The sequence below is a fragment of the Streptomyces sp. GbtcB6 genome, from assembly GCF_019091475.1.
In the GTDB taxonomy this organism is placed as follows: Bacteria; Actinomycetota; Actinomycetes; order Streptomycetales; family Streptomycetaceae; genus Streptomyces; species Streptomyces hyaluromycini.
The window spans coordinates 225,507-283,177 of sequence record NZ_JAGXJL010000009.1 but is presented as its reverse complement, the minus strand read 5'-3'; the positions used below and the strand labels follow the sequence as shown (position 1 = coordinate 283,177).

General features: G+C 72.1%; 40 protein-coding genes (1 of these 40 only partly in view). 9 read left to right on the top strand and 31 right to left on the bottom strand.

Going from position 1 to position 57,671, the window contains the following annotated elements; translation table 11 throughout:
- The 3 genes from KVT45_RS57715 to KVT45_RS18120 all read right to left on the bottom strand — a co-directional run.
- Positions 1 to 59 carry the beginning of a hypothetical protein gene (locus KVT45_RS57715; RefSeq protein WP_302832521.1) on the bottom strand. It extends 67 nt beyond the left edge of the window, so 59 of the gene's 126 nt are visible here — the first part of the coding sequence; the start codon lies at positions 57 to 59; the stop codon falls past the left edge of the window.
- Between the two features lie 85 nt (positions 60 to 144).
- Positions 145 to 597: a nuclear transport factor 2 family protein gene (locus tag KVT45_RS18125; RefSeq protein ID WP_254646938.1), complete on the bottom strand. Its 453-nt coding sequence runs from the start codon at positions 595 to 597 to the stop codon at positions 145 to 147.
- 2 nt (positions 598 to 599) lie between these two features.
- On the bottom strand, positions 600 to 1,454 hold the full coding sequence (locus KVT45_RS18120) for an NmrA family NAD(P)-binding protein (RefSeq protein WP_217548635.1): 855 nt from the start codon (positions 1,452 to 1,454) through the stop codon (positions 600 to 602).
- Positions 1,455 to 1,566: 112 nt separating this feature from the next.
- Here KVT45_RS18120 and KVT45_RS18115 point away from each other — a divergent pair, with 112 nt between their 5' ends.
- Positions 1,567 to 2,511: an AraC family transcriptional regulator gene (locus KVT45_RS18115; RefSeq protein WP_217548633.1), complete on the top strand. Its 945-nt coding sequence runs from the start codon at positions 1,567 to 1,569 to the stop codon at positions 2,509 to 2,511.
- A 342-nt stretch (positions 2,512 to 2,853) separates the two neighbouring features.
- Here the strand turns inward: KVT45_RS18115 and KVT45_RS57710 are convergent, their stop codons facing one another.
- The gene (locus tag KVT45_RS57710; protein ID WP_302832520.1) at positions 2,854 to 2,988 is read right to left on the bottom strand and encodes a hypothetical protein; all 135 of its coding nucleotides are present in this window, start codon (positions 2,986 to 2,988) and stop codon (positions 2,854 to 2,856) included.
- A gap of 241 nt (positions 2,989 to 3,229) precedes the next feature.
- On the opposite strand from KVT45_RS57710, the gene mgrA reads away from it, so the two are divergent.
- Positions 3,230 to 4,273, top strand: coding sequence for an L-glyceraldehyde 3-phosphate reductase (gene mgrA / locus KVT45_RS18110; RefSeq protein ID WP_217548631.1), 1,044 nt, complete (start codon positions 3,230 to 3,232; stop codon positions 4,271 to 4,273).
- Positions 4,274 to 4,399: 126 nt separating this feature from the next.
- On the opposite strand, the gene KVT45_RS18105 is transcribed toward mgrA, so the two are convergent.
- The gene (locus tag KVT45_RS18105; protein WP_217548629.1) at positions 4,400 to 5,452 is read right to left on the bottom strand and encodes a serine hydrolase; all 1,053 of its coding nucleotides are present in this window, start codon (positions 5,450 to 5,452) and stop codon (positions 4,400 to 4,402) included.
- Between the two features lie 260 nt (positions 5,453 to 5,712).
- On the opposite strand from KVT45_RS18105, the gene KVT45_RS18100 reads away from it, so the two are divergent.
- The 3 genes from KVT45_RS18100 to KVT45_RS18090 all read left to right on the top strand — a co-directional run bounded on the left by KVT45_RS18100 (position 5,713) and on the right by KVT45_RS18090 (position 8,372).
- A complete protein-coding gene (locus KVT45_RS18100; protein ID WP_217548627.1) occupies positions 5,713 to 6,381 on the top strand; it encodes a response regulator transcription factor in 669 nt (222 codons plus the stop codon).
- On the top strand, positions 6,378 to 7,490 hold the full coding sequence (locus tag KVT45_RS18095) for a sensor histidine kinase (RefSeq protein ID WP_217548625.1): 1,113 nt from the start codon (positions 6,378 to 6,380) through the stop codon (positions 7,488 to 7,490). The genes KVT45_RS18100 and KVT45_RS18095 overlap by 4 nt, the downstream gene beginning before the upstream one ends.
- Positions 7,491 to 7,751: 261 nt before the next feature.
- Entirely contained in the window at positions 7,752 to 8,372 is a 621-nt protein-coding gene (locus KVT45_RS18090) for a histidine phosphatase family protein (protein ID WP_217548623.1), read from the top strand.
- A 547-nt stretch (positions 8,373 to 8,919) separates the two neighbouring features.
- On the opposite strand, the gene KVT45_RS18085 is transcribed toward KVT45_RS18090, so the two are convergent.
- The 4 genes from KVT45_RS18085 to KVT45_RS18070 all read right to left on the bottom strand — a co-directional run bounded on the left by KVT45_RS18085 (position 8,920) and on the right by KVT45_RS18070 (position 12,994).
- On the bottom strand, positions 8,920 to 10,203 hold the full coding sequence (locus KVT45_RS18085; RefSeq protein ID WP_217548621.1) for a HEAT repeat domain-containing protein: 1,284 nt from the start codon (positions 10,201 to 10,203) through the stop codon (positions 8,920 to 8,922).
- The gene (locus KVT45_RS18080; protein WP_217548619.1) at positions 10,110 to 11,042 is read right to left on the bottom strand and encodes a hypothetical protein; all 933 of its coding nucleotides are present in this window, start codon (positions 11,040 to 11,042) and stop codon (positions 10,110 to 10,112) included. Before KVT45_RS18080 ends, KVT45_RS18085 begins: the two co-directional genes overlap by 94 nt.
- Positions 11,043 to 11,917: 875 nt before the next feature.
- A complete protein-coding gene (locus KVT45_RS18075; protein ID WP_217548617.1) occupies positions 11,918 to 12,502 on the bottom strand; it encodes a dihydrofolate reductase family protein in 585 nt (194 codons plus the stop codon).
- Between the two features lie 219 nt (positions 12,503 to 12,721).
- Entirely contained in the window at positions 12,722 to 12,994 is a 273-nt protein-coding gene (locus KVT45_RS18070) for a hypothetical protein (RefSeq protein ID WP_217548615.1), read from the bottom strand.
- Positions 12,995 to 13,114: 120 nt separating this feature from the next.
- Here KVT45_RS18070 and KVT45_RS57705 point away from each other — a divergent pair, with 120 nt between their 5' ends.
- On the top strand, positions 13,115 to 13,933 hold the full coding sequence (locus tag KVT45_RS57705; RefSeq protein ID WP_217548613.1) for a lectin: 819 nt from the start codon (positions 13,115 to 13,117) through the stop codon (positions 13,931 to 13,933).
- A 95-nt stretch (positions 13,934 to 14,028) separates the two neighbouring features.
- A complete protein-coding gene (locus KVT45_RS18060) occupies positions 14,029 to 15,156 on the top strand; it encodes a chitinase (RefSeq protein WP_217548733.1) in 1,128 nt (375 codons plus the stop codon).
- Positions 15,157 to 15,247: 91 nt separating this feature from the next.
- Here KVT45_RS18060 and KVT45_RS18055 read toward each other — a convergent pair whose 3' ends face one another.
- Positions 15,248 to 18,034 carry a lectin gene (locus KVT45_RS18055; RefSeq protein ID WP_308310788.1) on the bottom strand — a complete coding sequence of 929 codons (2,787 nt, stop codon included), beginning with the start codon at positions 18,032 to 18,034 and terminating at the stop codon, positions 15,248 to 15,250.
- Between the two features lie 341 nt (positions 18,035 to 18,375).
- On the opposite strand from KVT45_RS18055, the gene KVT45_RS18050 reads away from it, so the two are divergent.
- On the top strand, positions 18,376 to 19,863 hold the full coding sequence (locus tag KVT45_RS18050; protein WP_217548611.1) for an FGGY-family carbohydrate kinase: 1,488 nt from the start codon (positions 18,376 to 18,378) through the stop codon (positions 19,861 to 19,863).
- Positions 19,864 to 19,898: 35 nt separating this feature from the next.
- On the opposite strand, the gene KVT45_RS18045 is transcribed toward KVT45_RS18050, so the two are convergent.
- From KVT45_RS18045 to KVT45_RS17960, 18 genes are all read right to left on the bottom strand, one after another.
- Positions 19,899 to 21,053 (bottom strand): DUF3103 family protein, encoded by a 1,155-nt coding sequence (locus KVT45_RS18045; RefSeq protein WP_217548609.1) that lies wholly within the window; start codon positions 21,051 to 21,053, stop codon positions 19,899 to 19,901.
- A 152-nt stretch (positions 21,054 to 21,205) separates the two neighbouring features.
- Entirely contained in the window at positions 21,206 to 21,934 is a 729-nt protein-coding gene (locus tag KVT45_RS18040) for a FadR/GntR family transcriptional regulator (protein ID WP_217548607.1), read from the bottom strand.
- Positions 21,935 to 22,175: 241 nt separating this feature from the next.
- Positions 22,176 to 23,102, bottom strand: coding sequence for a hypothetical protein (locus KVT45_RS18035; protein WP_217548605.1), 927 nt, complete (start codon positions 23,100 to 23,102; stop codon positions 22,176 to 22,178).
- A gap of 126 nt (positions 23,103 to 23,228) precedes the next feature.
- Positions 23,229 to 24,071, bottom strand: coding sequence for a dimethylargininase (gene ddaH / locus KVT45_RS18030; RefSeq protein ID WP_254646937.1), 843 nt, complete (start codon positions 24,069 to 24,071; stop codon positions 23,229 to 23,231).
- A 6-nt stretch (positions 24,072 to 24,077) separates the two neighbouring features.
- Positions 24,078 to 25,367 carry an MFS transporter gene (locus KVT45_RS18025; RefSeq protein WP_217548603.1) on the bottom strand — a complete coding sequence of 430 codons (1,290 nt, stop codon included), beginning with the start codon at positions 25,365 to 25,367 and terminating at the stop codon, positions 24,078 to 24,080.
- Positions 25,364 to 32,431, bottom strand: coding sequence for a non-ribosomal peptide synthetase (locus KVT45_RS58105; protein WP_217548601.1), 7,068 nt, complete (start codon positions 32,429 to 32,431; stop codon positions 25,364 to 25,366). The genes KVT45_RS18025 and KVT45_RS58105 overlap by 4 nt, the downstream gene beginning before the upstream one ends.
- A gap of 36 nt (positions 32,432 to 32,467) precedes the next feature.
- Positions 32,468 to 33,499 carry a TauD/TfdA family dioxygenase gene (locus tag KVT45_RS18015; RefSeq protein ID WP_308310786.1) on the bottom strand — a complete coding sequence of 344 codons (1,032 nt, stop codon included), beginning with the start codon at positions 33,497 to 33,499 and terminating at the stop codon, positions 32,468 to 32,470.
- A gap of 11 nt (positions 33,500 to 33,510) precedes the next feature.
- Positions 33,511 to 33,720 carry an MbtH family protein gene (locus tag KVT45_RS18010; protein WP_254646936.1) on the bottom strand — a complete coding sequence of 70 codons (210 nt, stop codon included), beginning with the start codon at positions 33,718 to 33,720 and terminating at the stop codon, positions 33,511 to 33,513.
- A 125-nt stretch (positions 33,721 to 33,845) separates the two neighbouring features.
- A complete protein-coding gene (locus KVT45_RS18005) occupies positions 33,846 to 35,069 on the bottom strand; it encodes a cytochrome P450 (RefSeq protein WP_217548599.1) in 1,224 nt (407 codons plus the stop codon).
- Positions 35,039 to 35,833, bottom strand: a complete 795-nt coding sequence (locus tag KVT45_RS18000) for a thioesterase domain-containing protein (protein ID WP_308310785.1) — start codon at positions 35,831 to 35,833, stop codon at positions 35,039 to 35,041. Before KVT45_RS18000 ends, KVT45_RS18005 begins: the two co-directional genes overlap by 31 nt.
- Positions 35,830 to 37,629: a non-ribosomal peptide synthetase gene (locus tag KVT45_RS17995; protein WP_254646935.1), complete on the bottom strand. Its 1,800-nt coding sequence runs from the start codon at positions 37,627 to 37,629 to the stop codon at positions 35,830 to 35,832. The genes KVT45_RS18000 and KVT45_RS17995 overlap by 4 nt, the downstream gene beginning before the upstream one ends.
- Before the next feature lie 38 nt (positions 37,630 to 37,667).
- Complete coding sequence (locus KVT45_RS17990) at positions 37,668 to 42,197, bottom strand: non-ribosomal peptide synthetase (RefSeq protein ID WP_308310783.1); 4,530 nt, start codon at positions 42,195 to 42,197, stop codon at positions 37,668 to 37,670.
- 92 nt (positions 42,198 to 42,289) lie between these two features.
- A complete protein-coding gene (locus KVT45_RS17985) occupies positions 42,290 to 47,044 on the bottom strand; it encodes a non-ribosomal peptide synthetase (protein ID WP_217548595.1) in 4,755 nt (1,584 codons plus the stop codon).
- A gap of 118 nt (positions 47,045 to 47,162) precedes the next feature.
- Positions 47,163 to 48,410, bottom strand: a complete 1,248-nt coding sequence (locus KVT45_RS17980) for a glutamate synthase-related protein (protein WP_217548593.1) — start codon at positions 48,408 to 48,410, stop codon at positions 47,163 to 47,165.
- A complete protein-coding gene (locus KVT45_RS17975) occupies positions 48,407 to 49,408 on the bottom strand; it encodes an asparagine synthetase A (protein ID WP_254646934.1) in 1,002 nt (333 codons plus the stop codon). The genes KVT45_RS17980 and KVT45_RS17975 overlap by 4 nt, the downstream gene beginning before the upstream one ends.
- Entirely contained in the window at positions 49,405 to 50,745 is a 1,341-nt protein-coding gene (locus tag KVT45_RS17970) for a methylaspartate mutase (protein WP_217548589.1), read from the bottom strand. The genes KVT45_RS17975 and KVT45_RS17970 overlap by 4 nt, the downstream gene beginning before the upstream one ends.
- Positions 50,742 to 51,185 carry a cobalamin-dependent protein gene (locus KVT45_RS17965; RefSeq protein ID WP_308310781.1) on the bottom strand — a complete coding sequence of 148 codons (444 nt, stop codon included), beginning with the start codon at positions 51,183 to 51,185 and terminating at the stop codon, positions 50,742 to 50,744. The genes KVT45_RS17970 and KVT45_RS17965 overlap by 4 nt, the downstream gene beginning before the upstream one ends.
- An 86-nt stretch (positions 51,186 to 51,271) precedes the next feature.
- On the bottom strand, positions 51,272 to 52,552 hold the full coding sequence (locus KVT45_RS17960; RefSeq protein ID WP_217548587.1) for a helix-turn-helix domain-containing protein: 1,281 nt from the start codon (positions 52,550 to 52,552) through the stop codon (positions 51,272 to 51,274).
- 264 nt (positions 52,553 to 52,816) lie between these two features.
- Here KVT45_RS17960 and KVT45_RS17955 point away from each other — a divergent pair, with 264 nt between their 5' ends.
- Positions 52,817 to 53,002 carry a hypothetical protein gene (locus tag KVT45_RS17955; protein ID WP_217548585.1) on the top strand — a complete coding sequence of 62 codons (186 nt, stop codon included), beginning with the start codon at positions 52,817 to 52,819 and terminating at the stop codon, positions 53,000 to 53,002.
- Positions 53,003 to 53,100: 98 nt separating this feature from the next.
- Here the strand turns inward: KVT45_RS17955 and KVT45_RS17950 are convergent, their stop codons facing one another.
- From KVT45_RS17950 to KVT45_RS17945, 3 genes are all read right to left on the bottom strand, one after another.
- A complete protein-coding gene (locus KVT45_RS17950; RefSeq protein ID WP_217548583.1) occupies positions 53,101 to 56,145 on the bottom strand; it encodes an AfsR/SARP family transcriptional regulator in 3,045 nt (1,014 codons plus the stop codon).
- 196 nt (positions 56,146 to 56,341) lie between these two features.
- Entirely contained in the window at positions 56,342 to 56,473 is a 132-nt protein-coding gene (locus KVT45_RS57690) for a hypothetical protein (RefSeq protein WP_302832519.1), read from the bottom strand.
- Positions 56,474 to 56,501: 28 nt separating this feature from the next.
- Positions 56,502 to 57,185, bottom strand: coding sequence for a restriction endonuclease (locus KVT45_RS17945; protein WP_217548581.1), 684 nt, complete (start codon positions 57,183 to 57,185; stop codon positions 56,502 to 56,504).
- Positions 57,186 to 57,671: the final 486 nt, after the last annotated feature.

Genomic DNA, 57,671 nt, shown 5'->3' with positions numbered 1-57,671 from the left:
ATTCGCCCGGCGCGGTTCTTGGTCTGCCGCAGCCGTACCCCGCCGTCGGTGAATTCCACGGCCAGCAGCTCCTGCGGTGCTCGGCTCCCCGAGGGCAGGGCGGCGGAACGCTCGGGTACTTTGGAGAGGCCGTGGTTCGGCCCGTCAGCGTGGCTCTGTCGGCCAGCCGAGGGCTTGGAAGACGGCGACGGGGTCGAGGTAGTCGCGCCAGTGCGTCACCTGGCGGTCCTTGATGGTGATCACGGAAACGAAGTGATTGTCGTAGGCGCGTCCGGTGTGGATCGCCCGCCCGTGGACGGCGTACTCCAGGACGACCACGCACTTGTCGGCGTCGTGGTGGACTGCCAGCTCGTCCGCACCGGCCAGGACCATCGCGTCGCCGTAGTTGCGGTACAGGTCGGCGACCGCGCGCCGTCCCTCGACTCGGCGCGGGTAGCCGGGTACGGAGACCACGTACTCGACCACGACGTCCTCGGCCAGGAGGTCGAAGAAGTGCTCCCCGTCGACGAGGCCCGCCAGGCCCTCCTGGATGATCCGGAAGAACGGGGCCAGGGCCGCGAAATCCTCAAGGTTCTCGACAGCGTTCTCGATGGACATGGTCAGACGGCCGCCGTTGTCGTCCAGGCGTGGGCGTTGCGCTGCGCGAACTCGCGGAAGGTGGTCGCCTTCTGTCCGGTGACCTTCTCGATGTCGTCGTTGGGCGTGGAGCCGTGGCCGGTGATGATGGTGCCGGTCAGCCACCGGAGCATCACCGCGTAGTCGGCGGGCACGATTCCGGCGGCGACGGCGCCACCGATCCATGTCTCGGGGTCGAGGTCCTGGTGGGTGACGGGCTGTCCGGTCACGGCGGTGATGATGTCGGCGACTTCAGCGACGGAGAGGGCCTGCGGGCCGGTGGGCGCGTACACGGCCCCGTCGTGGGCCTCGGGGGCGAGCAGGGTCTCGGCCGCGACGGCGGCGATGTCTGCCGCGTCCACGAAGGCTTCCGTGCCACTGCCGGTGGGGACCGTGATCGCCCCGTTGATGACGGGCAGGTGGGCGTCGGCGAAGTTCTGCATCACCCAGGCAGGGCGCACGACGGAGTGGGTGAGGGTCGAACGGGCGGCCAGGCCGGCTTCGACGGCCTTGATGTCGATCTGCGGCGGTACGTCGTCGGCGCCGTAGGTGCTCAGGTAGGTGACGTGGCGTACGCCGACGGCCTCGGCGAGGTCGAGGAAGGCCGCGACCTGGTCGGCATACGCGACCCGCATGACGGGCGTGACGAGGTAGAGGCTGTCGACGCCGAGCAGGGCGTCGACGTGGGTGGCCGGGCTGTCCCAGTCGAACAGCACGTCGGCGCCGTGACGCGCCGCGGTGCGGGCGTTGCGCCCCCGCTCGGCGAGCCTCTTCGCCACAAGCGAGCCGGTGCGGCCGGTGCCGCCGAGAACGAGCGTGGTCTGCGGTGATTCAGTCATGGCTCCATCGTGGGAGATGCCATGGGAGCGGATCAATGTGCGAGTCGATCGGTTTTTTACGTCAAACGCTCTGCTCGTTGCCCATGGCGATCGCTCTGCTGATACTGGTCGTATGGACCTACTGCGTGATCACCTCGCGCGGGCTCGTGCCGGCGGCGCGGTGTTCGCCCGTACGGTCGCCGAGCCCCCGTGGGGTCTGCGGCTGGCCGGCACGATCCAGCTGTCCCTGCACACCGTCGTCCGGGGCCGGGGATGGCTGTGGTTCGACGCCGACGACCCTGGGCGCACAGTCGAACTCGTGCCCGGGGAAGTGACCCTCGTACGCGGCGGCACCGACCACTACATCGGCCACGAGCCCGGCACCGACTGCCTCGAACCGGAGGAGTTCAGGGCCCGGCACGCCACCGCCGGAGAGTCGAACAGCCCCGGGGCGACCGTTTTCCTGTGCGGCGCATACCGGTTCTCCGGCGACATCGGCAACGGGCTGCTCACAGCCCTGCCGCAGGTCCTGACCCTGCAAGCAGCCGTCGGTGATCCGCTGAGGGACGTGATCACCCTGCTCTCCCACGAGCTCGCCAACCCCGAACCGGGCCAGCCCACCGTGCTCGACCGACTCCTCGACGTCCTCCTGGTACTCGCCATCCGCAGCGACTTCCGCCGCAGCCCGAACGCACCCCGCTGGTACCGCGCCTCCGCCGACCCCCGTCTGAGCGCCGCGCTCCAGGCCATGCACGAGGACGCAGGCCACCCCTGGTCCGTCCCCGAACTCGCCGCGGTCAGCGGCCTGTCCCGGGCCGCCTTCGCACGCACCTTCCATCAGGCGCTCGGCCAGACCCCCATGCAGTACCTGACAGACTGGCGCATGGCCCTCGCACGCGACCATCTGCGCACGGGCGAACTCGGCATGGCAGGCATCGCCCGCAACGTCGGCTACAGCTCACCCTACGCATTCGCCGCCGCCTTCCGCCGCCACCACGGCGAACCCCCCGGCGCCTGGCGACAACGAGAGTCGACACGCGACAGGGAACTCCAGCCAAGCAGCCCCCACCTCCACTGACACCCGAGACCGCCAGCAGTCTCACCCGCGGCTGCGCAGTGTCGCTGCGCACGCACTTGTGCGCCCTGCCGGAAGAAGTCGCGCACAAGACGAAGCCCCCGGCCGCTCTCCCGGTGGGCTGACGACCAGGCTTCACTACGCCGCGGACCGCACGTACAGCAGAACAGTCTGCCAAGGGGCGGAAGACGCGCAGATCTAGGAGACCTGAAGCAGCACTTCACTGTTCCTGGGGTCGAGGACGGCGACAACCGAACTCGTATAGAAGAAGTCGATGGCCGCGCCTTCGATGTGAGGGCTGATATTGGTCGTCACATGGGCGTACGCATCTGAAGACGGTCAGCTTCATGCCATCGTCGAGAACGACTTCGGAGGGCAGCGCATCTCGATCTTGAAGCACTCGAAGGATCGCCTCGTCGTCAACGACAACGCGGCCCAGGACCTGGTCTGCACGGCCTGCTCCCGCCTGGTGTCGCGCATGGCCGCCGCCTGTTGGCAAGTCGGTCATCGAGCAGTGATCACGCCGTCATGTGGTGACCGGCCCTTCTCACGGAGTCCGCCCGGCAGCGGCCACGGCTTGCTCTGCCTGGCTCTCTTTGAGAAGTGACACCGATGAATGCGATGTGCGTGAGCTGTTGGACTCGGAAATCGAGCCAGGGCACAGTAGGCACGTTCGACCCTACGAACGGCATGAAACCCACTGTCACCTGCGGAGACCCCCATGAACCACGTCGCGGACCCCGAGCGGTACAACGGCACGATGCGCTACCGGCGCACCGGGCGTTCGGGCCTCGACCTGCCCGTCCTGTCCCTGGGCTACTGGCACAACTTCGGTGACGACCGGTCGTTCGAGAGCCAGCGGAACATCGCGCTGCGCGCCTTCGACCTCGGGATCACCCACCACGATCTGGCCAACAACTACGGCCCGCCCTACGGCTCCGCGGAACTCAACTTCGGGCGGCTGCTGAAGCAGGACCTCGCGCCGTACCGGGACGAGCTGGTCGTCTCCACGAAGGCCGGCTGGGACATGTGGCCCGGCCCCTACGGCCAGGGCGGTGGCTCCCGCAAGTACCTGCTGGCCTCCCTCGACCAGTCCCTGCGGCGCACGGGCCTCGACTACGTCGACATCTTCTACTCCCACCGCCTCGACGCGAGCACACCCCTGGAGGAGACGATGGGCGCGCTGGACACCGCCGTCCGCCAGGGCAAGGCCCTGTACGTCGGAATCTCCTCCTACGACGCCGAGCGCACCCGGCAGGCCGCCGCGATCCTGCGGGAACTGGGGACGCCGCTCCTCATTCACCAGCCGTCGTACAGCATGGTGAACCGCTGGATCGAGACGGACGGGCTGCTCGACGCGGCGCAGGAAGAGGGCTTCGGCGTCATCGGGTTCACGGCGCTCGCGCAGGGCCTGCTCACCGGGCGCTATCTCGACGGCATCCCGGAGGACTCGCGGGCCGCGGCCGGCACGTCGTTCGACACAAACTGGCTGTCGGACGACATGGTGAACAGGCTCCGCGCGCTCAACGCCGTCGCCCAGCGCCGTGGGCAGACCCTCGCGCAGATGGCACTCGCCTGGGCACTGCGTGACAGGCGGGTCACCTCGCTGGTCATCGGCGCGTCGCGTACCGAACAGCTCGAGCAGAACGTCGCCGCGCTGGAGAACCTGGAGTTCACCGCGGAGGAGCTGGCCGAAATCGACACGTACGCTGTCGACGGCGGCGTCGACCTGTGGCACGACGCCCGGACCGGAAAGATGAACTGAAGCCCTACATGCGTCGGCCGACGTGGCCTTGGCTCCGGCGGACGGCAGGAACGCGCCTTCCGGGAGCAGGGGCGGTGGTGCTGCTCCGGTCTCCTGGTGGCGGTGCTGGGCCTCGTCGGCGCACGGTCAGGCGAAGGCGAGCGTGCGGAACGTGTTGTGGACGGGGACGAGGGATCCGTAGTCCCTGGTGTAGTAACGCGTGTTGGTGAGCAGGACCGCCCAGCGGCCCTGTTTCGGGGACAGCCATGCGCCTGCTGCGCCGGAGCCGTAGTGCTCCCAGATGTCGTCGGTCCCGGGGACCGTTCCCGGGGCCTGGCGCCAGAACAGTCCGCCGGCGGGGGCGAGCTCGCTGGTCTGGATCCGCAGCGACTCCTTGGTCCAGACGGCGCCGAAGCCCGGTCGGCTGCCGTCCTGTCCCGGCTGGAGCAGGTGGCGGAGGAAGGCCGCGAGGTCGGGGAGGACGGAGAACACTCCTGAGGTGCTGCAGACTCCGCCGAGCAGGCGCGCCGGCAGTCCGTGGGCGGTGCCCCTCAGGCGAGCCCCGGTGATGTCGTCGAGTTCGGTCGGCGCGCACCGGGCGGCCGTTTCGTCGGGCAGGGGGCCGTAGCGGGTGCGTGTCATGCCGAGGGGCTGCCACACTCCGGTGGCCGCGAGGACGTCGAGGCTCTGGCCGGAGAGTTCTTCGGCGAGGTAGCCGAGGACGAGGGCGCCACGGTCGGAGTACTCCACGGCCGCCCCGGGCGGGCGGCGCAGGGCCTCGTGGAGGACTCCGTCGCGCATGTCCTGGGGGTCGGTGCCGTACAGGTTCAACAGGTCGGTCCCGAGCGGGACGCCTGCCGTATGGGTGAGCAGGTGGCGTGTGCTCACCCGGCCCAGCGGGTGGTCGCGCACCTCGGACCAGAAGTCACCCAGCTGCTCGTCGAGGTGCAGCTTGCCGGCCTCGACGAGGGATCCGATGGACGACCACACCGCGAGGATCTCCGTGAGGCCTTCGACGTCGAAAACGGTGTCGTGCCGCATCGGTTCGTCGGGCTGGTCGGGATCCAGGACCCCCTGGGTGCCGAAGGTCATGCTTCCGGAGCGGTCGCCGACGGCCCAGACGGCCCCCGGGTAGACCTTGTCGCGGGCACCTTCGGCGACGCAATGACGGATGCGGTCGATGTCGAGGTCGAGGGCCATGGTCTCCCGATCTGTCCTGGGCCGTGTGGTCTCCCGTCGCTCAGCGTAGTGAGGCGAGCGGGGAGGTCCTGGCTGCGCCACGGCGAGGGGGCCGCGCTGTTCGCCGAGGTGCGCGCCTGCCGCCGGGCTTGGCGAGCGGGCACCGCCCGCCGACCGGCTGAGGCCGCGCCGCCAACCGGCGGGTTCTGCGTGCCGGCCGCCCGCAGGCCTGCTCCCGAGGGGGTAGGCATCGACCCGGGCATGCGACGAGCGGAGCGCACATGATCCGGGTGCTGGTGGTCGACGACGAAGCTTTGATCCGTACGGGTTTCACGCACATCCTCCAAGCGGCGGACGACATCGAAGTCGTCGCGGCGGTACCCGGCGGCCAGGCCGTGCAGGCGGTGCGGGAGCTGTGCCCCGATGTCGTCCTGCTCGACATCCGGATGCCGGACGTGGACGGGCTGACGATCCTGGCCGAGCTCCGCCGCATGCCGAAGGCCCCGGTGGTCGCCATGCTCACCACGTTCGACACCGACGAGTACGTGGCGACCGCGCTGCGTTCGGGCGCCGCGGGATTCCTGCTCAAGGACACCGATCCCGAGCAGCTTCCCTACCTGGTGCGTACCCTGGCCGAGGAAGGGACCGTGCTGTCGTCCAAGGTCACCCGACTGGTGGTGGGCGGCTACCTGGACAACAACGTTCGTGAGCCCACCGCCGTCCGTCTGACCGCTCGCCTCACCGAGCGCGAGCGGGCCGTGCTGGTCCTCATGGCCGAAGGACTCGCCAACAACGAGATCGGCGAACGGCTGCACCTGAGCACCGGCACCATCAAGGGACATGTCACCAACGTGCTCGGCAAACTGCAGGTGAGCAGCCGTGTCCAGGCGGCTCTGATCGCCGAGCGCGCGGGCCTGCTCACCCGCGCACAGGACGAGGGCGTCCGATGAGCCGCCGGCCGTCGCGGGCCGCGCTCATGGACATCGCTCTCGTCGGGATCGCGCTGGCGGACGCATGGGCTCACGTCGACATCGAGGACCGGCCGACCACTGCCTGCGCGCTGCTCGGTGCCCTCGCCCTGGTGCTGCGTCGCCGGCTGCCCCTGACGACCTTCGTCCTCACGCTCCCCACCGGCCTGGTCACCGATGCGGTGGTCGCCCCCACGGCCGCGCTGTACACGCTGTCCTCCCTCAACCGCCACCGTTTCCTGCTGGGCGGCTGCGCGCTGCTCTACGCGATCATCGACTTCCTGCCCTGGCCGTGGTCGTCCCTCGACGCCACCGAGCTGTCGCAGACGAACAGCGTGTTCCACCTCAGCTACACGCTGGCCACCGCTGCCGCCCCCGTATTCCTGGGCCAGCTCGTCCAGGCCCGGCGCGAGCTCTCGCTGCGGCTCGCCGACATCTCCGAGGCCCGCAGGCAGGAACGGCTGCTGACCGCTCAGAGCGTGCTCGCGAAGGAGCGCGCCCAGCTTGCCCGGGAGATGCACGACGTGGTCTCCCACCAGGTCAGTCTCATCGCCGTACAGGCCGGAGCGCTCCAGGTGGGCGGCCGGGACGCCGAGACGAGACAGGCCGCGGCCACGATCCGCCGCCTGAGCGTGCAGACCCTGGAAGAGCTGCGGCACATGGTCGGCGTGCTGCGGGCCTCCGGCAGCAGGCCCACAGAGCTCACCCCGCAGCCTTCGCTCGCCGACCTGGAGCACCTGCTGGAGGCCGGTGGCATCGAAGCCAAGCTGGAGACCGATGTGCCCGAGGAGCTTCCGCCCACGGTGCAGCGGGCCGTCTACCGGACCGTCCAGGAAGCGCTGACCAACGTCCGCAAACACGCCCCCGGCGCCACCGTGACCGTCCGCATCGGGCTCAGGGAGGGTGTTCTCTGCGCCACGGTCACCAACACCGCCCCCACCCGAAGCGCGCTCGCCCTGCCCAGCGCCCATCACGGCCTGGCGGGTCTGGCCCAGCGGGCGGAGCTCCTCGGCGGTACCGTCACATCCGGCCCCACGGATCAGGGTGGCTACGAGCTCCGGCTCGAACTGCCCCATGAGCCCAACCCCTGAACGCCGCCGCCGGGACGCCCCGCCCCGCGCGCGTTCGCAGGCCGCGCGCCGGGGACCGCCCCCCCTGCCTAGTCCCGGCGCGCTTCCCGGCCTCCCCGTGCTCCCGCCGACGCGGCCGGCCGGTCGGCGGGGTGGTTTCGGACACCTGGCGGATGGTGCCGAAGGGGGGCCTGCACCGACTGTGGAGCACGTGAGGCACGACGTGCCGACAGCCGTCCGCACCGTCCGAAGCCACGCCCGGCCAGGAAAGAGGTAGGTCCCATGCCGATCGACCTGACGCTCCTGTGCGCGCCCGGCGGTGACCCCACTCTGGATCCGCTCCTCGGCGACGCCCATCTCAGCGAGGACAGCATGCACATGGCAGGCGCTGCGAGAGCAGTGCTCTCCCCCCGCGAGCCGGCCGTCCGGGCGCCCTCGATCCGTTGCTCGGAGACTGCCGACGCCATCGGTCTCGTGGCATCGTCCGAGCCCATGCTGCGCGATCTCAACGTGGGCAGGTGGTGCGGTCGCACGGTCGGCGAAGTCGCCGCGACCGACCCTGACGGGCTCACCGCCTGGCTCACGGATCCGGATGCCACGCCGCACGACGGAGAGTCCGTGCGGCAGCTGTGCCGCCGGTCGGCGGACTGGCTGAGCAGCGTGGCACCGCACACAGGCAACGCGGTGGCCATCACTGAAGCAGCCGTCATCCGGGCCGTGCTCATCGACGCTCTGGCCGTACCGGCACGAGCTTTCTGGCATCTCGCCGTGCCACCCCTGTGCGCGGTCTTCCTCACCTGGCGAGGCGGCGGCTGGGACGTCCAGTTCGGCGGCGTCTCACCCCAGGAGCCCCGGCGTCGGCTTCTCTCCCGACGTGCGACGCTCGCAACGGGTAGGGCCTGACCAGCGCATTCGAGCCAGGGGCAGGCCCGGCGCCGGAGGACGTTCCGGCTGGGCGCGGGCGCGCTGGGCGGGGGCGGGGTACGCGGCCCGGCCTCGGTCCTTTCGTCCGACGGCAGTGACGGATGGGCCGGTGTGGCGCAACCGGTCCCGGTGCCGTGGATCTGCCCGCCGCAGGGTGGACGTCCGCCCAAGCACAGCGCGGGATCTCCGCCGGCCGTGAGAGCGGCCACCGGAACCGGACAGGCTCACCCCCGCCCGAGTCCGCCGGGAGTTTCGGCACCGAGCCCAGACGAACTGGATGGACGGCAAGCTCAGGCGTTCCACCAATCGGCGGTGCCACACCCGACCTCGTAGTGCCACCATCCCCTTCCCTGCCCCTGTGCCCTCGCGGGGCGCGAATCGGAACCAGACCTTGATCTTGTCAACCACGCTCTCCATGCCGCCCGTCAACGGCCGACCGGCAAACCACCTCGCACCGGCACCGGGTCTGAGTCAGGCGATCCACCGACACTGTCACGCACGCGCCTGAGGTCAAGAGACAGGCGGCTCAGGCTGTTCGCAAGGCGGATCTTCCCGGTGCTGGAGGATCGAGTCGGGCGATGAGGGCACGGCTCATGCGTTGGAGTTCCTCGTCATGGTCGACGCTCTGGAACCTGCCGCCGCGCCGGGGCAGGGCCAGTTGCTCACGGAGCAGGGGCAGCGCCGGTGCCGCGAGGGGGCCCATGCGGTCAAGGCAGGTCACGACGTGGTTGGCCGTCGCGGGGTTCTCGGCCATGGCCCTCAGCAGGGCGTCCAGGACGGCCGGCGCCTCCTCCTCGCCGCCGATCTCCCACAGCGCGGCCGCGCAATGCACCCGGACCCAGTCGTAGCCGTGCGTCAGGAGGGTGCGCAGGCGCGGCAGTGCGGTGAAAGCGGGCGGGCCGATTTCGCCGAGGAGATCAGCCGCGTCGCTGATGTGGAAGGTGATCGGGTCGTCGAGGAGGTGGAGCAGGAGCGGCATGACTTCGGCCAGGTCACCGCCGACAGCCCACAGCGCGGCGACGGCGGCGGGGCGTACGTGCGCGTCTGTGGCGGCGGTCAGCGGCCGGATCATGTCCTGTACACCGGCTGCCGCCGGGCCGAACGCGCCCAGCGCCTTCAGGGCTGATCGCGTGATCTGGTGCTGCTTGAGGCGCGTTGCGGTGCCCAGCGTGTCCGCCACCACAGCAATCGCGGCCGGGTCCGCGAGCGCGGCCAGGGCGGAGAGGATCGCGTTGGCGCTCATCTCGGTCCGCTGCTGGGAAAGGTCGATCCGGCGCAGGTGGTCGCAGAGCCGGGGCGCCAACTCGTCGGCCGCCTGCGGCAGATACGGTGCGACCTGGATCGCGCGCCAGGCGTCGACGTCGCTGTCCAGCGCGGCCAGCAGACTCGGCAGCGCGCGTGCGTCGCCCAGGCGCGCCAGGGCCCGGACAGCTTCCTGGTGGCTTCTGCGCAGCAGCGCCTGCGGTGCGGCCCAAACGTTCGGGCCGTGCGCCGCGCGTTGGGCCCCGGTGTGCGCGGCGAGTGCCTCCCGGGCCGGGGCGGCGATCGGATGGCAGGACTCCAGAACGGCCGCGGCCTCGATGGCGACCTCCTGGTCGGCCGTGGTGAGCTGGTCGGCGACCAGCAGGAGGAGGCGGGTGTGGTCCCCGCGCCAGGTGCGCATCAACTCCCCGCTCATACGGACCGCGTCCAGGCGTGAGCCCGGGTCGGGGCTGTTCAGCTGCTCGGCGAGCACCGCGGTGCGCTCCGGCACCCGGGCCCCCAGAACGTCGTGGAACGTGCGCAGCAGGGTGGTGGTCGGTGCGTACACGCGCGTGCAGCGGTCGAGGTCCTCGAAGGCTGCGACGATCTGGGGCGCAACGGTGTCCGTGGGTGTGACCGGGCGGCTCGGGCCGGTGCGATCCGCCGCACGGGTATGGCGCGGGTGCTCTCGCGCAGCAGGCCGACGGCGGCCGGCACGACGTCCTCGCCGATCTCGTCCGGGGCGCAGCGGGCTCGCTGGACCACGGCCGCGAGCCGGGTCACCGGGCCCCAGGCGGGGTCGGCGGCGAGCCCGGCAAGCCAGTTCATCACCTGGTGCGTGGCCGCCGGCACGCGCAGTGCCAGGGTGGCCGCCGCCTCAACGATCCGCAGGCGCGCCGCGATACCGCGCTCGGCGGCCAGCCGTTCACGCAGCACCGCAGCGGCCCGGTCGGCGTCGTCGAGGAAGAGCCCCAGTCCGGGGATCGCGGCCAGGCGCACGTCCGGTTCGACGTCATGGGCGAGTTCGGCGAACTCCGCACCCCGCTCGCGCAGGAAGGCGGCGGCCTGCGCGCACCCCGTCGGCGGGTAGTACTCGATCTCGGTACCGTCGTCCTCGAAGCCCCGCTCGAGGGACTCCTGGCCGATGCTGACCAGCAGCGCGACCACGGCAGCCCGTTCAGGCGTGGCGCCGTCGGCGGCCAGTTCGAACAGGAAGGGCAGACTGGCCGCCGTGGCCGGGTACACGTCGCCCTGATGGTGGACCGCGCCGTAGAAGCGGTCGAGGGCCCTGCGGCGTTCCTCGGCGTCCGGAGAGCGCAGCGCCCACAGCAGCGCCGGCACCTCTTCGGCCGAGCCGTACGCGTGCTCCATCGACGCCCAGTCGATGTCATGAAGTCCGTCGAACATGATCGGAACCATGCCAGCCGGCACTGACAACAGGGACCGTTCCTGGACAGGGGCCGTACGACACCGTTGGCACGAGCCTGGCCGATCGGGGGCCAGGGGGCCTGCGTGGGCAGGGCGTACGGACGGGAACCGCCGCGAATATGAAAGCGCCCCGAGACGATCACCGAGCGGAACCGTCTCAAGACTTGAACTACGGGCTCAGTCGATCGGGTTGGGGATCTCCTCCACGTCGGATGTGCGCTCAGCCGCAGCCAGCAGTCTCGACCTCACCGTTGCCGCATCCGCCCGCCAGCAGGGACTTCGGTCTGCGTTGGCGCCGGTCCCGACTGGTCGGACGGACCCGTCCCCGTCCTTCACGGTCGACGCCGAAGTCGCCGTGCTCCACACCGCCAATTGAGCATCAGCGGTGTTCAGACGACTGGCAGTTCACCGAGTCGGTGGCCCTCATCGGCTTTGGCCGCCAGGACCGAGGCGACTCCGGCGTCGGCCGTGAAGACCTGACCCGTCCACCAGGCAGGGACTGTTGCGTGTTCGAGTCGGACTTCGGTCCCGTAAGTGCGGGCCGCGGATGGCTGTGCTGAACGCGTCCATCAGCATGACCACCGTGCAGATCGCGATCGCGTGCACGCGGTCCACCGGCGCCAGGTCCTCCACCGCGTGGCGAGCCCCACAGGGACGACGCCGCGCTTCCGCCAGGACCGCGACCAGCACCGTCATGCCGACCAGTTCATCCGCCTCGCCCACGAGCCGATCTCGCGCAGCTCCTCGTTGAACCGGTGCAGGTCGGTCGCGATCTGGGCCAGGCCATGGCCCCGGGGTCGGCCACGGCTTCGGGCTGGCGGACAGAGAGCAGGTACTTCCGCATGATTCCTGCTTCACCGGCGGGTGTAGTGGGCGATGATCACGCCCTTGGTGGTGGTGACGCTGCTGGTGAGCTCGAATTCGGTCAGCGGGGCGGGGCCCTCGAACAAGCGCGTGCCGGTGCCCAGGGCGAGCGGGTGGATCAACAGCGTGTAGTTGTCGACCAGGCCGGCGGCATGCAGGTCGCGGACCAGCGCCACGCTGCCGATGATCGTCAGATCATTGCCCGGCTCGGACTTGAGTTCGGCCACCGTCTCGGCGGCCTCACCGGGCAGCAGGATCGAGTTCTGCCAGGCGTCGGCGTTCTCCAGCGTCCTGGACACGACGTACTTCGTGGCCGCGTTCATGTGCGTGGTAAACGGGTTGCCGTCGGTGGCGTTACCCCAGGCGGTGATGAAGTCCGTCCAGGTCCGGTGTCCGAACAGCATGTCCGTGGGCCTGGCCATGCCCTTGCCCATCTCGCGGCCCATCACCTCGTCGTTGTACTTTCCGCCCCAGCCCCCGTGGGTGAAGCCACCGCGGGTGTCCTCATCCGCACGGCCCAGGCCCTGGACAACTCCGTCGAGGGTGATGGACAACGTGGCATTGATCGAGCGCATGACATGCTCCCCTGCTTCTGCGGACCGCTCCTCCGCGGCCCAGTCACCCCCTACACGAACGGCCACCGGCCAAATCGACACCTGCACCAAACTCTCTTGCTGACCAAAGCCACCACGCGGACAGCACCACACAACCGGAGCGGGCGGCGCCCCGTGCTGCCCGGTCGAAGGGGTGCCCAGGGTCCGCCGGTGCCGGTGGCCGTCCGCCAAGCGAACTGATCAGCCGCTCGACTGACCCCCCCCGGGGACCTGGTCCGCACGCACCGCGTCCGCAGGGACCTCGCCATCACCGACGTCGTGCTGCACGAGCACGCCTGGATCCGCTGTCCCATCATCCACATCAACCCCAGGATGCTGTCCCGACTCGCCGACATCGAGCAGGACCTCCTCATCCGACGCAAACGTGCGCTGGAAGAACAGTGGCTCTGTCCGCCGGGTCGCCCGCACTTCGATCCACCAATCGTTGCCGGGCGCTCGGGCCATATCTGTCATGTTCACATCTTGACGGTCTTGGTATAGACCTTTTACCTTCCCGATGTCAGGTCGTCCTGACGTGCGTCCTGTCGGTGTCCACCGCACCTGCACGCCACCTCGGAAAGGCTTCCCACCCCCATGGCTGCTCGCTCTTCCTTCCTCACCACCGCTTTACGCGGTACTCCTCTCATAGCCCTGCTGGCCCTGTCGCTCAGCCCGCTGACCGCGGCGCCGGCGGCCGCGGCGACCGGCACGGTCACGGGCCTCGCCGGCAAGTGCCTCGACGTCGCCGGCGCCGGCACCGCCGACGGCACCCCGGTGCAGCTCTACGACTGCAACGGCACCAGCGCCCAGCAGTGGACCCCAGGCGCCGACAACACCTTGCGCGCCCTGGGCAAATGCCTCGACGTCACCGCCAACTCGACCGCCGACGGAGCCAAGGTCCAGCTGTGGTCCTGCACCGGCGCCGCCAACCAGCAATGGACCGTCACCGCCGCCCACGACATCGTCAACCCCGCCGCGAACAAGTGCCTCGACGTCACCGACCGTTCCTCCGCGAACGGTGCGCGGATACAGATCTGGACCTGTACCGGCGCCGACAACCAGAAGTGGAACGCGCCCGCGGAACAGGGCGGTGAGCAGTGCTGGGCCACGCACTACGGCCCTCAGCCGCCCGGCGCCCTGACCGCCAGCGGCGAGGTCTTCGACAACAACGCCGACACGGTCGCCACCTCCCTCTCCCGCCAGCCCCAGCTGCCCTTCGGCACGCGTGTCCTGGTCACCAACGTCGCCAACGGCCGGTCCCTGACCGTTCGGGTCAACGACCGCGGCACGTTCGTCCAGACCCCGCAGGAGCCCAAGTGCCTTGATCTGACCGACGGCGCGTTCAGCCGGCTCGGCGGCGTCCTCGACCCCGACGCCGGACACATCGTCGTGACCCAGCAGGTCCTCGGCTGAGACGTCTGCCTCCATAGGCCGCAGACCGGTCACGCAGCACTCCCACCCCCCTCGTTTCACGTCAGGAGGAGTAACCCGTGCGCCTTTCTCTCCGCATGTCCCGCCTCCGCGGGCGAACCGCCCTCGGCCGGCTGACGCTTGGCGTCGTCCTCGCCGCCGTCCTGTCCGCCCTGTTCACCGTCGCCCCGGCCCAGGCGGCAACCGGCCAGATCACCGGGCTGGCCGGCAAGTGCGTCGACGTGGCCGGCGCGAGCAGCGCCAACGGCACCGCCGTCCAGCTCTACGACTGCAACGGCACCGGTGCCCAGAGCTGGTCCAACACCGGGGACGGAACTCTGCGCGCCCTGGGCAAGTGCCTCGACGTGGTCGACCGCGGCACCGCCGACGGAGCCGCCGTCCAGCTCTGGGACTGTTCCGGCGGCGCGAACCAGCAGTGGGTCGTCACCGCCGCCCACGACATCGTCAACCCCGCCGCGAACAAGTGCCTCGACGTTCGGGGCAACAGCGGCGCCAACGCCACGCGCCTGCAGATATGGACCTGCACCGGCGGCGCGAACCAGAAGTGGAACGCCCCGGCCGGTGACGGTGGAGGCGGCAACCCGTCCGGGTTCGTCGTCAGCGAGGCGCAGTTCAACCAGATGTTCCCGAGCCGGAATTCCTTCTACAGCTACAGCGGTCTCACCGCCGCCCTCAGTGCCTACCCCGGCTTCGCCAACACCGGCAGCGACACCGTCAAGAAGCAGGAGGCCGCCGCCTTCCTCGCCAACGTCAGCCACGAGACCGGCGGACTGGTCTACATCGTCGAGCAGAACACCGCCAACTACCCGCACTACTGCGACTGGAGCCAGTCCTACGGCTGCCCCGCAGGCCAGTCCGCCTACTACGGCCGCGGCCCCATCCAGCTCAGCTGGAACTTCAACTACAAGGCGGCCGGCGACGCGCTCGGCATCGACCTGCTCAACAACCCCTGGCTGGTGCAGAACGACTCGGCCGTCGCCTGGAAGACCGGCCTGTGGTACTGGAACACCCAGAGCGGTCCCGGCACGATGACCCCCCACAACGCCATGGTCAACGGCGCCGGTTTCGGCCAGACCATCCGCTCCATCAACGGCTCCCTGGAATGTGACGGCCGCAACCCGGCCCAGGTCCAGAGCCGCGTCGACGCCTACCAGCGTTTCACCTCGATCCTCGGCGTCACTCCCGGCGCCAACCTCTACTGCTGACCACCTCCGCGTGCTCGTGGAGCCGGCCGGGCGTACAGCTGCCCGGCCGGCTCCGGGGAGTGTCGGGGCTGTCAACTCCCCCGCCGACGGCTCAGCTCGGCAGTTTCCAGTTCTGGGCCGTCGTGCCGTTGCAGGTGTACAGCTGAAGCTGGGTGCCGTTCGTCGTCGAGGAGTTGGGGTCGTCCAGGCACAGCTTCGACTCGGGGTTGACCAGCGACCCGTTGGTACCGGCGGTCCACTGCTGAGCGCCGGTGCCGTTGCAGGTCCACAGCTGGATCAGCGTGCCGTTGGTGGTCCCGCTGTGATCGGCGTCCAGACACTTGCCGAGGGTCCGGATGGTTCCGTCGCCGGCGACGATCCAGTCCTGGGCGTAGGTGCTGTTGCAGCCCCAGATCTGGACGTGGGTGCCGTCGGAGGTGCCGGAGGACGCGTCGTCCGCGCACAGGTTGGAGGCCACCGACGAGGTGAGCGGACCGATGCGCGGCGAGGCCGGTGCGGTGGTGTCACCCGCGTAGGAAGGAGGTGCCGCGGTGGCCGCCGTCGCCCATGACGTGTTGGCGCTGGTGCCCAGCGTGAAGTCCAGCGTGCCGCCGGACGTGATCGCCGTGGTGGGAGCGTAGGCGTTGTTCCACGCCGTCCCGTTCCATGCCGCGGACTGGACGTAGGGCGCGTTGTCGGCCGCGCCGTTGCCGTTGACCGTCAGCGTCCCGCCCGAGGGAAGGGTGACCACGGCCTGTGTGAACAGCGGTGATCCCAGGGCGAGATCGGAGGTGCCGGGCGTCTCGGGGAACATGCCGAGCGCCGACCACACGTACCAGGCGCTCATCGCGCCGAGATCGTCGTTGCCGTCGGCCAGGCCGCCCGGGGTGTTCGACCAGATCTGGTCCTGGATCGCCCGCACCGTGCCCTGCGTCTTGTAGGGCTGCCCCGTGTAGTCGTACTCCCACGGGAGCTCGATGCTCGGCTCGTTGCCGACCCAGGCGTAGCCGTCGGCGCCGGTGTAGCTGCGCAGCACGGTGTCCAGGTAGTGGTTCATCGCCGTGTTGCCGCCCTTGGCGCGCGCCAGGCCGCCGATGTCGAACGGGACCATTCCGGTGTAGATCCACGAGTCGGCCTCGACCATGTCGGCGCCGCTGGTGGGGTCGAAGCCTCCGGTCCACGAGCCGCTCGCGTTGCGGGGTTCCACGAAACCGGAGGCGGGGTTGAGCACGTTGCGCCAGTCCTGCGCGCGGTTGGCGTACGTCTTCTGGTCGGCGGTGTCGCCGAGTGCTCCGGCCATCGCGGAGAGCGCGAAGTCGGCCGTGTCGTACTCCAGGGTGGTGGCCACCGGGCCGTAGAAGTTGCAGCACCCGTAGCTGCCGTCGTGCGGCATGTATCCCGGCGAGTTCAGGTAGGCGAGACCGGGCCGGTCGTTGTTGGTGGTGCTCGCCTGTCTGACCATGTCGGCCAGGGCGGTGGTGGTGTCGAAGTTCCGGGCGCCGAAGGCGTAGTAGTCGGCGATGATGGCGTCCGCCGGGTCACCGACCATGACGTACGACTCGCCGTTGTTCTCCGACCACTTGGGGAAGATGCCGGTCTGCGCGTAGTCGTCGACCATCGACTGCGCGGTGTCCGAGGCGACCTGGGGGGCGACGAGGGCTTCGAGCTGGGCCTGTGAGCGGTAGATGTCCCAGCCGGAGTAGTTCGCGTACACCGCGCTGTGGCCGGTGTCCACGGTGTGCGTCTTGCCGTCGAAGCCGTAGTACTGGCCGTTGGCGTCGCTGATCACGTTCGGGTGCAGCAGCGAGTGGTAGAGCGCGGTGTAGAAGGTCTGCTGCTGCGCGGCCGTCCCGCCGGCGATCTGCACCTTGCCGAGCGTGCTGTTCCACGCGTTCTGTGCGGCGGTGCGGGTCGCGTCGAAGTCCCAGCCGGTGTTCTCCGAGGTCCGGTTGACGACCGCGCCCGCGACCGACACATAGGAGATGCCGACCTTGGCCTGCACGACCGGGTTGCTCGTGGTGTTGAAGGTGACGTAGCCGTTCGAGGCGGCGGCGTCGGGGGCGGCGCTGTCCGTGGTGGACTTCGTGGCCTTCGGGGCCGCAGTGCTGGGGTTCTTGCCGTGCAGTACCGGCTTGTTGGGCTTCTCGGCCGCGTTCTTCGACGCCTTGGGGGGCGCAGTGGAAGTGGCGGTCGACGCCTTGGCGAGCGAGCTGCCCTGCGAGGCGAACGGCTGGTCGAAAACCATGTCGAAGTACACGGTGTACGTGTTTCCCGCGCCGCAGAAGTGGCCGCTGGTGACCTGCCCGCTCACCTCCGTGTTCGACACCTTGGTGAACTGGGTCGAGCTGGCGCCGTTCTGACTGCCCGTCAACTTGAAGATCAGGTTGGCCTGGCTGGTGGCGGGGAAGGTGAAGCGGGCCATGCCGCTGCGTGTCGTGGTGGTCAGCTCGGTGGTCACCTGATTGTCGAGCGTGACCTTGTACGACCCGGCGGACGCCGACTCGTTGACGTGCGAGAACGCGTCCGTGGCACCGGTGTTCACGGCTCCCACCGTGGGCAGCACCGGTATGTCACCGGCCGCGCCACAACCGGGTCCGGCGATGTGGGTCAGGCTGAAACCGGTGGTCGACGAGTCGTTGTACTCATAACCCCCACCGTCGGGACGTGACGGCGTGTCCGGGCTCCACTGCACCATGCCGAACGGGACGTCGGCCCCCGGGAAGTCGTCGGCCTGGTTCGACGTCCCGATGAACGGATTGACGAGCGTCGCCGGCGAGGTGACGAGCGCGGCCTTCCCGGCCGCCCACGCAGGCGTGCACAGCCCGGCCGCGGCCAGCGCCGCGGCGGCGAGGAGACCGATCGCCGCGGTTCCGGGAGGTCTGGACAGTCGTGTGATCACGGGGCTTGCTCCTCTACTCGGAAGTGGAGGTCCGACAACGTTGTCTGCGCGTCGAGAACGTGACCCCGGGTGATGAACGGCGCGTCGAGATGTCTTGCTCACCAAAGGCTGACAACGTTGTCCAACCGTGGAGACGAGGTGCCTGAGATACGAACGCTTCGATGGGACCCTGGGCTGCGAGCACCCAAGGAGCACAGTGGGAACTCTTCGTGAAGCTAGCCACAAGGCAGGGGCATGTCAACGACTGCAGCGGAGAGGGTCAACATGCGGGTCACAGACGGCATCAGACCCCGCGGGGCACCGCCACACTCGTCCCGGGAACAGATGCAGGGAGGCAGTACATGATCGACGTCGTCTTCGGAGTTGACGTTGGTACCTCCAGCACCAAGGGCGTGGTGGTCGACGCTGCCGGCCGCATCCTGGGCGAGGCGGTACGCGGTCACGTGGTCGACCGGCCCCGGCCGGGGCACGTCGAGATGGACGCACAGGTGTGGTGGGACGAGTTCGTCTCGCTCGCGGCCGAACTGCTCGACCGCGACGACATCACCGTCCGGGCCGTCGGCGTCAGCGGCATGGGCCCGTGCACCCTCCTGGTCGACGACGCGGGAGAGCCGGTGCGTCCGGCGGTGCTGTACGGCGTGGACACCCGCGCCGAGGAGCAGATCGGGCGGCTGAACCGGGAGTTGGGGCCGGACACGATCTTCCGCAGGTGCGGGTCGGCGCTGTCGTCCCAGGCCGTCGGGCCCAAACTCGCCTGGATCCGCGAGCGGGAGCCCGAGGCGTGGACCCGCGCCCGCCGCCTCCTCATGCCCGCGTCGTGGCTCGCACACCGGCTGACCGGCGCCTATGTGCTGGACCTGCATTCCGCCAGCCAGTGCACCCCCCTGTTCGACATCCACGAGCAGCGCTGGATCCCCGAATGGGCCGAGCACATCGCACCCGGCATCGAACTCCCCCCGCTGCGCTGGCCGGGCCAGGAGGCCGGCCGGGTGAACACGCCCGTCGCGGGTGTCCCGGCCGGGACACCGGTCATCGTGGGGACGATCGACGCCTGGAGCGAGGCCGTCAGCGTCGGCGGCCACGGCGTCGGCGACCTGATGCTGATGTACGGCACCACGATGTTCCTGGTGAACACCGTCGACCGGCTCGTGACCAGCCCGTCGATGTGGTCCACGGTCGGCGCCCTGCCCGGCACCCGTTGCCTGGCCGGCGGCATGGCCACCTCCGGGGCCGTCACCGACTGGCTGGGGCACCTCTTCGGCGACGTCGGCCTCGGCACCCTGTTCGGCGAGGCGGCCGCCTCGCCCCCGGGTGCGAACGGCCTGGTGATGCTGCCGTACTTCGCCGGGGAACGCACACCCGTCATGGACCCCGACGCCCGGGGCGTGATCGCGGGCCTGACGCTGGGTCACACCCGGGGCGACCTGATGCGGGCGGCGCTGGAGGCCACCGCCTACGGTGTCCGGCACAACGTCGAGACGATGCTCGCGGCCGGCGCCGACATCCGGCGGGTCGTCGCGGTCGGCGGCGGTACCCGGGGCGGACTGTGGCCTCAGATCGTCAGCGATGTCACCGGCCTCGAACAGATCGTCACCCGCACCACCATCGGTGCCAGCTACGGTGCCGCCTTCCTCGCCGCCGGTCTGATCGGCCGACCGGACATCACGGCCTGGAATCCGGCGGAATCGGTGGTCCGGCCCGATCCCGCCACCGCGGGTGTCCACGACCGCCGGTTCACCCAGTACCGGGTCCTGTACGAGAGCACCACCGCGGTCACCCACGCCCTGGCCCACGACCAGAACACCGGCTGTGAAGAAGACGGCCCGTGACGTCGCCCAGGCCCGGTCCGCTCTTGGGGCGAGGTCTAGAACTCCTCGACGAAGTAGGGCTCGACGGTCATCCAGCCGTTGCCCGAGGCGCCGTTCAGCCGGCCCGTGGAGTTCTGGGCGAGGGTGTACCAGGACTCCACGTAGTCGGGGTCGTCGGTGAACCAGCTGTCGGGGATCGCGCTGAGGACCGCGTTCACCAACGGGATGTAGGTGCCCTGGTCGGTCACGGTGAGCAGCGCCGTGGTGATCGCCTGTGCCAGCGCACGGTAGTTGGTGCCGTCGTCGTCCTCCATCATGACGACGTCGGCCAGGTTGTACTTGTAGTTCGACCAGTTGACCAGGATCTGGTTCGGGTAGTAGACGGTGCCGTCGTAGTCCAGGTAGGGCATGTCCACCGAGTCGACGCGCGCCGTGCCGTCCTGGCCGAAGCCGGTCACCAGCGAGAACATCTCGGCGGCGCCCTTGAACCAGGGCTCCTGGTCGTCGTTCACCTCGACGGCCGTGACCTTGGTCGCCCACCAGCCCGCCGCGCTCGCGGCGTCGGCGCTGTTCGCCGCCTGCGGGAGGGAGGTCAGTCCCTTGTCGGCGAAGGCCTTCTGCAGCACCTTCAGGCCGGCCCGGTGAGCCTTGGTGACGTCGATGTCCAGGATGTACAGCGGGCGGTCGGGGACGCGCGCGGTGTCGACGGAGTGGGCGTGGCCCTGACTGTCGTACGCCGTGATGTTCCTGGCGTCGTCGTCGGCCGCGGCGACGGCGATCCAGGGGGTGACCTGGGCGTCCAGGTACGACCGCATGGACGGCGAGCCCAGCCGGACGCGCAGCAGCGACCCGGTCGACGCGGGCAGGCCCTTCAGGCCCGCGATGCGGCGGTCGGCGGCCGAGACGGAAGCGAACAGGTCCCTGCCCTCCGGAGTGGCGGTGCTGCCTGCCAGCGCCTGGAGGTCCACGTCCTCGGTGCCGAGCGCGGCCGCACGGACCTGCTCGCGCCACTGCGGGTCGCGCAGCGAGGCGGACAGCGCCCGCGCGATCTCCTGCTCTGTCGACCGCACCGGAGACCACCGGAACGGCGTGGCCTGGTCCCCCGCGTCCCGTACCGGCGCGGCGATCGCCGGCTGGACGGTGCCGCCGATGACCGCGGACAGCATCACGCCGATGAGGACGCCGCGTCTCTTGCTTGATCTGCTCACCATGCTCCTCGTGTTGTCGGTCGCCGCCGCGCCCACGGTGAACGGGCGGCTGTCCTTGGGGTGATGGGCACAAAATTGGCCCGTACATGACAGACAAGGGGGAACGGACATCCGCCGTAGGAGCCGGCGGGCCCGGAGTCGTGGCCGGAGCGCGGCTACCGGGGGCTGTCGGCGGTCGGCCGCCCGCGAGGACTGCTCAGCGAACCGAGCATGATCTTCTCGGTGCCGGCCAGATACGTCTCCGCCGCGCGCCGCGCCTCCTCGCCGTCCCGCTCGACCACGGCCCGTACCACCGGCGCGAGCCGGTCCGCCGCCTGCGCCGCGTCCTCGAACGGCGCCCGCAGAGCGGCCCGTACCGGAAGGTAGGCGTTGAACAGCGTGTTCGTGAGGAGCAGATAGACCCGGTTCCCCGTGGCCCGCGCCAGTTCGCGATGCACTTCCACGTCGGCGAGCTGGACGGCGTCGGCGTCCGGTCCGTCCGCGACCTGACGCAGCAGGTGTTCCAGCCGCCGGGCCTGCCGTTCCGTGCGCCGCTCGGCCGCGCGGCCGGCGATCAGGGTGCCGATCTGCCGCCGCACCTCGAAGACCTCCCGCAGCCACGTGGGGTCCTGTGCGGCCAGCATCGGAAGCAGGTCGGCGCCACCGACCCGCAGGTAGTCCAGGATGCGGGTGCCGATGCCGTGCCGGGTGCTCAGCAGTCCCGCCTGCTCCAACCGGGTCAGCGCGTGCTTCAACGTCGTACGGGTGACTCCGTACCCGGCGGCCAGCTCCCGCTCGGGGGGCAGCAGGGATCCGGGTTCGTGCGTGCCGCTCAGGATGTCGTCACGCAGGCGTGCTTCCAGCAGGTCGACCACGGTTCGGCGCGGAATGCTCTCGACGGCCACGGAGGATCTCCCAGGCTTCGGTCAGTGGTTCAGCGGCCCACTGGTCTAGTGGCCCACCGGTTCAGCGACTTACTGGTCTAGTGGCTCAGCCACTGCTCCAGTGAAGCAGCCCCCCGACCGCGCCGTCAATCGCCTGATGGCGCAGAGCAGTTGCGCACGGTCCACGGCTGGAAGGTTCCCGCCTGACCGTCGGATCCGGCCGGTGGACGGGTTCCACCGGCCGGGCCGCGCACGGGCGGCGTCATCGAGGGACGTCGAGCAGCACGACGTGGACCAGGTACGGAAGTACCTCGTTGACGCGGGGGTCCTGGTCCAGCAGTACCGCGACCGGGGTGCGGCCCTGGGCGCGCAGGGCGTCGAGTGGCCGGGACCAGTGCACGCGGGCGGACGGTCCGGCTCCGGGCGGCGGGAGTTCCTGGTCCGGGCCGATCGCGGGCAGGCTGCGCGGGCCGCGGCCCGCGGCGGCGGTCAGGGCACGCAGGGCGCGTGCGGTGGCACGGCGGACGGCCTCGGCGCGGGTGGCACCGGTGGCGACGACCGTGTCCGGGCGGGGGTCCACCCGGATCGCGCAGGCGGGCAGGGAGAGCAGGCCGGACAGGTCGTGGGCGACGGGTTCGCCCGCCGCGTAGAGCGGTTGTGACGCGCCCGTGGCGCTCTTCGCGCAGTCGTTGCCGGAACATCGGCCGTCGCACAGGCCCGCGAGGCACAGGCGCGGCACTCGGGTGCCGGGCTCGGCGAGGCGCTGGGCCAGCAGCGCCTCGCAGTGCGCGGTCATGCCGGCTTCCAGGGCACCCACCCAGGTGAGGCCCGCCGCCACTCCCACCGGGGGGTGCCCCGGTGGGCCGGCCGTGACGGCCAGTCGCTCGGCGGGCACCCGGCGCAGGACGCCGGTGTCCAGGTCCAGCCCCCACACGGTGGCCCCAGGGGGGACCGCGCCGAGGCAGGACCGGCCGGCCAGGTGTCCCGCCAGCGCGGCCAGCAGTGTGCTCAGGTCCTCTTCGTCGCCGCCGGTCCGGGCCGCCCGGTCCCCGGTGACGGCGGACGGCAGCAGGGCCGCCGCCCGGTCGATCAGTTCCCCGGCGTCCGCCGCCGCCCCGGCCGCCCGGGACACGAAGGCGGCCCGCGCCTCCTCCTCGGTGGGAGGGTGGGTGAACTCCTCGGTAGTCATGCCTGGTCGTTCCTCTCCGGGCTCCCCCGTCGGAGACCCTCATCGGTCGATGAAACCGGGAGGCGATCTACAGCGGATGGACGCTCGATCCCGCCACCTGTCCGGTACCCGGGTGTCCGCCGCATATCAGCCGAGTGCGGGACGGTCGCGGATCTCGAGCGTGCAGCACTTCACGCTGCCGCCGCCCTTGAGCAGTTCGGACAGGTCGAGGCCGACGGGTTCGAAGCCGCGTTCGCGCAGGCGCCGTGCCACCCCGGCGGCCGACTCGGGCAGGATGACGTGGCGGCCGTCGCTGACCGCGTTGAGGCCGAAGTGCTCGGCGTCGGCCTCGTCGACCAGGATCGCGTCGGGGTACAGGCGCCGCAGGACGGCCAGGCTGTGCGGGGCGAAGGCGCCCGGGAAGTACATGATCTCGTCCTCGTCGAGGACGGTCAGGGCCGTGTCGAGGTGGTAGAAGCGCGGGTCCACCAGTTCCAGGCCGGCGACCGGGCGGCCGAGGAACTCCTGGGCCTCCGCGTGGCTTTCGGGTGTGCTGCGAAAGCCCGTGCCGGCGAGCAGCCGGTCGCCGGCGAGCAGGAAGTCGCCCTCGCCCTCGTTGACGTGGACCGGGTCGTGCACCCGGTAGCCGCGGTCGCGGAACCACTCCAGGTAGGCCGGTCCCTCCGCCGCCCGCTCGGTGTCGCGGAACCTGGCCCCGAGGACCCTGCCGTCCACCACCGTGGCGCCGTTCGCCGCGTACACCATGTCGGGGTGGCCGGGCAGCGGGTCGATGAGCTCGACGTGGTGGCCGAGCCGGCGGTGCAGGGCGAGGAGCTGCTCCCACTGGGTGACGGCGAGTTCGGTGTCCACCGGTTTGGCGGGGTCCATCCAGGGGTTGATCGAGTACGTGACCTCGAAGTGGGTCGGACGGCACATCAGGTAGTGCCGGGGGCGGGCGGCACGCTGGGGGCGGAGTTCCATGGCGGTCATCAGTCCTTACGACGTCCGGGGAAGGTTGCGGAGGGCGCGAAGGGGGCTCGCGAGCAGGACGAGGGCGGCGGTCAGCAGCACGGCGGACATGATCCAGATGGTGGGTCTGCTGCCCACGGCGCCGCCCAGCCAGCCGCCGAGCAGGGCGCCGACGGGGATCGCCCCGTAGTTGACGGTCGACGCGCTCGCCCGGATCCGGCCGAGCAGGTGGGAGGGGCAGTACGTCTGGTAGAAGCCGGCGACGATGACGTTGCCCGCGACCACGCCGCACACCGCGACGCCCCAGGCCAGGGCGCTCACCATGAGCGGCAACTGCCGTCCCGCGAAGGGCAGCAGGAAGATGAACGGCGCCACGACCAGCATGCACAGGAGCAGTCCGCGGGCGGTCCCGAACCACCGGGCGATCCGGCCGGCGACGGCCGCCCCGGCCAGGCCGCCGACGCTCACCACCGCGAACACGGTGCCGACGGCGCCCGGTTGGAGTCCGACGTCCCGGACGAGGAAGACGGTCTGTACGGCCTGGATGCCGTTGAGGGCCAGGTTGGCGAGGGCGCCGAAGCCCGCCAGCGTCCGCAGGTAAGGGTCACGGGCCACGAACCGGACGCCTTCGGCGATCTCCCGCCGGAGCGCTCTGCGCTGCGAGGGCTCCGGCGGATTCTCGCGTACGTCGATCCCGCCGAGGCAGAGCGCGGAGACCAGGTAGGTCGCCGCGTCGAGGAAGACCCCGGTGACCGCGCCGAAGGCCTGGGTGACCAGGCCCGCCACGCCGGGTCCCGCGACGTCCGCCGCCGATTCGGCGCCGTGCAGCTTCGCGTTCGCCTCCAGCATGTCGTCGTCGGCCACGAGCGCGGGCAGCAGCGCTGTGTAGGCGGTGCTGAAGAACACCTTCGCCGCGCCGGAGAGCAGGGCGACGAGCACGACCTGGGCGAGGGTGAGCACGCCCAGCCAGGCGGCCACGGGAACGCTCCCGAACAGGACCGTCAGCGACAGGTCGCAGACCAGCATGGTCCTGCGGCGGGGCCAGCGGTCCACCCAGGCGCCGGCCGGCAGCCCGATGAGCAGCCACGGCGTCCAGGCCGCCGCGGTGAGCACGCCCATCATGAAGGGGGAGGCGTGCAGCGTGACCACCGCCACCAGGGACAGGGACACATGGCCGACCGCGGTGCCCAGGCCGCTCGTGGTCTCGCCGAGCCACAGCCTGCGGAAGTTCCGTTCGGACCACAGGCCCAGGCGGCCGCGGGCGGGCCGCTCGTTCTCCCGCTCGGGTGAGGCGGGATCGGCGTACGCGCGGCTCATCGGCGTTCTCCCGGCTGTGTGGCACGGAGTTTCTTGGCGACCGCTTCCGCGATCAGGGCGATCGGGCCGGGCCGTGTCATCGCGCCGTGCTCGCAGGCGAGCAGGTCATGTTCGATCAGTCCGGTGACGTACGGCCGCCAGGCGCTCTCGTACGGCCAGTCGGAGGGCTTGTCGAGCGCGGCGCCGATGAACAGGGCGTCGCCCCGGTATACGGCGGGCACGTGCGCGGCCAGCACTCTGTCGTGGTCGGCGAAGACCCGGGGCAGGACGTCGGCGGCGTCTCCGAGCATGGCCCGCAGGGCTTCCGGTACGACGTCCTCGCCGTCCTCGCCCTCCTCCTGGTCGTCGGTGGCGTAGCCGAGTGAGGCCAGCAGTGCCGCGAGCGGGTCCGCCTGTTCCTCGGGGCCCGCGGCCTCGCCGGGAGCGGGGGCCGGGGGCGGGGTCGGTGGGTAGCCGTCCAGCAGGATCAGGGAGCCCGTCTCTTCCCCGTCCGCCTGGAGCCGTACGGCCATCTCGTGGGCGACTACGGCGCCGAAGGACCAGCCGAGGAGGTGGTAGGGGCCGCGGGGCTGGACGGACCGGATGTGCCGCAGATAGGTCGCGGCCAGCGCGCCGACGCTGTCGGGGGTGGCGCCCCGGAGGCCGGGGGCCTGCAGGCCGTAGACCGGGTGGGCGGCGTCGATGTGACGCAGGAGACCGGAGTAGACCCAGCTGATGCCGGCTCCGGGGTGCACGCAGAACAGGGGGGTCGCGGTGCCGCCGGTCCGCAGCGGCAGCAGGGTCCCGAGGGAGTCCTGCGGTCCGCGCTCGGTGTCGAGATGGCGGGTGAGACCGGCCGGGGTGGGGTGTTCGAACAGGGCGCGGATGCCGATCTCCTCCCCCAGTACGGCGCGGATCCGGCTCAGCAGCCGGGTCGCCAGCAGCGAGTGGCCGCCCAGGGCGAAGAAGTCGTCGTCCACCGAGACCGATTCCAGCTCCAGCACCTCGGCGAACAGACCGCACAGGGTCTCCTCGCGCGGGCTCGCGGGCGCCCGTCCGGCGGCCGTTCCCGCGAACCGCGGTGCGGGCAGCGCCGTCCGGTCCAGCTTGCCGTTGACGTTCAGGGGCAGTGTCTCCAGCACCGTGACCACTGCCGGGACCATGTACCCGGGCAGCACGCCCGCCGCGAACTCCCGTACGGCGGTGCCGTCCGCCTCGCCGGTCACATAGCCGGCCAGCCGCCCCTCGTGGGCGACGACCACGGCCTGTGTCACTCCGGGGCAGCGGGCCAGCACCGCCTCCACCTCGCCCAGTTCGATGCGGAAGCCGCGGATCTTGACCTGGTGGTCGGTCCGTCCCAGGTACTCCACTTCGCCGTCCGGGCGGCGGCGCACCAGGTCGCCGGTGCGGTACATCCGCTCCCCCGCCCGCTCCCCCGCCGCGAACGGATCGGCCACGAACCGCTCGGCGCTCAGGCCCGGTCGGTTCAGATAGCCCCGTGCGATGCCCGCGCCGGCGAGGTACAGCTCACCTGCCACACCGGCCGGAACCGGGCGCAGCCCCTCGTCCAGCACATGGACCCGGGTGTTCGTCAGCGGCTTCCCGATCAGCGGTGTCGCGTGGTCGGCCAGCCGGGCGTGGAGGGCGTCGACGCTGTACTCGGTCGGGCCGTAGAGGTTGTGGCCGGTCACTCCGGGGGTCTCGCGCACGGCGGTCCACAGGGCCGGTCCGGCGGCCTCGCCACCGAGCATCAGGACCGGGAGCCGGCGCCGCTCCAGCAGTCCCTCCTCAAGGAGTTGCTCGGCGTAGGTCGGGGTGACGTCCATGACGTCGATCCCGGCTTCGGCCGCGTAGCGCACCACGGCGGCGGCGTCGCGCCGGCAGTCGTCGTCGAGCAGGTGCAGTTCGTGCCCGGCCACCATCCAGAGGATTCCCTCCCAGGAGGTGTCGAAGGACAGCGAGGCGGTGAGTGCGACCCTGAAACGCCGTCCCGGGTGGGCGCGTTCGGCCTCGGCGACGGTGGTGGCGCGGTGGAACGCGTACAGGTTGGCGACGCCCCGGTGCTCGATCACCACGCCCTTGGGCCGGCCGGTCGAGCCGGAGGTGTAGATGAGGTAGGCGGCGTTGCGGGCGCCGGCGCGGTGGGTCACCGGAGCCGGCCCGGTCACGGTGCGGTCCTCGTCCAGCGACAGCCGGGGCAGGCCGTCCAGGATCCGCGGGAGGGGCCAGGCGGCGTGGGTCAGGGCGAGCAGCGGGGCGGTGTCGCGGAGCATGTGGGTCAGGCGGTCGGCCGGGTAGTCGGCGTCCAGCGGCAGATAGGCGCCGCCCGCCCTGAGCACGGCCAGGAGCGCGACGACCGAGTCGGCCGAGCGGTCCAGGGCGAGCGCGACGACCTGTTCGGGTCCGACGCCGGCGACGGCCAGCCGCCGGGCCAGGGCGTCGGCGCGGGCGTCCAGTTCCCGGTAGGTCAGCGAGGTGTCACGGCTGACCAGGGCCACGGCGTCGGGGGTGCGGGCGACCTGCGCCGCGAAGACCTCGGGCAGCAGGGCGGGAGCCGCGGGAAGTGCGGTGTCGTTCCAGCGCTCCAGCGCCGTACGGTCGTTCGCCGTCAGGATCTCCAGGCTGCCGACGGCGCGGCCGGGGTCCTCGGCGACCTGGTTCAGCACGCTGGTGAGGGCGGTGGTGAGCCGCTCGGCGGTGTCCCGGTCGAACAGGTCGGTGGCGTATTCGAGCGCGCCGCCCAGTCCGGTCGTGGCGCCGTCGGGGCCGTGGCGTTCGGTGACGTTGAGGCACAGGTCGAAGGGGGAGGTCGCGAAGTCGGTGGCCTCGTGCTCGGCGTGCACTCCGGGGAAGGCGATGTCCGCCTCGGTGGTGTTGTCGTAGGCCAGCATCACCTGGAACAGCGGGTTGCGGGCCGGGGAGCGGACCGGGTTGAGCTCCTCCACCAGCCGTTCGAAGGGCACGTCCTGGTGGGCGTAGGCGGCGAGGTCGGCGGTGCGGACCCGGGTCAGCAGCTCGGTGAAGTTCGGGCGGCCCGACAGGTCGGTCCGGAGCACGAGGGTGTTGACGAAGAAGCCGACCAGGTCGTCCAGGGCGCCGTCCGCCCGGCCGGCCACGGGGGTGCCGATCGGGATGTCGTCGCCGGCGCCGAAGCGGTGCAGGAGGGTGGCGAACGCGGCCTGGAGGACCATGAACAGGGTGCTGCCGTGTGCGCGTGCCAGTTCGGTGAGCCGGGTGTGGAGGGCGGGGTCGAGTTCGAAGCGGACGGTGTCGCCGCGGTGGCCGGGCACCGCCGGGCGGGGCCGGTCGGCGGGCAGGCTGAGTTCGTCGGGCAGTCCGGCGAGGGCGTTCTTCCAGTAGCCGAGCTGCCGGGCCAGGAGGCTGTCGGGGTCGTGCTCGGTGCCGAGCAGTTCCCGCTGCCAGAGCGCGTGGTCCGCGTACTGCACCGGCAGCGGCCGCCAGTTCGGGGCGGCGCCCGCGCGGCGGGCCCCGTAGGCGGTGGCGAGGTCGTCGAAGAGCGGGCGCAGGGAGGCGCCGTCGGCGGCGATGTGGTGGACGACCAGGACGAGGATGTGTTCGTCGGGTCCGTCGGGGATGAGGTGGGCGTGCACGGGGACGTCCGTGGCGAGGTCGAAGACATGGCCCGCGGCGACGGCGACGGGCAGGTCCGCGACGGTCAGCAGCGGGGCGGGCGGCTCGTCGAGGACGTGCTGGTAGGGGACGCCGTCGATGGTGCGGTAGACGGTGCGCAGGGCCTCGTGGCGGCCGACGACGTCCCTGAGGGCGGCCGCCAGGGCGGTGGTGTCCAGGGCGCCGCGCAGCCGCAGGGCGAGGGAGACGTTGTAGGTGGCGCTGGGGCCCTCGGCCTGGTCGATGAACCAGAGCCGCTGCTGGGCGAAGGAGAGCGGGAGTCGCTCCGGCCGGTCGGCAGGGCGGGGCGCCGGGCGGGCCGGGGTACCGGCGGCGCCGTCCGTGAGACGGTCGGCGAGGCCCGCGGGCGTCGGCGCCTGGAACAGCTCGGCCAGCGGGATCTCGGCTCCGAGGACCGTGCGGATGCGGCTGACCAGCCGGGTGGCGGTCAGGGAGTGGCCGCCGAGAGCGAAGAAGTCGTCGTCGACGCCGACCGTGGCCAGGCCGAGCAGTTCGGCGAACAGGCCGCACAGGATCTCCTCGCGGGGCGTGCGGGGGGCGCGTCCGCCGGCCGGTCCGCCGAGGTCGGGGGCGGGCAGGGCGGCGCGGTCCAGTTTGTCGTTGGCGGTCTGCGGGAGCCGGTCGAGGACCATCACCAGCGGGACCATGTAGCCCGGCAGGGTGTCGGCCGCGTACCGGTGCAGCGCGGCCGCCAGGTCCGGCCGTTCGCCCGCAGGGGTGCAGTAGGCGACCAGCCGCTTCTCGCCGTCGTCCTCGCGGACCATCACGGCGACCTGGCCGACGCCCTCGTGCCGGGCCAGTACGGCCTCGATCTCGCCGGGTTCGATGCGGAAGCCGCGGATCTTGACCTGGTGGTCGGTGCGGCCGAGGAACTCGATGGCGCCGTCCGCGCGGTGGCGTACCAGGTCGCCGGTGCGGTACATCCGCTCGCCCGGCTCGAACGGGCAGGCCACGAACCTCTCGGCGGTCAGGGCGGGCCGGTCGGAGTAGCCGCGGGCGAGGCCGGCGCCCGCCACGTACAGCTCGCCGTGGACGCCCGGCGGCACCGGGCGCAGGCCGCCGTCCAGGACATAGGCCCGCATGTTGTCGAGAGGGGTGCCGATCGGCACCCGGGCTCCGGTGAGGTCGTCCTCGGTGACCCGGCGGAACGTGGCGAAGGTGGTGGTCTCGGTGGGGCCGTACCCGTTGCCCAGGACCAGGCCGGGGCAGGCGTCCAGGACCCGTCGCAGCATGGCCGGTGCGGCCGCGTCGCCGCCGGTGGTGACCGCGCGCAGTCCGGTGAGGGCCTGTGGACTCTCCTCCGCGACGACGTCGAACAGGCCCTTGGTGAGCCATGCCGCCGTCACCGCGTGGCGTTCGATCGTGTCGCGCAGGGCGGCCGGGTCGAGGTGGCCCGGCGGGGCGACTACGACGGTGCCGCCGGACAGCAGGGGCGCCCAGAGTTCGTAGGTGGCGGCGTCGAAGGCGTGCGGCGAGTGCAGCAGGACGCGGCGGTGGTTCCCGCCGTGCCAGCGGTGGTCGGTGGCGAGGGCGACGACGTCTCGGTGGCGGACCGCGACACCCTTGGGCAGCCCGGTGGAGCCGGAGGTGTACATCACGTAGGCGAGTTGGTCGGGGTGCACCGCCGGTGTCTCGAATCCGGGCACGGGCTCGCCCTCGGGCCGCATCACCAGGGCGGCCGGGGTGAACCCGAGGTCGTCGCGGTCCGTCAGCAGCACCGGGGCTCCGGCCTGGGCCAGCACCCACTCCAGCCGGTCCGCCGGCAGGGAGGCGTGCAAGGGCACGTACGCCCCGCCCGCCAGTACGATCGCCACCGTGGCGACCACGACCTCGGCCGAGCGCTCCAGCAGCATCGCCACGGGCGTCTCAGGACCCACGTCCAGCGCGGCGAGCCGGGTCGCGAGGCTCTGCGCACGGGTCTGCAACTGCGCGTAGGTGTAGGTGACTTCGTCCGACACCACGGCGACGGCATGCGGGGTGCGCGCGACCTGCCGGGCGAACGCCTCCGTCAGCGTCCCGTCGCCCGCCACCGGGCGTGCGGTGTCGTTCCACTCCCCCAGGATCCGGGCCCGTTCCTCCTCGCCCAGCAGGTCGTGCCGGCCGACCGGCGCGCCCGGGTCGGCCGTGGCCGCCCTGAGCAGCCGCTCCCAGCGGGCGGCGAACGCCGCGACCGTCCCGGTGCCGAACAGGTCGGCCGCGAACTCGACGGAGCCGGTGATCCCGGCTGGGGTGCCGTCCGGGGCGTGGTTCTCCTCCATTCCGATGTTGAGGTCGAACTTCGCGACCCTGATCCCCAGCGGTTCGGCCGTGAAGTCCAGGCCGTCCGGGCCCGTTTGACCGACGGCGGCGTTCTCGTTGTTCTGGAGGACGGCCATCACCTGGAACAGCGGGTGCCGGGCGGTCGAGCGGACCGGGTTGAGCTCCTCCACCAGCCGTTCGAAGGGGACGTCCTGGTGGGCGTGGGCCTCCAGGTGGGTCTCCCGGACCCGGGCGAGGAGTTCGGTGAAGGACGGGTCGCCGGAGACGTCGGTGCGCAGCACCAGCGTGTTCACGAAGAAGCCGACCAGGTCGTCCAGGGCCTCCTCCGAGCGGCCCGCCACGACCGAGCCGACCGGCACGTCGGTGCCGCCGCCCAGCCGGGAGATCAGCGCGGCCAAGGCGGCCTGGAGCACCATGAACAGGGTCACCCGGTGCGTGCGCGCCAGGTGCAGGAGGCCGGCGTGCAGGTCCGCGTCGAACCGCAGGGGCAGCGCGTCGGCGCCGCCGCCGAGGCTGCGCGGCCGGGGCCGGTCGGTGGGCAGGGTCAGTTCCTCGGGGAGTCCGGCCAGCTTGGTCCGCCAGTAGTCGAGTTGACGTGCCATCAGGCTGTCCGGGTCGCTGTCGCTGCCGAGCAGTTCGCGCTGCCACAGCGCGTAGTCGGCGTACTGGACGGGCAGCGGCTGCCAGTCGGGGGCCCGGCCCGCGCGCCTGGCCGTGTGGGCGGTGGCCAGGTCGCGCAGGAACGGCCCCTTCGACCAGCCGTCGCCGGCGATGTGGTGCAGCACGGTCAGCAGCACGTACTCGTCCGGCGCGAGGACGAACACCCTTATGCGGATGGGGAGTTCGCCGCGCAGGTCGAAGGGTTCGGCGGCTGCCGCGTCGCGCTGCGCGGGATAGCCGTCGGGGTCGGCCGTGCAGTCGACCACCGTGAAGGAGAGATCCGCCGCCGCCTGCCCGGCGGGCACCACCTGTTGCACGGGGACGCCGGCCACGGCCGGGAAGACCGTGCGCAGCGCCTCGTGCCGGGTGATGACGTCCGCGACCGCGGCGCGCAGGGCCGCCGGGTCCGGTGCGCCGCGCAGGCGGACCGCGAACGGCAGGTTGTAGAGCGGGCCAGGCCCTTCGATCTGGTCGGTCAGCCACAGACGCTGCTGCGCGAAGGAAACCGGGATCACGGATCTGTCCTTACGTCACGGGCCACGGAGGCTTGGTCAGGCGGTGGGCAGGGGTGCGGCGCGGAACGCGGCGGGCGGCACGCTGGGCCGGCAGTCCAGGACGTCGACGGGCTCCCCCATGGCGACGGCGATCTTCCGGTCGCCGCCGAACGGGTCGCGGCCGTGGGCGGCGAGGATGTTGTCGACGAGCATCACGTCGCCCCGCTGCCAGGGTTCGCGGACGGTGGCCGCCTCGTAGACGGCGTTGAGGGTCTCCACGTCGTCCCGGGTGAGGGGGGCTCCGTCGCCGACGCCGGTGTTGAAGGGCAGGCCGTCGGGGCCGAACTCGTCGGTCAGGGCCTCGCGGATCATCGGGTCAAGCGACCATTCGTTCCAGAACGCGAGGTGGTTGAACCAGACTTCCTCGCCGGTCTCCGGGTGGGTGATCGTGCCCGGGCGCAGCTGCCGGGTGCGCAGCCGGCCGTCCTCCCGCCACTCCCAGGAGACGAGGTTCTCCGTGCAGTACGCCTCGACCTTCTCCGGGTCGTCGGTCGCGAACGCCGTGCGCCAGTCCAGGGACACGTATTCCGAGTAGTTCCGGGTGAGCGTCCAGCCGGTGCCGCGCACCCGGTCCACGATGGCGGCGGGCAGGTTCGCCAGGACCTTGCGGCAGTCGACGACGGGGGTGGCGCCGCCCTCGGCGGGGGCGGTCAGGCAGGCGAAGAGCAGCTTGCCGGGGAAGGTGAGCGTGTAGCTGTTCTCGTTGTGCATGCGGATCGACTGGTGGGGCGGCAGGTCTGTCGAGGAGAACACCCCGTGGCCGAAGTCGCTGCGCGGGGTGGCCTTCTCCCGGTAGGGGGTGGGCTCGGGCAGCAGCACGTCGCGGACCCGGGCGACGTCCTCGCTGCCGGCGACCGGCAGGCCCCGGAGGAAGATCGCGCCGTGCTCGGCGAGGGCCGCCCGCAGCTGCGGGCTGTTGTCCTGGAGCCAGTCGACGGCCGCGTCCATGTCGTGGACGCCGGTCACGCGGGTCAGGGCCGGGCGGCCGGGAGCGGTCTCCCAGTGCGGTGTGGTCGGTGCGGTCGGCACGGCGGGGCCTCCTAGCGGCCGAGGGCGGCGAGCAGGCTCGCCGGGCGGATGTCGGTCCAGTTCTCCTCGATCCAGGCGAGGCAGGCCTGCCGGTCGGCCTCGCCGAAGGCGACCGTCCAGCCGGCCGGGACGTCGATCCACGCGGGCCACAGGGAGTGCTGGTTCTCGTCGTTGACAAGCACCTGGTAGGTGCCGTTCTCGTCCTCGAAGGGATTCGTCATGATGTTTTTCCTCCGTCGTGAGCGGGGCGGGAATTTCGGGGTTCTCGGAATTCCGTCCGGGCTTTTCGAAGTTATCGGCGCTCGTTTCCGCAGACAGGCAGGAGTTCCGGCAGGATTGGGGAAGTTCAGCGCGCGATCAGGCGCACCGGGAAGTGGTCCAGGCCGAAGTTGATGATCGAGCGGTTGTACTGCACCGGTCCGGCCGGTTCGATCCGCTCGACGCGTTCCAGCAGGGCCGTGAAGAGCGCGGTCAGCTCCGTCTTGGCCAGCGGGGCGCCGATGCAGTAGTGCGCGCCGAGGCCGAGGGCCACGTGGCGGTTGGGACTGCGGTCGAGCACGATGTCGTGCGGGCGGTCGAAGGCGGCCGGGTCGTGGTTGGCCGCCCATGTCCATACGACGACGCGCTCGCCCCGCCGGATGTCGTGGCCGCCCAGCACGGTGTCCCTGGTGGCGGTGCGCAGGGTGTGCAGCCCGACCGAGGTCCAGCGCAGCAACTCGTCGAGGGCCGGCCCCATGGCGGCCTCGCCGCTCTGCAGCCGGTGCCACAGCTCCGGGTGTCGTACCAGTGCGAGCAGCCCCATCACGGCGGTGTGGCGGACGGTCTGCACTCCGCCGACGACGATGTTGTCCAGGTTGAGGACCACGTCCTCGACGGGCAGCAGCCGTCCGGCGATCCGATAGGTGGCCATCATGCTGATGAGGTCGTCACGGGGGTCGGCCCGCCGCTTCATGACCTGGTGCATGAGGTACGGGATGAGCCGCTGGTGACCGGCCCTGCGTTCCTGCGCGGTGCGGCCGAGGAAGGCGTCGTCACAGACCTGTACGACCATCTCGCGGTCCTGGTCCGGGACGTCGAGCAGGTCGCACATCACGGTCAGGGGCAGCGGGGAGACGACGTCGACGAGGTCGACCTCGCCCCGCTCCACGGCCGCGGTGACGATCCGGCGGGACAGCTCGGTGATGCCGGGGGCGGCGCCGCGGGCCCCGCCGGGCGAGAGGAACGGGGTGGCGGGGGCGCGGAGTTCACGGTGCCGGGGCGGGTCGGTCAGGGCCATCATGCGGCCCGCGCCGACGGGTGTGTTCCCCGCTCCGGCCCCGAGCAGCGAGCCGCCCTCCGAGCTGTAGGCGGCCGCGTCCTTGAGGACCTCGACGGCCAGGTCGTAGGAGAGCACCGACCAGACCGGCCCGTCGTCGGCGGTCTCGGTGCGCTGGACGGGGCCCGCCTCCCGGAGCCGGCCGACGACGGCGGGCAGGTCGGGGCGGGTCCACAGGCCGGGGTCGCTCAGGTCGACGGAGGCGGCCGGCGCCGGGCCGGGGATCAGCGGGCGAGGTGCTGTGCTCGTGGCCATCGGGGCTCCCTGGGGGTCGGATCGGGCCGGTGCCCGAGGATCGAGGTCAGCAGGCCCACCGGTCCGGGCCGTTGTACGGTCGCCAGCAGATGGCCGCCGGGGACCACCGTCAGGCCGAAGGCGCCCGAGGTGTGCTCCGCCCAGCCCGCCAGCAGGGCGGCGTCGAGCATCGGGTCGGCGTCGCCCGCGACGGCGTGCAGGGCGGTGTCGAGCATCGGGCCGGGCCGGTACCGGTAGGTGTCACGCACCGTGAGGTCGCTGCGGATGGCCCGCAGCGCCAGCTCCCGCAACTCCGGCTCAGACGCGACGAGTTCGCCCATGCCGCACGTACGCAGCAGATCCTCGGCCCCGTACTGCGGCGGGGTGGGCGCGCCCCAGGTGCCGGGCGGGGACGCCGAGGCGGCGATCACCACCTCCGGGCGGTGCTCGGGGGGCAGGGCGCGTGCCACCTCGTAGGCCAGCAGGGAGCCGAAGCTCTGCCCGTAGAACCCGAAGCGGCCGCTCAGGTGCGGGAGCAGGGCGTCCGTCACGGTCCGCACCAGGAGGTCGAAGGTGGCGGGCATCGGATGGCGGCTGCGACCGCCCCGGGCGGGCATGCGCAGTGCCCACACCTCGGCGGCCGGGGCGAGCGCCTGGGCCAGCGGGGCGAAGGCGGTGGCGTCACCGCCGGCGTGCGGGAAGCAGAACAGCCGGTAGGGCCGGTGGTCCTGGGGTGCGGGTACCAGCAGCCAGTCCCCCTCGGTGCGTGGGCGTGCGGGGTTCACCGGGCACCCGCCGCGCCGCCGACGAGGGCGGGACGCCGGGGGGTGGGGGCCTGGCCGGCCGCGCGTACCGCCTCGGTGAAGTCGGCGAGGTCACGGGCGTCGAGCAGGTGGCGGAGCTGGAGTTCGATGTCGAGGGTGCGGCGCAGGATGTGGATGACCCGCAGTGCTGCAAGGGAGTGGCCGCCGAGGGTGAGGAAGTCGTCGTCGGGGCGGATGTCGTCCCGGCCGAGTACGGTCCGCCAGACGTCGGCGACCTGTTGCGCCAGGCCGGTCCCCGCCGGACCGGCCCCCGCCGGACCGGTCGGCTGCGGGCGGGACGCGGCGGCGGGCGCCGGGGCGGGCAGTGCGGCGTGGTCGAGTTTGCCGTTGGGGGTGAGCGGCAGCGCGTCGAGGACGACGACCGTGGCCGGGACCATGTGGGCGGGCAGCAGGGTGCGGGCGTGGGCCAGGATGTCGTCGGCGCCGAGGTCCGGGGTGCCGGAGGGGGTGACGTAGGCGATGAGCCGCCGGTCTCCGGGGGCGGCCTCGTGGACCTTGACGGCGGCCTCGCGGATCCTCGGATGGCGGGTCAGGGCGCCCTCGATCTCGCCCGGTTCGATGCGGAAGCCGCGCAGTTTGAGCTGGCGGTCGGCGCGGCCGGCGAACTCCAGGGTGCCGTCCGGGCCGCGCCGGGCCAGGTCGCCGGTGCGATACATCCGCGCACCGGGGGCGGCGGGGCAGGCCACGAAGCGTTCGGCGGTGAGGCCCGGGCGGCCGACGTACCCGTGGGTGACGGCGGGACCGGAGATGTAGAGCTCCCCGGTGGCTCCGGGGGCCACCGGCCGCAGCGCCCGGTCCAGCAGGTGCAGGGTCACGGCGGGCAGGGCGTCGCCGATGTGCGGGAGGGGTCCGCCGATCCGGGTGGCGGTGGAGTCGACGGTGCACTCGGTGGGGCCGTACAGGTTGAGGGCGTCGGTTCCGCCTTCGGTGATCTCGTCCCAGGTCGCCCGGGGTACGGGCTCGCCGCCCATGAAGAGCCGGACCGGGCGGGCGGCCAGCGGCTCGCGCAGCAACTCCCAGTGCGAGGGGGTGAGGTCCAGGTCGGTGACGCAGTGCTCGTCGAGCAGGGCGGCCAGCCGGACCGGGTCGGTGCGGGTCGTGTCGTCGACCACGACGACGGTGTCGCCCCGGCAGACCCGGGCCCACTGCTGGACGGAGGCGTCGAAGGACACGCTCGCGCTCCAGCCGACCACGCCCGGTTCGGACCGGTACATGCCGCGTTCCTCCAGGCCGGCCAGGAGGGCGGCGACGCCGCCGCGGGTGGCTTCGACGCCCTTGGGGCGGCCGGTGGAGCCCGAGGTGTAGATGACGTAGGCCGCGTCCATCGCGGTGACCGGGGTGTCGGGGCCGAGGTCGCCCGTCGCGTCGGGGCCGAGGGCCGGGACACCGTCGGGCAGCGGGACGGCTCCCGGCTCGGCCGTGAGCAGCAGGGCCAGGCCCGAGTCCGCGGCCATGAACGCGAGCCGTTCCCGTGGGTAGGCGGGGTCGAGCGGTACGTAGGCCGCGCCCGCCCGCCACACGGCGAGCAGCGCCACCGGCAGGTCGGTGGTGCGGCGCAGGTGGATGCCCACCCGGTCGCCGCGCCCGATGCCGTGGGCGCGCAGGGCGCCGGCCAGCTCCGCGGTGCAGCGGGCGAGTTCGGCGTAGCCGAGCCGGCCGTCGGCGGCCACGACCGCGGTGCGCCCGGGGCTGGCGTCGGCGGCGGCCAGGAACCGGGTCAGCGGGTCGACCGGTCGGGGGCCGTGGGTGTCGGTCATGGGGCTTGTCTCGCTCTCTTCTCGGTCTGCGCGGGTGGTCATACGGCTGCGGCCATGTCGTGGAGGGCGGTCTCGTAGGCGTCGAGGAAGGCCTCGGCGAGCGCGTCGGGCACCACGGACCGCTGATGGTCCACGGCCAGCAGGACGCGGTCGGAGACGGGGTCCTGGATCAGTGAGGCGCCGAAGGCGAAGCTGTTGGGTTCGTGGCGCATGGTGGGCTCGCAGCCGATCCGGTCGTCCTCGATCCGCGCGTCGCCGAGCTCTCCGAGGGCGTGGAAGCGCAGGAAGCCGAACTGGCTGTCCAGCCGGGTGCCGGTCATCAGCCGGGCCAGCCGGGCGATCGGGACCCGGCGGTGCGGCATCATGTCCAGCTCCTCGCGGTGCACCTCGCGCACCAGCGCCAGCGGATCGCCGCCCGCACCGCTCACGCTGTCGCTCCCGGCCACCAGGGGAACGGTGTTGAGGAACAGCCCGTACACCTCGGTGCCGCCGCGCCGTTCGAGGCGGCCGTTCATCGCCAGGCCGGTGGTGATCCGACGGCGTCCGGTGATGGCACGCAGCGCGTGCACATGGGCGGCGAGCGCCACGGACTTGACGGGGACACCGGTGGCGTCGGCGACGCGGCGCAACTGGCCGGGGGCCTCGGGCAGCACCCGTTCCACGATGCGGGCCAGTTCATGGGTCTCGCCCGCGCCGTCCCACAGCTCGCCGCTGACGCCGTCGAGCTTGTCGCGCCAGTACGCGAGGGATTCGGGGTCGGCCGCGGCCTCTCGTTCGACGGCCACGAAGTCCCGGTAGCGGGAGCCGGGCGGGGCGGCGGGGGCGCTGTCCGGGTCGGCCGACAACTCGGAGTGGCGTTCGAGGAGTTCCGCGAGGAGCGAGGTGAAGCTCCAGCCGTCGAGGATGGCATGGTGCTCGGCGACGGTGAGCTGGAACGAGGTGTCGGTGAGCCGCTGCACGGTGAGCCGGAACAGCGGCGGCTCCAGCAGGTCGAAGGGGATCTGGCGGTGGTGCTCGAAGACCGCCGTGACCGCCTCGTCCCGGTCGTGGGCGTCCAGCCTCCGCAGGTCGTCGAAGGTGACGGGCGGCGCCAGCTCGCCGTGCACGAGCTGGAGGGGTTCGGCGTAGCCGGAGATGTCCAGGCCGGTCCGCAGGACGGGGTGGCGGGTCATCGCCTCGGCCACGGCCCGGCGGAATGCGTCCTCGTCGAGCGGTGCGCTGATCCGGTAGCTGTTGACGTTGTGGTAGCTGTCGGTCGATCCGGCGATCTCCATGTGGAAGACCATGCTGAGCTGCATCGACACCATCGGGTAGGCGTCCACGACGCCGGCCGGGAGCTCGGCCCGGGTCTCGGCGTCGACCAGCGAGAAGGGTCCGTCGGCGGTGTCCGTACCGGCCACCGGGCGGGCCAGCGGCGCCAGGGCGGCGATGGTCGGCGCGTTGAAGATGTCCCGCAGGGTGACCGTCCAGCCGGCCTCGTGCAGCTCTCCGGAGAGCTGCACGGCGCGGATCGAGTCGCCGCCGAGGTGGAAGAAGTCGTCGTACGCCCCGATACCGGTGACGCCCAGGACCCGTGACCAGACCGCGGCGAAGTCCCGCTCGGTGTCGTCGCGGGGGGCCACGTGCCCGGCCGCGGAGCCGGTGGGCGCGGTGGCGTGCGGGCTCGGGTCGGGCAGGGCGCGGCGGTCGACCTTTCCGTTGACGGTCAGCGGCAGGGTGTCCAGGACGGTGACGGTGGCCGGGATCATGTAGTCGGGCAGTGAGCGGGCCAGGAACTCGCGCATCCCGGCCGGCTCGCGGCCGGTGACGTAGGCCGCCAGCCGCTGCTGGTGGACGGTGACCACGCACGTGTCCACGTCGGGGTGGGCGGCCAGTGCGTTCTCGATCTCGCCGAGTTCGATGCGGAAGCCGCGCAGTTTCACCTGGAAGTCGGCGCGCCCCAGGTATTCCAGGCCGCCCTCGGGCAGCCTCCTGGCCACGTCCCCGGTGCGGTACATCCGGGCCCCGGGAACGGCGGCGTAGGGGTCGGCGACGAAGCGCCCGGAGGTGAGGCCGGGCCGGTCCCAGTAACCGTGGGCGAGGCTGCCGCCGCCGACGTACAGCTCGCCGGGCACGCCCACCGGGCAGGGCCGCAGCCAGTCGTCGAGGACCATCGCACTGAGGTGCGGCATCGGTGTGCCGATCAGGCTGCGGTCGAAGCCGCCCGCGGCGGGTCCGAGGTCGTGGGTGGTGACGTGGACGGTGGTCTCGGTGATCCCGTACAGGTTGCACAGCCGGGCCGGGGGCAGCGGGTCGAGGGCGTTCCAGCGGCGCACCACGGCGGGGTCGAGCGCCTCCCCGCCGAGCATGACCTGTTTCAGCGCGGGCAGGGCGCGCGGCCGTTGCCGCAGGGCGAGTTCGAGCTGGCGCAGCGCGGACGGGGTCAGGCACAGGAACGAGACGCGCTCGGCGGCGAGCAGTTCCGTGAACTCCTCGGGCGAGCGGCTGGTCAGGTACGGCACCACGACCAGCCGTCCGCCGTGCAGGAGGGCGCCCCACAGCTCCCAGACGGTCCAGTCGAAGGCGTAGCTGTGGAAGAGGGTCCACACCTCGTCGGGGCCGAAGGCGAAGTGCCGGGCGCCGGCGTCCATCAGACGGCTGACGTGTTCGTGGGCGACCGCGACGCCCTTGGGCCGGCCGGTGGAGCCCGAGGTGAAGATGATGTACGCGGTGTCCGAGGGACGGACCGGGACGGCGGGGCGGGTGGCCGGGAGGGCGGCCGACTCCGCTTCTTGCAGGGCCGGTTCGTATCGCTCCCACGGTCCGTCCGGGACGCGGTCGGGCCGGTCGGTGACGACGACCCGGACCCCGGTGTCCCCGAAGACCATCGCCGCCCGGTCGGCGGGGGCGGTCAGGTCCACCGGCACGTAGGCCGCGCCGGCCTTCAGCACGCCGAGCACCGAGACGGGGATCTCGTGCGTGCGGTCCAGGAGCAGGCCGACCCGGTCGCCGGGGCGGACGCCGCGGGCGATCAGTGCGTGGGCCAGCCGGTTGGCCCGCTGGTCCAGTTCCGTGTAGCTCAGGGACCGGTTGCCGTGGGTGAGGGCCGTGCGGGTGGGGTGCGCGTCGGCCGCGTCCTCGAACAGCCGGTGCAGAGCGCGGCCTTCGGGTATGCGGACGGGGGCGGCGGGCGGCTGCCGGTCGGCCAGGCGGGTCAGTTCACGCACGGTACGGCCGGTGTCGTCGAGGGCGGCCGTCAGCAGGGCCCGCCAGTCGTCGGTCATCCGCCGTACCGTCTCGGTGTCGAAGAGGCCGGAGCTGAACTCGACCTCGCCGCGCAGCTCGCCGTCGTCGTAGACGGACCAGGTCAGGTCGAACTTGCTGGTGCCGTTGGAGTGCACCCGCCGGTCGGCCGAGGCGGGCCCGAACGCCAGTGGCGCCCGGTTCTCGGTGTGCGAGCCGAAGACGACCTGGACGAGCGGCGGGTGGGCGGCGGAGCGGTCCGGGGCGAGCTGGTCGACGATCGTGTCGAACGGCACGTCCAGATAGCCGTACGCCTCGAAGGCCACGTCGGAGATGTGGGCGAGCAGCTCACGGAAGGTGGTGCGGGCGCCGAGCCGAATCCGCAGCGGCAGCAGGTTGACGAAGTAGCCGACCAGGTTCTCCAGTTCCGGCCGGTCGCGGGTGGTGACCGGGGTGCCGATCACCATGTCCTGGGCACCGGTGTGGCGGTTCACCAGGAGCGCGAAGGCGGCCAGTTGCACGATGAACGGCGTCACCCCCTCGCTCTCGGCCAGCGCGCGCACCCGCGCCGCGGTGCCGGCCGGCAGGTCGAAGGGCTCGGTGCGGCCGAGGTGGCCGCGCTCGGCCGGGCGCGGCCGGTCGGCGGGCAGTTCCAGCAGGCCGGGGGCGCCGTCCAGCCGGTCCTTCCAGTAGGACAGGTGGTCCTCGAAGGAGCGGCTCTGTTCCCCGGTCGCGTAGTCGGCGTACTGGACGGTCAGTTCGGGCAGCCGGGGCTCGCGGCGTTCGGTGAGGGCGGTGTAGGTCTGCGCCAGCTCCGTCTCGAAGACGTCGGCCGACCAGCCGTCCCAGACGATGTGGTGGACGACGAGGACGACCGTGGTCTCGGTGTCCGACCGCAGCAGGGCCGTCGCCCTCAGCAGCGGTCCGGTGGCGAGGTCGAAGGGGGCCGACGCCTCGGCGGCGAGTCGCTGCCCGGCCTGCCGTTCCCGCTCGTCCGCCGGCAGCTCCCGCAGGTCGACGACGGTCAGCGGGATCTCCAGGCCGGGGTGGACGAGTTGGCGGGGACCCTCGGGTCCCAGGGCGAAGGTGGTGCGCAGCGCCTCGTGACGGGCGACGACCGTGTTGAGGGAACGTTCCAGGAGCGCGGTGTCGAGGGGGCCGGTGAACTCGAAGACCCAGGGCGTGTTGTAGGTGGCTGTCCCGGGGTGCCAGCGGTCCAGGAACCACAGTCCTCGCTGGAGGCCGGAGAGCGGTGCGGTCCTGGCGGGGGCCGGGGTCGACGGCGAGGTGGGAGCGGGCAGCGGGGTGGGGACCGGCGACGGGGCCGTGTCCGTGGGCGAACTCACTGTCGTTCTGCCTTCCTTGTCGGGGAGCGGGCGTGCCGGTCCGTCGCAGGGCCGGCGCGGGGCGCGTGTCGGACACGCGGGGTGCCGTGTGCTCAGGCCGGCAGCAGTTCGGCGATCGCGCTCACGGTCCTGGCCCGGAACACCAGGTGCGGCGGGACGCGGGTGCCGGTCTCCCGGGACAGGCGCATCGCGACGCGCACGGCCGACAGGGAGTTGCCGCCGATCCGGAAGAAGCTGTCGTGGCGGCCCACCTCGTCCAGGCCGAGGATCTCGCGCATCACGTCGGCCACCAGGCGTTCTCTTCCGACCAGTGCGGCCTCCCCGCCCCCGTCCCCTCCGGTGGCTGCCGCCGGGACCGGCAGGGCGCGGCGGTCGGCCTTGCCGTTGGCGTTCAGGGGCAACGCGTCCAGGACGTCGAGGGTGGCGGGGACCATGTACTCCGGGAGCCGCCCGGCCAGGTACCGGAGGAGGGCGTCGGGGTCGGCGGTCGCGGAGCCGTCGGTGACGGTCGTGACGTAGGCGGCGAGCCGCCGGTCCCCGGGGGCGGGTTCGTACACGGTGACGGCGGCCTCCCGTACCCCCGGGTGGCGGGTGAGGAGGTCCTCGATCTCGCCCGGTTCGACCCGGAAGCCCCTGATCTTGATCTGGTCGTCGGCCCGGCCGGTGATCTCCAGCGTGCCGTCCGCCGTGCGGCGCCCCAGGTCCCCGGTCCGGTACAGCCGCCGCCCGTAGCCGCCGGGATCGGCGACGAAGCGGGTGGCGGTGAGGCCGGGCCGGCCCGTGTAGCCGAGGGCGAGGCCGCAGCCGGCCGTGTAGAGCTCGCCGGTGACACCGGGTTCGACGGGTCGCAGGGCTTCGTCGAGGACGAGGACGTCCTTGCCGTACAGCGGACGGCCGATGGGGATGGAAGCGGTCGTGACGTCCTCGGGCACGACGGTGTGGCAGGTGGTGAGGCCGAGGCTCTCGACGGGGCCGTAGCCGTTGGCGACCCGGAGCCCGGGGAACATCTCCAGCGCCTTGGCGACATGGGTCACCGAGGCCCGCTCGCCGGCGGTGAAGGCGGTGCCCAGTCCGGCGAACGTGTCGGGGAACTCCTCCAGAAGGAAGTTGAACAGGCTCGCGGACAGCTGGAGCTGGGTGACCCCGTGGCGGCGGGTGAGCTCGGCGACGGTCTCCGGGTCGGGCCGCTGCCCGGTCTGCAGGACGCAGGTGCCGCCGAACATCAGGGCGCCGTACAGCTCAAGGGCGAAGGCGTCCCAGGACACCGGGGAGCACTGGAGCCAGACCTCGTCCGGGCCGAACCGGGCGTAGTCCTGGCCCGCGTAGGTGCCGGTCAGGGCGCGGTGCGGCACGGCGACGCCCTTGGGGCGGCCGGTGGAGCCGGAGGTGAACATCACGCAGGCCAGGTCGTCGCCGGTGACGGACAGTCCCAGGTCGTGCTCCGGGTGGCGGGCCAACTCCCCCGCGACGGTGTCCAGGTCGATGTGCGCTCCCTGCCAGGCGAAGGGAACCTCCTTGCCGCGATGGGTGATCAGGTGTCCGGCGCCGCTGTCGGCGGCCGCCCCGGCGAGCCGCTCGGCCGGGAAGTCGGGGTCCAGCAGGGTGTATCCGGCACCGGTCTTCAGCGCCGCGAGCAGGGCCACGACGAGGTCGAAGCCACGTTCGACGAGCACCGCGACGACCGTGCCCCGCCCGGCGCCCCGGCCGGCGAGGTGGTGGGCCAGCCGGTTGGCCCGTGCGTTGAGCTGCCCGTAGGTGAGTTCCTCGTCCCCGGAGATCAGCGCGGTGACGTCCGGGGTCCGGGCGGCGGCCGCCTCGAACAGGGTGTGCGCGGGGGCGGCGACGGCCGCGGCCAGGGCGCCCAGCCAGCTGTCGCAGAGCGCCTCCATGGTCTGCGCGTCGAACAGGTCGCTGTCGTACTCGAACCGGCCGGTGAAACCGGTGCCCAGGTCGTCGACGGAGACCGACAGGTCGAACCGGGAGACCCCCTGCATGTGCAGCTCACGGGTGACGGTGATGCCGTCGACCTCCAGCGGCCGGGTGTCCAGTGGATGCAGTTCGAGCAGGACCTGGCAGAGCGGGTTGCGGTCCCGGGGCGGGTCGGTGACGGTCCGGTCGACGATGGCGTCGAAGGAGGCGTCCTGGTTGCGGTAGGCGCCCACCAAGACGTCGCGGACGTGGCGTACGAGGTCGCGGAACGGCAGGTCGGGGTCGATCCGCAGCCGCAGCGGCAGCAGGTTGACGAAGTAGCCGATCAACCCGGCCGCTCCGGCCCGGCCGCGCACGTTCACCGGCGAGCCGATGACCATGTCCCGTTCCCCCGAGCGCCGGTGCAGCGTGGTCGCCAGCGCGGCCAGCAGCACCATGAACGGGGTGGCGTCCTCCTCGCGCGCCAGCTCGCGCACCGCCCGCGCGACCGCGTCCGGCATCGTGAAGCTGTGGTGGGCGCCCCGGAACGCCTGGAGTTCGGGGCGGGGCCGGTCGGTGGGCAGCGCGGTGGTCTGCGGCACGTCCGCCAGCTGCTCGGCCCAGTAGGCGAGCTGGGCGTCGGTGGCGGCGGCCACGGCGTCGTCGTACTGCCAGGCGCTGTAGTCGGCGTACTGGGCGTCGAGTTCGGGCAGCCGGTGCGGACGGCCGACGCGCAACGCCTCGTAGACCTCCTTCAGTTCGGTCTCCAGGACGGACAGTGATCCCTCGTCCCACACGATGTGGTGCATGACCAGGAGGAGCACGGTCCCGCCGTCCGGCACGCGCAGGGCGTGGGCGCGCAGCAGCGGTCCGGTCTCCAGGTCGAACGGCTCGACGGCGGCCGCCGCGATCAGCTCGCCGGTCCGCTCACGGGGTGCCTCGGTGACGGTGAACGGCACGGTGACGCTCTCCCGGACGACCTGCCGGGGTCCGGTGTCGCCGAGGACGAAGCAGGTGCGCAGGCTGTCGTGCCGGGCCACCACGGTCTCCAGGGCCCGGCGCAGCAGGCCGAGGTCGGGGTCCGCGGCGAAGCGGAACACCCAGGGCACGTTGTAGGTGGCCGAGCCCGGGTTCCACTGGTCGAGGAACCACAGGCCGCGCTGGTACGCCGACAGGGGTGCCTCGCTGCGCCCCGACCGGGTCAGGGCCGGGAGCCGCTCGCCCTCGGGGGCGGTTGCCACGGCGGCGAACTCGGCGAGCGTCGGGGCCTCGAAGATCGCGTACGGGGAGACCACGCCGAAGACGTCCGCGACGCGCCCGACGACGCGTACGGCGGTGAGCGAGTCGCCGCCGAGGTGGAAGAAGTTGTCGTGGGCGCCGACGTCGGGCACGCCGAGTACGTCGGACCAGACCCCGGCGAGCAGCCGCTCGGCCTCGGTGCGCGGAGCGACGTACCCGTCCCGGACCGGCCCCTCCTCGGCGCCGGGGTGCGGCAGGGCCGTCCGGTCGATCTTGCCGCCCGCGGTCAGCGGGAAGGCGTCCAGGACGGTGAGGCTCCCGGGGACCATGTGCTCGGGCAGACGGTCCGCCAGGAACGCGCGGACCTCGCGGTACTCCGGCGGCACCAGCGCGGTGGTGGTGGCGTATGCGGCCAGCCGGCCCTCGTGGGCGGTCACCACGCAGGCGGCGACCGACGGGTGGGTGGCCAGCGCCTGTTCGACCTCGCCGGGCTCGACCCGGAAGCCGCGGATCTTCACCTGGTGATCGGTGCGCCCTACGAACTCCAGGGCACCGGGCGCCCGTTCCCCCGCCGTCCGCCGCACCAGGTCGCCCGTGCGGTACATGCGGGCACCCGGTACGGCCGAGAACGGGTCGGCCACGAACCGTTCGGCGGTCGCCGCGGGGCGGCCCCAGTAGCCGGAGGCCAGCAGCGGGCCGCCGACGTGGAGTTCACCGGCGGTGCCGTCGGGCACCGGGCGCAGGGCGTCGTCCAGCACGTACAGAGCGCGGTCGCCCAGCGCGTCGCCGATCGGGACGCGGCGCTCGCCGTCGGCCGGGTCCGTCAGCCCGTGGACGTCCTGGACGGTGGCGGTCACCGTCGTCTCGGTGGGCCCGTACGCGTTCAGCAGCGGGACGCCGGTGAGTTCGGTCCAGGCGGCCGCCGTCTCCGGGTACAGCCGGTCGCTGCCGGAGATCATCAGTCGCAGCGACCCGGGGACGCGGGCACCGGCCCGCAGCGCGGCGACGACCTCCTGGAAGTAGCCGGCGGACAGGTTGGCGACCGTGGCCTCCTCGGCCGCCAGCAGGGTGAGCAGTTCACCGGCCGCCAGGAGCCCCCGCTCCGGTACGACCAGGCAGGCGCCGGTCGTCAGGGCCGTCAGGACCTGTTCGACCGCCACGTCCACGGACGGCCGCGCCATGTGCAGGACGACGTCCTGGTGGGTGATGCCGAACCGGGCGGTGGCGGCCTCGATGTGCCGCGCCAGCACGGACGCGGCAACATGGACGCCTTTCGGGCGGCCGGTGGTGCCGGAGGTGTGGACGAGGTAGCCGGAGCCGCCGGCCGGGCCGGGGGCCGGTGCGCCGGCGGTGAGTTCGCCGTGGGTGAGTTCGCCGTGGGTGAGTTCGCCGTGGGTGAGGAAGGCCGTCGCCCCGGCGTCCCGGACGATGAACTCGGTGCGCTCCGCCGGGGCGTCGGCGTCGGCCGGCAGATGGGTCCCGCCGGCCCGCAGCACGGCCAGCAGCCCGACCACGTGGTCGAGACGGTCCCGGCCGGACACCGCGACGTCCTGGCCCGGGGCGATGCCCGCCGCCAGGGCGCCGGTCAGCCCGTCGAGTTCCGCGTAGCTGAGGGTCCGGCCCGCGCAGCGCACGGCGGGCCGGCCGGAATGGCGGCGTACGGCCGCCTCGAATGCGTAGGGAATACCGTCTGAGGACATGGGTTCACCCCGATGTTGGAAATGCCCGCGGAATTGGCGACGCGAGAAACGCTAGGTCGCGCTCACCCGGTGGACGGGCAGTTGGAGAGGAAGAAGAACGGCAATTTCGACGGCCCGGTCAATTGCCGTCCGGTGACCAGACGTCCTGCTGGTCGAGTGCGTCCGGGGCGTATTTTCCCAATGCGCTGATGAGTAGCCGCATTTCCATGGCGAGGCATTCCGTGAAACGGATGAGCCCCTGGTCCGGGTCCTCCGCGACGGACAGCAGCGCGGCCCGGCCCAGGCCGACGGCCCGCGCACCCAGCGCCAGGCTCTTGACGGCGCGGGCGCCCTCCCACATCCGGCCCGACACCAGCAGGCAGGGCGGCGGGTCGGCGGCCAGGCGCCGCAGGCACGCGGCGAGCGGCAGCCCGACCCGGCCGGTGAACGCGACGGGCGCCCAGCCGGTGCCGCCTTCGGCGCCGTCCACCGTCACCGCGTCCGCGCCCGCGTCCACGGCCACCCGCGCCGCCTCGGCGACATCGCGACCCGGGTGGAGCTTGACCCAGACCCTGGCCCGGGGGAAGTTGTTGCGCATCAGCCGGATCTGCTGGCGCAGGATCTCCGCCGTGAACGTGCCGGGGCTGCTGGAGCGCAGCACGTGCCGCTCGCCGAGTGCTGCCGTGTCCAGGCCGTACCGGTCGCCCAGCCGTGCTGCCGCGGCCGTGTCGAGGATGGTCATCCCGCCGAGCCCGGGCTTGGCGCCCTGTCCCGTCTTGAGCTCGAAGGCGAGCCGTCCGGAGTCCAGCAGGGGCCGGGCGGCGGGGTCGCTGTAGACGAGGTTCCAGACCTCGGCGTCGGCGTCCTCGGTGCTCTGCTGTACGGCCACTCCGCCGAGCCCGTCGGGCAGTTGGTCGGTGTAGGCGCGCAGCCGGCCGAGCAGGGTGGTCGAGGTGCCGTCGTCCGAGCCGTCCAGTCGGCCGTAGCCGTGGACCGGGACGACGTTCTCGCCGATGACCATGGGCAGTCCGAGGCGGCCGGTCTGGCGGCTCAGCGCCAGGCCGGGGTCGCCGCCGGCGGCCCGGGTGGAGCCCAGCGCCGACACGTACACGGGCAGTGCGGCGGTGAAGCCGCCGATGCCGGTGGTGAGTTCGACGTCGTCGTACATCGGCTCGCGGCCCAGTTCGATCAGCTTCTTCAGTCGCTCCTCCATGAAGACGGGCGGGACGAGACGCATCCGGTCCAGGTCGTCCTCCGGGCCGGTGGGTGCGCAGGCGCCGAAGAGCACGTGCCCGTAGTCCTCGGCGGCCGGGAACGCGGCCGCCGCTCCCGACCGGGCCCGGCGGCGGACCTCGTCCTCGGGGAAGGCGGGGGCGACCGGGCTCACGGCGAGACCACCCCGGGCAGCTTGGGGAAGGCGTTGGCCTGCCAGACCGCGTCGCGTCCGGCCACGTACCGGGTCAGTCGCTCGACGCCGATGCCGAAGCCCGCGCTGGCGGGGACGCCCTCGCGCACCAGGTCGAGGTACCAGCGGTACTTCTGCGGGTTCTCGCCGGTCTCCCGCATGCGGGTGACGATCTGCGCGTAGTCGTTAGTCCGCTCGCTGCCGCTGCACAGCTCGCCGAAGCCCTCGGGGGCGATGAGGTCGAAGTTGCGCAGCACACCGGGTTCGCTGCGCGACTCGCGGTCGTAGAAGCCGCGGGATCCCTTCGGGTAGTCGGTGACGAAGAACGGGCGCGCGGCCTTCGACGACAGCAGTGCCTCACCGGCCCAGTCGATCTCGGCGTCCGGGTTCTGGTCGTGTCCCACGGCCCGCAGTTCGGCGACCGCCTCGGTGTGCGTGAGCCGGCCGAACGACCCGCGCAGCAGCTCGGTGAAGGCGTCGACGTCCCTGCCCAGGAGTTCGAAGTCGGCGGGCAGCGCGTCGCGGGTGGCACGGACCATGTGGACGACGAGGTCCTCGAGGAGTCCGGTGATCCGCTCCCGGTCCGCGCCCGCCACCTCCACGTCCAGCTGGTGGAACTCCGCGAGGTGCCGGTCCGTGTCGGTGGTCTCCAGCGGTTCCAGACGGACGTTGGGGGCGATGCAGAAGATCTTGTCGAAGGCCAGCAAGGAGGCCTGCTTGTAGAGGATGGCGCTGGTCATGAGCTTGTAGCGGTGGCCGTAGAAGTCGATGTCCACCTGCTTGGAGCCGCGACTTCCCGGGTCGGTGACCGGCCCGATGACCGGCGGCAGCATCTCGGTGAACCCGGCCGACGTCAGGTACTCGCGGGCGGCCGCGATCAGCCGGTTCTGGATACGCAGGGTGCTGCGGGTGGCCGGGGACGAGAGGTGAGCCCGGGGGTCGAGCGGGGGCGGCGGGGAGTTGGGCGTGTCGTGGTTCATGGTTGCTGATCCCATCTGTCGGTTGTCCGGGCGTGGGCGGGGTGGGACGGGCACCGGGCGGTCTCGGCCCGGGCGCGCCGGTCGAAGGTCCGCTGTACGTACGACAGGGCAGCCATCAGGCCGTCCGAGCCGAGGATCGGGGACCGGCCCCGTCCGGGCCGGCCGGGCAGCGGCATCGCCCCGGCGGCGGACCAGTACAGGCGGCCCTCGGCGTCCAGGCCGCTGCGGGCGCGCCCCGCGTTGTCGGGGTGGAGGCAGAACGGCACGTCCAGGTAGCCCCGGGCGAAGGCGGTCACCAGGGCGCGGCCGATGTCCCGGTCGAGGTCGAGGACGGCGTCGATCAGGGCGCTCGCCTCCGCGTGGATCCCGGTGTCCGGGGCGCCGGCCGCCCTCGGCGCGGACGCTTCCGCGGCGGCCGCCCCCGCGGCGGTCTCCAAGGCCCTCACGTTCTCCGCGACGGTGGGGATCCGGTGTGCCTCGGCGGTCGTCTTCACGATGAGCCGGGCCGCGCCGGTGCGGACCGCCAGCCGGGCCGCCTCCCGGAGCAGCAGCCGCGCCCCTTCCGGAGTCAGCGGGTACATGCCCATGTGCGCGTAGACGACGATGTGCCATTCGATGTCCGGCAGCAGTGCGGCGGCGAGCCGGGACAGTGCGGTGACCGACTCCTCGTCCTGGCGGGCGTTGGCCTGTTGCGCGTAGCTGAGGGAGACGCTGCGCAGCCCGTGCTGCCGGAAGAAGAGGGCTTCCAGCACGCTGAGCGCGATCAGCAGGCCGGGCGGGCAGAGCTGGCCCATCATGCAGCCGCCGAACGTCTCCAGATGGGGGCGTGCGCCGGTCTGCTGGGTCTCGGCCAGCAGCGCGCAGCTTCGTTCCCAGCCGGCCACGGCCACGTTGAGCGGGACCCGGCTGTAGGGCAGGCAGTACGAGACGGGGCCGCCTTCGGTGGCGTCCAGTCCGGCGGCCAGCAGCGCGGTCACGATCTTCTCGGGGCGGGCCGAGCCGTGCCGGACCTGCACCGGGAATCCGTCGTCCGCGACGTCCCGCAGCAGCTGCCGGGTCACGGCCGGGTCGTGGGTGGTGATCGGGTAGCCGTTGAGCGCCACGCCCTGGGCGACGGCCCGCCGGGCCGCCACGGCGTCGCCGGTCCTCGTGTAGCTGTCCACGGTGATGGTGCCGACCGTGGTGGCCGCCGCGCCGCGGGTGGCCCGCAGGCCGTCCCGCATCCGGTCGGGGCGGCTCATCCCCATCCGCGGCTGCACCACCAGGTGGCCCCGGGCCTGGGCCCGGGTCACGAAGCGCCCGAACGGCACCGGTGGCGAGGCCGGCCGGGCAGTCATACCGGCACCGCCCGGGACAGCGTGCGGACGAACGAGCGCAGTTCGTCGGCGGAGGCGCTCTCCTCGAAGACCTCGTCGAAGCCGGCCGCCCGCAGCGTCCGCGCGACCGACCCGTCGTCGGCGCCCGTGATGCCCAGTTTGCCGCCGATCACCACCTGGGTGCGCAGCAGTTCGGGACAGGCGCGCAGGCCGGGGATGACCCGCTGGGCGTCGATCGACCCGTGTCCGTTGACGCTGCTGAGGACGATCAGGTCGGGGGCCAGTCGCCGGCACTCGGCGATCAGTTCTTCGTCCGGGACGCAGGCGCCCAGATTGGTGACGCGGTGGCCGAGTTCCTCCAGCAGCAGTTGCAGGAAGACCAGATTCCATGTGTGTGCGTCCGACGCCATGGTCGAGACGACGACGTCCAGGCCGACGCGCTCGGCCTTTCCCAGTTCCACGGAGATTCCTCGTTGGTTCAGTAGGGATGGGGAGGTGGGGGGAACGGCGGAGCGGTGAGCGGCGAGGTGAGGGGGCTCGCGGCGGGTCAGGAGACCAGCGCCGCCGGGAACGGTGTGCGGGGCAGGGACTCGCCCGGCACCGGCGCCAGGGCCGGGGGGCCGTACTGCTCCCGGCAGACCGTGCGGACGAGGTTCAGTACGGCGAACCTGGCACTGCTGCGATCCGGGGTCAGGCGGAGCAGACCGCGTGAGAGCAGTCCGTGTACGGACTGGTGACAGTGCAGTGCGCTTCGGCCGCCGGCCGCCGCGGCCTCTTCCAGGGACCAGTCGGATGCCGAGTCCGACAGCAGTCGTACGAAGGCCAGCTGATCGGCGGTCAGCGAGCGCAGGGCCTCGTCCAGTGCCTCGCGCACGTCCCCGCGTTCGCAGTGCGTCACCGGTGGGGCGGCCAGCCCGAACGGGGAGGCGGACAGCCGTTCGGTCAGCCGGCCCGGGGATTCGAGGAGCGTCCAGCCGGCCGCGTACTCCAGTGCCCGTGGCAGGCCGTCCAGGTAGGCGCAGAGTCCGGCGATGGCCAGGGTGTCGGACGGCTCCAGGGTGAGGCCGGGGCGGAGCCGCCGCATGTGGGCCAGCATGAGCCGTACGGCCGACACGTCCGCCAGGTCCCGTGGTGCCGTGTCCGGACCGGGTGTGTCCAACGGCGCCAGCGGGACCACCTGTTCGCCGTCGAGGGACAGCGGCGACCGGGTGGTGATCAGTACCCGCAGGCCCGGGCGACGGTGGAAGACCCGGTCCAGCAGGGTGTGGTCAAGGCCGTCGTCGGCCCCGTCGAGCACCAGCAGCGCGGGTCGGTCGCCGGCGACTTCCGGGAGGCCGGCGCCGTCGGCGAGCGCGGCCACGGACACCCGGTCGGGGCAGGACACCCAGTGCACCGGCCAGCGCTCGGAGCGGTGCGTGCGCCAGGCCGCCTCCAGGGCCAGCCGGGTCTTGCCCACCCCGCCCAGGCCGACGACCGACACCAGCCGGTCGCCGTCCCCGGTGAGGCAGTGCGCGAGCGTCACGGTCTCCCGTTCGCGCCCGACGATCGCGGTGCGCGGGGCGGGCGGGGCCGTGGGCTCCTCGACAGGCGCCTGCCGGCGTGCCGACGCTTCGAAGGCGGAGCGCGCGCGGCCGGTCAGCCGCAGCGCGTCGGCCACCAGCCGTACGGTCTCGTGCCGGGGCCGCCTGACCCGGCCGGCCTCCATGTCCCGTACCGCACGCACGCTCAGCGTCGCGTGATCGGCCAGGCACTGCTGGGTCATTCCGGCGCGTTCACGCTGGGATCTGAGCAGTTCGCCGAAGCCGGACACCGGCTGACCACCATCCATGCCGATTTCCCTTCACATCACCACACCGACGATCGGGCCGAGGCCGGGTCCGGTCTCCGCCTGGAATGGATGGTGGTGGGGACGGATATACGGGGGATCATCAGCCGTTGCCGGCCGCGAAGGCGCGGCGGTGATCGGGCCTCCATCCGGTGTAGATCGGCCCTCGGCAGTCTGGAACCAGAACGAGGCACACGGCCTCACCGGGCTCCCCCCGGTACCCGAGACCCAGCTCCTGGGCCCGATCCCGAAGGCGGACGGCACCTGATGAAGGCATCCCCGAAGTCCCTGGTCCCCCGTAAGGCCGCGCTCCTGATCGCCACCGTCGGCTGTGCCGCCGCACTGACCGCGGCGGTGTCGGTGGGCACGCACACGGACGCCCCGAAGCCGGCCCGCTCCACGACCGTGCTGGCCGACGGCGGGGCCCCGGACGAGTGGAACAGCACGGGCTGACCCGAGACGGCCTGCCCGTACGGGTGAGCGGCTCAGCCGACCTTCGGCTGGGCCGCTCATTCGTTCAACGGACCGCCCGTGTCGGTGGGTTCACGCTTTCACGGGCCCTGCGAAGCATCCGGGAGCCGTGCCGCCAGCTGCTCCGCCTCGTCGGCGTCGGGCAGTCCCAGGCGGGTGAAGACGACGACCGCCTGGCGTGCCCGGGACAGCGCCGCCGGGTTGTCGCCGAGGTCGGCGAGCGCCCGGCCGAGGACCAGCAGGGTGTTGCCCTTCTCGCGCTCGGCGCCGAGCTCCTCGCACAGGGCCAGGGCCGTCTCCCCCTCGGACAGCGCGAGGTCCGGTTTCCCCATGACCCGCCAGGTGGCCGCGAGCCGGGACCTGACCTGCGCCTCGCGGCCCCGGATACGGAACGCCGTGCAGGTCTCCAGGCACCTGGTGTAGCTGGCGACGGCGTCCGGGTGGCGCTCGAGCTCGTGCAGTGCCATGCCGTGGACGTACCACGCGTAGGAGGTGCCGTGCGGGTCGGCCACGTCCCGCAGTTCGGCCAGGACCTCCTCGCACATGCTGACGGCCTCCTGCGCACGGCCGCTGCGCAGCCGTGCCTGGGCGGCGTTCAGCCGGGTCACCAACTCGCCCGAGCGGTGGCCCAGTTCCCTGGCCAGTTCGATCGCCCGGTCGTAGGAGTCCACGGCGTCGGAGTACCGGTGCTGGAACTGGGCTATCAGGCCGCGGTCGTTGAGGATCTGCCGCAGGATGACGGTGTCGCCGGCCCGCCGGCAGGCTTCGGTGGCCACCCGGGTCTGCGACTCGGCCTCGGCGAGCTGGGTGTTCTGCAGCGCGGCGTTGCCGCACACGAACCGGGCCCGGCCCTCGGCCTGGTCGTCGCCGCGCAGTGCGGCGGCCTCGGCCACCACTCGGGCCGCCGTGGCCAGCTGCGCGTACGGGATGTCCCGTCCGAAGGGGGTGAGCGCGACCAGCAGATCGGTGGCCGTGCGCAGCATGGGGGTGTCGCCGCCGAGCGCGAGCCGGGCGGCCGCGGTCACCGCGTTCGTGATGCAGTCGAACTCCGAGGTCACCCAGGCGCGTGCGTCTGCCAGCGTGGCGAACCGGTGTCCGGACGTGGCGCCGCCGCCGAGGATGGCGCCGACCGGATCGCCGGGCACCATGCTCTGGAACGCCGAACAGGCCACGTCGAGCAGATGGTCGAGCAGCCGGCTCAGGGCGGCGGTGCCCTCGGCCCCCGCCGTGCCGGACGGCTCGCCGGTGCGGTGTGCCACGGCGGGAGCCGTCAGCTGGAGTGCGAAGGACCGGAGCAGGTCGTGATAGCGGTACCGGCCGGGCAGCGGCGCCTCCAGCATGGCCGCGTCGACGACCGACTCCAGCAGGTCCTCGGCCTCGTACTCGTCCAGTTCGAGCACCACCGCGGCGGCCTCCAGGCCGATGCCGGGCCGTGCGAGCGGCGCGAGCAGCCTGAAGGCCCGGGCCTGGTCGTCCGTGAGCTGGCGGTAGCCGAGTTCGAAGGCCGCGGCCACGCCCAGGTCTCCGGCGCGCAGTTCTCCGATGCGCAGCCGTTCGTCGGCGAGGCGGGCGGTCATGGTCTCGATCCGCCACCGGGGGCGGGCGGCGAGCCGTGAGGCGACGATCCGCACGGCGAGCGGCAGGTGTCCGCACAGGGCCACCAGCTCGGCGGCGGCTCCGGGTTCCTCCGCGACCCGCCCCGCGCCGGCGATCGAGCGGAGCAGGGAGAGGGCCTCGTCGGTGTCGAAGACGTCGAGATCGGTCTGGAGGATGGTGGGCAGGCCGCTCAGCCGGCCCCGGCTGGTGATGATCACCCCGCAGTCGGCCGAGCCGGGCAGCAGTGGTCTCACCTGGGCGGGGTCGCGGGCGTTGTCCAGCATGAGCAGGATGCGACGGCCGTCGAGCGTCGTACGGAAGAGGCGGGCGCGGTCCTCGGTGGCGGCGGGCAGGCTGTGTCCGGGTGTCCCGAGCGCGGTGAGGAAGCTGCCCAGGACGGTTGCCGGGTCGGCCGGTTCGAGGCCGTTGCCGTGCAGATCGGCGTAGAGCTGCCCGCCGGGGAAGTCGGGTTTGGCCCGGTGCGCGCCGCGGAGGGCGAGGGTGCTCTTGCCGATGCCGCCCATGCCGCTGATGGAGACGACGGGCAGGGCCACCCGGGCGGGGTCGGTGAGGGCGCTGCACAGCGCCTCGACCTCGGCCGTCCGTCCGGTGAAGTCGGCCGCGTCGGCGGGTAACTGGGCCGGCCGCAGGGGCGGGGCGGGCGCGGGCGCCTCGGCCGGTTCGGCGGGTTCGTCCGCCTCGGGCGCGGCCTGCGTGGCCGTCGCCGAAGGCCTGGCGGTGTCCGTGGCACGGTCCGCCGCGGGCCCCATCAGCTGCGGGTCGCCGGCGAGGACCCGGGCGTGCAGGCCGGTCAGCTCCGGGCCCGGGTCGATGCCCAGTTCCTCGGCGAGTACCTTGCGCGCCCTGCCGAACACCGCCAGTGCCTCGGCCTGGCGTCCGGCGGCGTAGAGCGCTCGCATCAGAAAGCCGTAGGGTCTCTCCTGCATCGGATGCGCATGCGTGAAGGCGATGAGGTCCGGGATGACCAGCCCGTGCTGCCCCTCCCGGAGGTGGTGCTCGAATCTCTGCTCCATCAGGGTGAGCCGCAGCGCGCTGAGCCGGGAGCGCTGCTGTTCGGCGAACGGCCCCGGCACTCCGGTCAGGGGTTCGCCCTGCCAGAGCGCGAGCGCCTCGTTCAGCAGGCTGCCGCACTCCGCCTCCCGGCCGGCGTCCCGTGCCCGCAGGGCTTCGGCCGCGAGTTCCTCGGCGCGTACCGCGTCCACCGACGCGGGCGGGACGGTCAGTTGATAGCCGTCGCGGAGCGACACCAGGAGTTTGGGCGCGGCCCGGTCCTCCTCCATGACCTGTCGCAGTCTCCACGCGTAGGTGCGCAGGGTGGAGAGGGCGGAGTCCGGGGGTTCCTCGCCCCAGACCGCGCTGATCAGCTCATGGGCGGGGGCCGCCCGGCCGGACCTGAGCAGCAGGGCGGTCAGCAGCGCCTGCTGCTGTGGAGACCTGGTGGGGAGGGCCGTCCCGTTCCGCAGTACCTGCACGGCCCCGAGCACGACGAACCGAATGCCCTCGGCCATTCCCCTCCCCTGACCCCCAGCCTCCCCGCCGGGTGCATCCCGATGCTCTGCCAGCCCCAACCCACCTGCAAGTCACCTCACCGATTATCGAGATCTTTTGACCGAAAATGGCAGTCGATTTCGGACAACCGGTGGCGCCGACCACGCGCCTTCGGGCAGCCGGGTTCCCCGGACCGGACTGCGACCTGGTTCTTCGTCAGCGCTGCTGCTCGCCCGGCTCGACGGAGGTATCGCCCGGATCCTCGCCGGCAACGCACGACTCGACGCCGATGAAGCCTTCCGGCAGGCGGACGAACGGCTCGCTTTCCAGCGCCCCGCCCTGCGGCATGCGGACACAGTGTCTTCGGTGGATCCGCTCAGGAGAGGGAGGACGGCCTGCGGGGCGCGGGAAGCGCGGGCAGCAGGTCCCACAGGGGGCGGCCCTGTGACGCCCAGGTTCCCAGCAGTTGGCGGTCCACGAGATGGAGGCGCTGCTGGCGGGCGAACGTGCGGCCCGGCTCGGTGATCCTGCCGTTGGTGAGCATCACCACCACGTCGGCCTTGTGGACCGGGCGGCCCGTGCCGTTGAGGACCTGCAGTTCCGGGGTACCCACGGCGGCGCCGCGCTCCCCGCCGCGGCGATGCTTGCACTGGATCACCCACCGGCGCCCCAGCGGGTCGGTCGCCTTCACGTCCGCGCCCAGATCGCCCTGCCCGCCGACCTGGACCGCGTCCGTGCAGCCGTCCCGGCGCATCAGGTCACGCACAGCAAATTCGAACTGCCGGTGCGAGAGTGCGTCCAGCTGGGCCAGACCGTAGCGCAGGGCGCGCGCCCGGGCCTGTTCCCAGCGCATGCGCTCCGCCCGCCGGCGCCACCAGACGATGCCGGCCGGGACGGCAACGACAGCCGCCACGAGCAGCAGCCACCAGTGCACGAGCAGCCAGTGGACCACCGCCACCACGAGAGCGATCACCCCTGCCGCGATCACGGCCCCAAGAACGAACTGGATGTCGTTCTGCTGCTTGCGACGCGACCGGCGGGCGGGCCGACGCCGAGTCATCGGCCGGTCCCCAGGCGCGAGAAGTCGATCGGGTACGACACAGTGCGGGGCCGGGTACCGGATGTATCACCGGCGTCCGCGCTGTTGCCGTACCCGAGCACGGCCGACCCGACGAAAGCGAAGACGGTCAGTTCCCGGCGCGCACCCGGCGCCCACCGGGTATGTCCGCGAACCGCCGTCCCGTCAGAGCGCACGTACGGCCGCACGAATGGCATGTGGTCCCCCCAGATGGTCGTCACATCCCGTAACGCACTCCATACTGACGGCCGCCACTGACAACGGCACACCCGAACGCCGTCAACTTCATCTGTTCCAGGGTCAGTTCGCGCCACCCCCTACACATTCACGGACGTTGAACGGCACCCCGAAAGGCTGCTGCCACCAGAGGTGCCGGATACCGCGTGCCACCCAAGCCGGTGGGCCTTCCCGGCCGCGACCGGCGCACGCTGCTCCTGGACACGCAGGTGCCCAGTGGCGCTCACGCGT

Excerpts from the sequence above, each read along its gene's own strand:
- KVT45_RS18115 (WP_217548633.1), top strand. The coding sequence starts at position 1,567 with ATGGACCTACTGCGTGATCACCTCGCGCGGGCTCGTGCCGGCGGCGCG.
- KVT45_RS18075 (WP_217548617.1), bottom strand. The coding sequence starts at position 12,502 with ATGCGCTCGATCAATGCCACGTTGTCCATCACCCTCGACGGAGTTGTC.
- KVT45_RS17985 (WP_217548595.1), bottom strand. The coding sequence starts at position 47,044 with ATGTCCTCAGACGGTATTCCCTACGCATTCGAGGCGGCCGTACGCCGC.
- KVT45_RS57690 (WP_302832519.1), bottom strand. The coding sequence starts at position 56,473 with ATGCCGCAGGGCGGGGCGCTGGAAAGCGAGCCGTTCGTCCGCCTGCCG.
- KVT45_RS18100 (WP_217548627.1), top strand. The coding sequence starts at position 5,713 with ATGATCCGGGTGCTGGTGGTCGACGACGAAGCTTTGATCCGTACGGGT.
- KVT45_RS18070 (WP_217548615.1), bottom strand. The coding sequence starts at position 12,994 with ATGACAGATATGGCCCGAGCGCCCGGCAACGATTGGTGGATCGAAGTG.
- mgrA (WP_217548631.1), top strand. The coding sequence starts at position 3,230 with ATGAACCACGTCGCGGACCCCGAGCGGTACAACGGCACGATGCGCTAC.
- KVT45_RS17970 (WP_217548589.1), bottom strand. The coding sequence starts at position 50,745 with ATGACTGCCCGGCCGGCCTCGCCACCGGTGCCGTTCGGGCGCTTCGTG.
- KVT45_RS17945 (WP_217548581.1), bottom strand. The coding sequence starts at position 57,185 with ATGACTCGGCGTCGGCCCGCCCGCCGGTCGCGTCGCAAGCAGCAGAAC.
- KVT45_RS57710 (WP_302832520.1), bottom strand. The coding sequence starts at position 2,988 with ATGCGCGACACCAGGCGGGAGCAGGCCGTGCAGACCAGGTCCTGGGCC.
- KVT45_RS17975 (WP_254646934.1), bottom strand. The coding sequence starts at position 49,408 with ATGAACCACGACACGCCCAACTCCCCGCCGCCCCCGCTCGACCCCCGG.
- KVT45_RS18105 (WP_217548629.1), bottom strand. The coding sequence starts at position 5,452 with ATGGCCCTCGACCTCGACATCGACCGCATCCGTCATTGCGTCGCCGAA.
- KVT45_RS17960 (WP_217548587.1), bottom strand. The coding sequence starts at position 52,552 with ATGGATGGTGGTCAGCCGGTGTCCGGCTTCGGCGAACTGCTCAGATCC.
- KVT45_RS18080 (WP_217548619.1), bottom strand. The coding sequence starts at position 11,042 with ATGTTCGACGGACTTCATGACATCGACTGGGCGTCGATGGAGCACGCG.
- KVT45_RS18045 (WP_217548609.1), bottom strand. The coding sequence starts at position 21,053 with ATGGTGAGCAGATCAAGCAAGAGACGCGGCGTCCTCATCGGCGTGATG.
- ddaH (WP_254646937.1), bottom strand. The coding sequence starts at position 24,071 with ATGACCGCCATGGAACTCCGCCCCCAGCGTGCCGCCCGCCCCCGGCAC.
- KVT45_RS18095 (WP_217548625.1), top strand. The coding sequence starts at position 6,378 with ATGAGCCGCCGGCCGTCGCGGGCCGCGCTCATGGACATCGCTCTCGTC.
- KVT45_RS18125 (WP_254646938.1), bottom strand. The coding sequence starts at position 597 with ATGTCCATCGAGAACGCTGTCGAGAACCTTGAGGATTTCGCGGCCCTG.
- KVT45_RS18050 (WP_217548611.1), top strand. The coding sequence starts at position 18,376 with ATGATCGACGTCGTCTTCGGAGTTGACGTTGGTACCTCCAGCACCAAG.
- KVT45_RS18090 (WP_217548623.1), top strand. The coding sequence starts at position 7,752 with ATGCCGATCGACCTGACGCTCCTGTGCGCGCCCGGCGGTGACCCCACT.
- KVT45_RS18120 (WP_217548635.1), bottom strand. The coding sequence starts at position 1,454 with ATGACTGAATCACCGCAGACCACGCTCGTTCTCGGCGGCACCGGCCGC.
- KVT45_RS18005 (WP_217548599.1), bottom strand. The coding sequence starts at position 35,069 with ATGGCCACGAGCACAGCACCTCGCCCGCTGATCCCCGGCCCGGCGCCG.
- KVT45_RS18025 (WP_217548603.1), bottom strand. The coding sequence starts at position 25,367 with ATGAGCCGCGCGTACGCCGATCCCGCCTCACCCGAGCGGGAGAACGAG.
- KVT45_RS17950 (WP_217548583.1), bottom strand. The coding sequence starts at position 56,145 with ATGGCCGAGGGCATTCGGTTCGTCGTGCTCGGGGCCGTGCAGGTACTG.
- KVT45_RS17955 (WP_217548585.1), top strand. The coding sequence starts at position 52,817 with ATGAAGGCATCCCCGAAGTCCCTGGTCCCCCGTAAGGCCGCGCTCCTG.
- KVT45_RS18060 (WP_217548733.1), top strand. The coding sequence starts at position 14,029 with ATGTCCCGCCTCCGCGGGCGAACCGCCCTCGGCCGGCTGACGCTTGGC.
- KVT45_RS17995 (WP_254646935.1), bottom strand. The coding sequence starts at position 37,629 with ATGACCGACACCCACGGCCCCCGACCGGTCGACCCGCTGACCCGGTTC.
- KVT45_RS18035 (WP_217548605.1), bottom strand. The coding sequence starts at position 23,102 with ATGACTACCGAGGAGTTCACCCACCCTCCCACCGAGGAGGAGGCGCGG.
- KVT45_RS18010 (WP_254646936.1), bottom strand. The coding sequence starts at position 33,720 with ATGACGAATCCCTTCGAGGACGAGAACGGCACCTACCAGGTGCTTGTC.
- KVT45_RS57705 (WP_217548613.1), top strand. The coding sequence starts at position 13,115 with ATGGCTGCTCGCTCTTCCTTCCTCACCACCGCTTTACGCGGTACTCCT.